Annotated in this window: 24 protein-coding genes and 14 pseudogenes; 15 read left to right on the top strand and 23 right to left on the bottom strand. The window is 58.9% G+C overall.

What is annotated here, in order from left to right; translation table 11 throughout:
• Positions 1-353: 353 nt before the first annotated feature.
• The 3 genes and pseudogenes from NKI49_RS27935 to NKI49_RS27925 all read right to left on the bottom strand — a co-directional run.
• A pseudogene (locus tag NKI49_RS27935) lies at positions 354-1,071 on the bottom strand (DDE-type integrase/transposase/recombinase); the annotation flags it as partial.
• Between the two features lie 55 nt (positions 1,072-1,126).
• Positions 1,127-1,252 (bottom strand): annotated as a pseudogene (locus NKI49_RS27930) (IS630 family transposase); the annotation flags it as partial.
• A 696-nt stretch (positions 1,253-1,948) separates the two neighbouring features.
• Entirely contained in the window at positions 1,949-2,437 is a 489-nt protein-coding gene (locus NKI49_RS27925) for a transposase (RefSeq protein ID WP_352695843.1), read from the bottom strand.
• Between the two features lie 235 nt (positions 2,438-2,672).
• Between NKI49_RS27925 and tnpC (NKI49_RS27920) the strand changes: the two are divergent.
• Positions 2,673-3,497, top strand: a pseudogene (gene tnpC, locus NKI49_RS27920) (IS66 family transposase); the annotation flags it as partial.
• Positions 3,498-3,549: 52 nt separating this feature from the next.
• Here the strand turns inward: tnpC (NKI49_RS27920) and NKI49_RS27915 are convergent.
• A complete protein-coding gene (locus NKI49_RS27915; RefSeq protein ID WP_352606618.1) occupies positions 3,550-3,705 on the bottom strand; it encodes a hypothetical protein in 156 nt (51 codons plus the stop codon).
• Between the two features lie 173 nt (positions 3,706-3,878).
• Between NKI49_RS27915 and NKI49_RS27910 the strand changes: the two are divergent.
• The 3 genes and pseudogenes from NKI49_RS27910 to NKI49_RS33500 form a co-directional block, all read left to right on the top strand.
• A pseudogene (locus NKI49_RS27910) lies at positions 3,879-5,079 on the top strand (IS256 family transposase).
• 470 nt (positions 5,080-5,549) lie between these two features.
• Complete coding sequence (locus NKI49_RS27905; RefSeq protein WP_352606620.1) at positions 5,550-6,827, top strand: ATP-grasp domain-containing protein; 1,278 nt, start codon at positions 5,550-5,552, stop codon at positions 6,825-6,827.
• 229 nt (positions 6,828-7,056) lie between these two features.
• Positions 7,057-7,179: pseudogene (locus NKI49_RS33500) on the top strand (IS110 family transposase); the annotation flags it as partial.
• A gap of 242 nt (positions 7,180-7,421) precedes the next feature.
• On the opposite strand, the pseudogene NKI49_RS27895 reads toward NKI49_RS33500, so the two are convergent.
• The 9 genes and pseudogenes from NKI49_RS27895 to NKI49_RS27855 form a co-directional block, all read right to left on the bottom strand.
• A pseudogene (locus NKI49_RS27895) lies at positions 7,422-7,571 on the bottom strand (helix-turn-helix domain-containing protein); the annotation flags it as partial.
• A 228-nt stretch (positions 7,572-7,799) separates the two neighbouring features.
• Positions 7,800-9,299, bottom strand: a complete 1,500-nt coding sequence (locus tag NKI49_RS27890; RefSeq protein ID WP_352606622.1) for a prolyl oligopeptidase family serine peptidase — start codon at positions 9,297-9,299, stop codon at positions 7,800-7,802.
• Positions 9,296-9,714 (bottom strand): annotated as a pseudogene (locus NKI49_RS27885) (hypothetical protein). Before NKI49_RS27885 ends, NKI49_RS27890 begins: the two are co-directional and overlap by 4 nt.
• A 423-nt stretch (positions 9,715-10,137) precedes the next feature.
• On the bottom strand, positions 10,138-11,121 hold the full coding sequence (locus NKI49_RS27880; protein ID WP_352606624.1) for an alpha/beta fold hydrolase: 984 nt from the start codon (positions 11,119-11,121) through the stop codon (positions 10,138-10,140).
• A 337-nt stretch (positions 11,122-11,458) separates the two neighbouring features.
• Complete coding sequence (locus NKI49_RS27875; RefSeq protein WP_352606625.1) at positions 11,459-12,460, bottom strand: ABC transporter ATP-binding protein; 1,002 nt, start codon at positions 12,458-12,460, stop codon at positions 11,459-11,461.
• The gene (locus NKI49_RS27870) at positions 12,453-13,463 is read right to left on the bottom strand and encodes an ABC transporter ATP-binding protein (protein ID WP_352606627.1); all 1,011 of its coding nucleotides are present in this window, start codon (positions 13,461-13,463) and stop codon (positions 12,453-12,455) included. Before NKI49_RS27870 ends, NKI49_RS27875 begins: the two co-directional genes overlap by 8 nt.
• Complete coding sequence (locus tag NKI49_RS27865) at positions 13,460-14,392, bottom strand: ABC transporter permease (protein WP_352606629.1); 933 nt, start codon at positions 14,390-14,392, stop codon at positions 13,460-13,462. Before NKI49_RS27865 ends, NKI49_RS27870 begins: the two co-directional genes overlap by 4 nt.
• Positions 14,389-15,378: an ABC transporter permease gene (locus NKI49_RS27860; protein ID WP_352606631.1), complete on the bottom strand. Its 990-nt coding sequence runs from the start codon at positions 15,376-15,378 to the stop codon at positions 14,389-14,391. Before NKI49_RS27860 ends, NKI49_RS27865 begins: the two co-directional genes overlap by 4 nt.
• Entirely contained in the window at positions 15,375-17,057 is a 1,683-nt protein-coding gene (locus tag NKI49_RS27855; protein WP_352606633.1) for an ABC transporter substrate-binding protein, read from the bottom strand. Before NKI49_RS27855 ends, NKI49_RS27860 begins: the two co-directional genes overlap by 4 nt.
• 445 nt (positions 17,058-17,502) lie before the next feature.
• Between NKI49_RS27855 and tnpA the strand changes: the two genes are divergently transcribed.
• The 3 genes and pseudogenes from tnpA to tnpC (NKI49_RS27840) form a co-directional block, all read left to right on the top strand.
• Positions 17,503-17,883 carry an IS66-like element accessory protein TnpA gene (gene tnpA / locus NKI49_RS27850; protein WP_352606635.1) on the top strand — a complete coding sequence of 127 codons (381 nt, stop codon included), beginning with the start codon at positions 17,503-17,505 and terminating at the stop codon, positions 17,881-17,883.
• Entirely contained in the window at positions 17,880-18,236 is a 357-nt protein-coding gene (tnpB, locus tag NKI49_RS27845; protein WP_352606637.1) for an IS66 family insertion sequence element accessory protein TnpB, read from the top strand. Before tnpA ends, tnpB begins: the two co-directional genes overlap by 4 nt.
• Before the next feature lie 69 nt (positions 18,237-18,305).
• A pseudogene (gene tnpC, locus NKI49_RS27840) lies at positions 18,306-19,835 on the top strand (IS66 family transposase); the annotation flags it as partial.
• 325 nt (positions 19,836-20,160) lie between these two features.
• On the opposite strand, the gene NKI49_RS27835 reads toward tnpC (NKI49_RS27840), so the two are convergent.
• The 5 genes from NKI49_RS27835 to NKI49_RS27815 form a co-directional block, all read right to left on the bottom strand.
• Positions 20,161-21,579 carry an amidase gene (locus NKI49_RS27835; RefSeq protein ID WP_352606639.1) on the bottom strand — a complete coding sequence of 473 codons (1,419 nt, stop codon included), beginning with the start codon at positions 21,577-21,579 and terminating at the stop codon, positions 20,161-20,163.
• 312 nt (positions 21,580-21,891) lie between these two features.
• On the bottom strand, positions 21,892-23,046 hold the full coding sequence (locus NKI49_RS27830; protein WP_502899601.1) for a M24 family metallopeptidase: 1,155 nt from the start codon (positions 23,044-23,046) through the stop codon (positions 21,892-21,894).
• 368 nt (positions 23,047-23,414) lie between these two features.
• The gene (locus tag NKI49_RS27825) at positions 23,415-24,521 is read right to left on the bottom strand and encodes a DUF2817 domain-containing protein (RefSeq protein WP_352606643.1); all 1,107 of its coding nucleotides are present in this window, start codon (positions 24,519-24,521) and stop codon (positions 23,415-23,417) included.
• 85 nt (positions 24,522-24,606) lie between these two features.
• Positions 24,607-26,037 carry a dipeptidase gene (locus NKI49_RS27820; RefSeq protein WP_352606645.1) on the bottom strand — a complete coding sequence of 477 codons (1,431 nt, stop codon included), beginning with the start codon at positions 26,035-26,037 and terminating at the stop codon, positions 24,607-24,609.
• Positions 26,019-26,897, bottom strand: coding sequence for a M14 family metallopeptidase (locus NKI49_RS27815; protein WP_352606647.1), 879 nt, complete (start codon positions 26,895-26,897; stop codon positions 26,019-26,021). Before NKI49_RS27815 ends, NKI49_RS27820 begins: the two co-directional genes overlap by 19 nt.
• 506 nt (positions 26,898-27,403) lie before the next feature.
• Between NKI49_RS27815 and NKI49_RS27810 the strand changes: the two genes are divergently transcribed.
• The 3 genes from NKI49_RS27810 to NKI49_RS27800 all read left to right on the top strand — a co-directional run bounded on the left by NKI49_RS27810 (position 27,404) and on the right by NKI49_RS27800 (position 31,554).
• Complete coding sequence (locus NKI49_RS27810; protein ID WP_352606656.1) at positions 27,404-28,507, top strand: ABC transporter substrate-binding protein; 1,104 nt, start codon at positions 27,404-27,406, stop codon at positions 28,505-28,507.
• A gap of 254 nt (positions 28,508-28,761) precedes the next feature.
• The gene (locus NKI49_RS27805) at positions 28,762-29,760 is read left to right on the top strand and encodes an ABC transporter ATP-binding protein (RefSeq protein ID WP_352606658.1); all 999 of its coding nucleotides are present in this window, start codon (positions 28,762-28,764) and stop codon (positions 29,758-29,760) included.
• Positions 29,761-29,781: 21 nt separating this feature from the next.
• The gene (locus NKI49_RS27800) at positions 29,782-31,554 is read left to right on the top strand and encodes an ABC transporter permease subunit (protein WP_352606649.1); all 1,773 of its coding nucleotides are present in this window, start codon (positions 29,782-29,784) and stop codon (positions 31,552-31,554) included.
• 45 nt (positions 31,555-31,599) lie between these two features.
• Here NKI49_RS27800 and NKI49_RS27795 read toward each other — a convergent pair.
• Positions 31,600-32,561: pseudogene (locus tag NKI49_RS27795) on the bottom strand (IS110 family RNA-guided transposase).
• Positions 32,562-32,710: 149 nt separating this feature from the next.
• Here NKI49_RS27795 and NKI49_RS27790 point away from each other — a divergent pair.
• The 4 genes and pseudogenes from NKI49_RS27790 to NKI49_RS27775 all read left to right on the top strand — a co-directional run bounded on the left by NKI49_RS27790 (position 32,711) and on the right by NKI49_RS27775 (position 37,533).
• Positions 32,711-33,736, top strand: a pseudogene (locus NKI49_RS27790) (IS110 family RNA-guided transposase).
• Between the two features lie 245 nt (positions 33,737-33,981).
• Positions 33,982-34,125 (top strand): annotated as a pseudogene (locus NKI49_RS27785) (transposase); the annotation flags it as partial.
• A 995-nt stretch (positions 34,126-35,120) separates the two neighbouring features.
• A complete protein-coding gene (locus tag NKI49_RS27780; protein WP_352606650.1) occupies positions 35,121-36,449 on the top strand; it encodes an aspartate aminotransferase family protein in 1,329 nt (442 codons plus the stop codon).
• Between the two features lie 13 nt (positions 36,450-36,462).
• Complete coding sequence (locus tag NKI49_RS27775; RefSeq protein ID WP_352606651.1) at positions 36,463-37,533, top strand: phosphotransferase; 1,071 nt, start codon at positions 36,463-36,465, stop codon at positions 37,531-37,533.
• Between the two features lie 554 nt (positions 37,534-38,087).
• On the opposite strand, the pseudogene NKI49_RS27770 reads toward NKI49_RS27775, so the two are convergent.
• The 4 genes and pseudogenes from NKI49_RS27770 to NKI49_RS27755 all read right to left on the bottom strand — a co-directional run.
• Positions 38,088-38,575: pseudogene (locus NKI49_RS27770) on the bottom strand (IS630 family transposase); the annotation flags it as partial.
• Between the two features lie 150 nt (positions 38,576-38,725).
• Positions 38,726-39,574: a group II intron reverse transcriptase/maturase gene (gene ltrA, locus NKI49_RS27765; protein ID WP_352606652.1), complete on the bottom strand. Its 849-nt coding sequence runs from the start codon at positions 39,572-39,574 to the stop codon at positions 38,726-38,728.
• Positions 39,575-40,111: 537 nt separating this feature from the next.
• Positions 40,112-40,564 (bottom strand): annotated as a pseudogene (locus tag NKI49_RS27760) (IS630 transposase-related protein); the annotation flags it as partial.
• A 192-nt stretch (positions 40,565-40,756) separates the two neighbouring features.
• Positions 40,757-41,518 (bottom strand): hypothetical protein, encoded by a 762-nt coding sequence (locus NKI49_RS27755; protein WP_352606654.1) that lies wholly within the window; start codon positions 41,516-41,518, stop codon positions 40,757-40,759.
• A 222-nt stretch (positions 41,519-41,740) separates the two neighbouring features.
• Here NKI49_RS27755 and NKI49_RS27750 point away from each other — a divergent pair.
• A pseudogene (locus tag NKI49_RS27750) lies at positions 41,741-42,646 on the top strand (transposase); the annotation flags it as partial.
• Between the last annotated feature and the right edge of the window lie 86 nt (positions 42,647-42,732).

Below are 42,732 nucleotides of genomic sequence, written 5' to 3'. Positions count from 1 at the left end.
GCCCGCTTGGCGGGGGGGCGGGTATATGTGTAAAAGACACTGTGGTGCAACACACGGCGGGGCCCACGCCGGGGGCCGCCAAAACGGGGCCCGCCCACGCCTACAACATCAAGAGCCACCGGGAAGAAGAGCGCCGGTGGGTGGAGCAGGCCGAGAGCGCCTATGCACGCTTCGTCGCCGGTTGGAACCCGCGAGGCCCGAGAAAGGCGCGCACGGATGCCGCAAACGAGGTGCGACGATAGAAGCTGCGCGGCAGGGCTCTCACCTCGGACCCTGCTCTTCGCCACGCGGTCGTCCGTGCGCGACAGGAGAATAGCGCAGATTTATCAAAAAGGCTCTTGTCGATCACAGGCCTTGGTGGTGCGGTGTTCGATGCCGTTTGTGGCGCAGGGATACTCGAAGCGCTCGCCGTTTACGATGGCCTCCTTGATGAGGGGAACGGCCGACCCTCCTGCACCAGGCGTGGTGAACTGGATGCCATTGTCGGTAAGCACGGTATGGATCTTGTGGGGGACGGCCGCGATCAGGCGCAGCAGAAAGTCTCTGGAGATGGCGGTGGTAGCCTTCTCGTGCAGTTCGACGAAGGCGAACTTCGAGGTGCGGTCGATAGCGACGAACATGTGCAGCTTGCCTTGCTCGGTGCGTACCTCGGCAACGTCGATGTGGACGTTGCCGATCGGGTAGCCCCTGAACTTCTTCTTCGCCGGCCTGTCGCCCTCGACATCGGGCAGACGGCCAATGCCATGGCGCTGCAGGCAGCGGTGCAATGGAGATCGCGTCAGGTTCGGAATCGTCGGCTGCAGAGCATAGAGGCAGTCGTCGAGCGGCAGCCGCGTGTAGCGCCGGAAAGCGACGATGACCGGCCTCCTCCTCGACCGAAAGAATCGTCGACCGCGGCTCTTTCGGCCCCGTCGGAAGGTCAGCTGTTGAGGTCCGCTCCCGCCACTTCGCGACCCTCTTCTGGTTAATCCCGTAGCGCTTGGCCAGGGCTCTCAGGCTCTCTTGACTATGTTGTATCGCTCGACGGACCGCCTCTGTCGTCGTGGCGCTCCCATGAAGAACCTGGCCCATAGCGCAAAGGATGCCCCGTCAAAGCCTGGGATCAAACAGCTAGAGCACGTCCTGTTTAATCCGGTTCATATCCTGCGGCTTTGAAGTAGTTGGCACATTCGACTGGGGTGAAGAGGTCGACGACCGTGCCGACCGCGTCCCACAAAGCCTTGATGGTTCTCTCGGCGTTTGCTCGCAGCAGCGTCGGTCCCGGCTTGCCCGCGACGGTTTTGGCCGGATGGGACTTGCATCCCCGAGCAATCATCGGCTTGGCATGAGGTACTCCCATACAGGTGTAGCACGGCGGTAGCGAGGCCGCTCGCGAGCGCGCCCTCAATAGCGCCGTAGACGCTTATATGCGGGCGCTCTCGTCAAGCCATGTCGTTGTGATGCGTCAACTTCCGCAAAGGGTCGTGCTGGGGAGGGTATCTACCCCCCTTTCTTCGACCGCAACGACCATCCCTTCGTCCCCGACCTCACGGCTCGGGGAAGCGCCGCGCGCAAACGCAGTCAAGGCTGGGCCCGTCAGGCCACCGCCGAAGGCGTCGCGCAGCGGCCTTGACGGCGCGAGCACGGCGCTAGGCTACGCGGTTGGGGGGGAACGAAGGGACTCAGCCGCCCTTCGCATCACAGCCTTGTTGCCTTCGTGCTATCGCGCCATCATCACTGCGCCACCATTGACCGCGCCGGTCCTCGCGCCGCGCCCGGTTTCAGACCACGACGAGCGATGCGTATGTTTCTTTCTCTCACCGACGAAGCGCATGATTGAACAGGGGGTCGCCTGTTACACCTTATATTCGTTCCGGCCTTGGGCCGATCACCAAAAGCTGCTTGCTGCAGGGCGCTCCGGGCGGGGGCGGCTCTTTCTATGGGACGTGCCGCGCATGCGGCCTAGCATCTAAGCGGCACACCCCCATCCCGGCACGCTCGACGTCCATGGGCGTCGGCGTCCGCTTCGAGGAGCGGGGGCTACGCGAGCACCGCGCCCTCGGGAACCCGATCCTCTTTCAGATAGCGCCACAACGCCACCATCAGCTTGCGGGCGAGGGCGACGATGCCGATGCGGCGCACCCGTCTGCCGCCGCCGGCAAAGCGCTTTCGCCACCAGCGCGCCAGGGCGCTGTCGGGCTGATGAAGGCCACATCCAGGCGCATTCGATCGCTAACGTTCGCGCCCGCCGATTGCCGACCTTGCTGAACGGCTGGTCGCCGTGCATGTCGCCGCTGTCCCACGGCCACGGTGTCAGCCCGAAGGCGCCACCGACCTGGCGGCGGTTGGCGAAGTCGAGCCAGAACGCCTCGTGCATCAGCCCGCTGGCGAAGACCTCGCCGAGCCCCTTGAGGCGTTTCAGCTTGCAGGCCTTGGCGGCCAACGGGGTATCGGCCATCAGCGCGGTACGTAGCGCCGCCTCGACCGCCTTGATTTGGCGCTCGACCACGGCAAGCCGTTCGCCCTCGCGGCGGATCTCCTCCAGCAGTGCTGTGCCCAGTATCCGGCCATCGCCGGTGCGCGCGTCAGCGAGCCGATCCAACCAATTGCGCGCCCCGAGTTTGACGGCCGTTATGCCCTGGGCCGCCAGCAAGCCTTTGATGCGGTTGCGGTGGGCGGTGCGCTCGTTCACCATCCATGGCGACGAGACCACGGTCCAGGTGCTGAAGGAAATGGGCAGAGAGGCCGCCAGCATCTCGTACATGTGGGCATACCGGAGCGGCCACGACAGTGACGAGCCGATCGTGTTGCTCGATTATCAGCCGGGTCGCGGCCAGATACACCCGCAGACCTTCTTGGGCGATTACCACGGCATCGTTATGAGCGACGGTTATTCCGCCTGGCGCACGCTGGAGGGAGCAACGCATATTGGATGCATGGCCCATTCGAGGCGGCGCTTCGTCGATGCCCTAAAGGCGAGGAAGAAAGGCGGCGGCCCGCCGGAACAGGCGCTCCGGTTCTTCGAACAGCTCTACCGGGTTGAAAGGCAGGCGCGGAACGAAATCCCCGATGACGGCGAAACGCGAGATCACTGCATTCGCCGCTTCCGCCAGCAACATAGTGTCCCCATCCTCCATGCTCTCAAGGCATGGCTCGACGACATCGCCCCAAAAGTCTTGCCGGACAGCAAGCTCGGCGACGCCGTCTCCTACACCCTGAACCAATGGGGATACCTGACTCGTTACACCGAGGACGGCAGCATGCCGATCGACAATAATCTTCTTGAGCGTGACATCAGAATCTTTGCCACTGGCCGGAAAAGTTTGCTGTTCAGCGATACCGTCGACGGAGCCAGGGCCAGCGCCGTCATCTACAGCCTGATGTTGACCTGCCGCGCCTGTGGCGTCGAGCCGTTAGCGTGGCTGCGCCACGTCCTCACTGAACTACCTCAGCGCCCCGAGAACGCAGTCATCGAGGATCTGCTGCCCTTCAACTTCGCCAAAGCAACAGCAGCCTGATCAGACCAGATACCGTTCCCGATTCGGAGGCCATCCGTCGAAAGCGCTCGCGTCAACGTGCAGCGAAAATAGCGCTTACGTTGATCTGGAAAAGCCGGGCGACCCGGTCTCCAGGCAGAAGCATACCCACTGTCCAGCGGCGGCGACCGAGATCGAGCGCCATGTAGATCGTCGGCACCTTCGAGGTGTCGTCTTCTCTGATTGCCATTTCCTTCCTGCATGCCATGTGACTCCTCCCTCGCGGTTCGGGTTTTGAGGAGATAGTGTCCTGAAGGTTCTGCAAAAAGTTTTGGAGAGAGAACGGCGCTTGCTCTGAGGGGCGAGCGGCCATGGCACGATGGTGACGTTGCAATCACCGATTCCCGTGGAAGGGGAAGTGCCATGACCAATCGAGAAGTTAGACTGAGCAGAGGCGAGTTGAAAGCGTTGCTGTTGTCGGATGAGGACGGCTTTCGCCAGGCATTGCAGACTGTCGTGCAGGAGGTTCTTGAAGCCGAGATGACGGAGGCGATCGGGGCCGAGAAAGGCGAGCGGACGACGGAACGGATTGGCTACCGGTCCGGCTATTACGAGCCCAAGCTGGTGACGCGGGTTGGGGTGCTGGAGCTTCGCGTTCCGCAGGATCGGGCCGGCCGGTTCTCGACGGAGTTGTTTGAGCGCTACCAGCTTTCGGAGAAGGCATTGGTGTCGGCACTGGTGGAGATGTACGTGCGGGGCGTCTCGACCCGCAAGGTGAAGGCGGTGACGGAGGAATTGTGCGGCCACTCCTTCTCGGCCTCGACGGTGAGCGAGGCGACGACGCGGCTGGATGAGGCGCTGAAGGCGTTCTTTGAGCAGCGGCTCACGGAAAGCTATCCGTATCTCATTTTGGACGCGCGCTACGAGCGGGCTCGCGAGGCGGGCGTGATCGCCAGCCAGGCGGTGCTGGTGGCGATCGGCGTGGATTGGGAGGGCCGGCGCCAGGTTCTGGGCGTTGAAGCTGGCCAACCGGGAGAGCCATTCGAGCTGGCGCGAGTTCCTGACGGGGCTCAAGACTCGCGGGCTCGCCGGCGTCGAGTTCGTCGTCTCCGACGACCATCCGGGGCTCAGGGCGGCAATCCGCGAAGTGCTGCCCGAAGCGGTCTGGCAGCGCTGCTACGTGCACTTCCTCAGAAACGCGCTCGACTACGTGCCGCGCAAGGTCGACGACGATTGCCTCATGGAGCTCAGATGGTTCTACGACCGGCGCGACCTTGCCGAGGTCAAGCGCGACCTGGCGCAGTGGATCGCCAAATGGCAGGCCAAATACCCGAAGCTGGTCAACTGGGTGGAGGACAATATCGAGGAGACGCTGAGCTTCTATCGGCTGCCGCTTGCCCATCATAAGCACATGAAATCGACCAACATGCTGGAGCGGCTGAACCAGGAGATCAAACGGCGCACCCTGGTCGTCCGCATCTTCCCCAACCCGCGGAGTTGCCTGCGGCTGGTTCGGGCGTTGGCGGTGGAGATCCACGAGAACTGGCTCGAGGCGACCCGCTATCTGAACATGGATCAACTGCGCGAGCACAAGAAGGAGAGCCTGAGGGCCTTGGCCGCCTGAGCACCGTCATGTGTCCGCCGCTCCGCTAAACACGGGGGCTGCGCGACGGACACCCCCGACGTCACCGCGATGCCACGCCATTTTTGCAGAACTTGACGCACACAACTTTGAGGATCGCCTCATGATACCAGACACCACGAGGTGGACGTCGCATAGCTTCTATGGGGGAGCGGCGAGGGTGTGGCCGTGCTGGATGGCGAGTTCCTTGAGTGGAGGTTCGTTCGCTGTATGCTGCTCGGATGGCCTGCGTCATCGCGGCGCTTATCCTTCAATGAAGGATCCGCTTGACTGATCCCCCATAGTCCGGAAAGACACCTAATTTAAACAGAGCTTCATATAACTTTATCGAATGTTTGTGAACGCGGCCAATTGACAATGGTATGTTCCGCAAAGTCTGAAGTCCGGCCCGGCTAAGTGCCGAACTGCGCAGGGACCGACGCACAGCATGCAACGTGGGAGTCAACAGGCCAATGGCGCGAAGAGCACTCATCCTAATTGAAGGCACCGGCGCCTCTAATATGCCGCGCTTCGTCCAAGCGGCCCAGCGTCTTCTCCTTCATCCTATTACTCTGTCGATTGATTCAACCGATTACGACTATCTTGCAGCGGAAGGTATTGAGGCAATCCGGGCCGAGACAAACAACCTCGATGCGCTAATCCGCGAATGTTCTCGGCTACGTTTGACGTATGACATTGCTGGCATTACGAGCCCCACGGAATCGTTCTACGCGACGGCTGGCAAGCTCTGCGAGTATTTCGACCTACCAGGACCGAATCCCACATCCATTGAACAATGCTGTGACAAATTCACCCAACGTCAACTCCTCGCGAAGGCTGGCGTTCCAATACCTGCCTATCGCTTGGCAGCGAATGCGGTGGACGTAAAAAACTCCGCTGCGGAGATCGGGCTGCCGGTCATTCTTAAGCCAGCCGTAGGCTACGGTAGCTTGGGTGTTCGATTGTGCCGCGGCTTCGATGAGTTGGCGGAACATACGAACTACCTGTTGGGTGGGCAGCACATTTGGCCGTCATCGCCCAGGATACTGGTCGAAGAATTCGCACAGGGCCCCCATTATGGCGCCTATATAATGGGAAATGAGGTCATTGGGATTAGCACCGCTGACTTCGGTCCACCACCGCATTTCGTTTATCGTGAGTTCACTTTTCCGGCCCTCCTGACTGATGACGAGCAGGAGCGTATCACCAATGTTTCGCTGAGCTGTTTGCGAGCCCTCGGTCTTGGTTGGGGGCCAACCAGCATCGAACTCCGGTGGACCAAGCGTGGCCCAGTCGTCATCGAAGTCAATCCCCGTCTTGGTGGCGTGCCCGATCCTCAACTGTTTCAGGCGGCTTACGGCGTCGATCTGATCACCGAGCACATCAAGGGCGTTGTCGGCGAGGAATGGGATTTGCGCAGAAAGCATTCGATGAGTGCGGCAGCGCGGATCCTAGTTGCCGATCGCGATGGCACCCTCGATTGGATCAATGGCGGCGATCGTGCGGCTGCCGTGCCAGGTGTCGCCGATGTTAAATTATACGTTGAACCCAAGGCGCCGATCGTCAGGCAGGGCGATTACCGGGACTGGATCGGCCATGTTGTGGCAACTTCCCCCAACGTTGCTCAGACTAAGGCGATACTTCAGCATGCCGTCGACGTAATCGGTTGGTCAATCACGCCATTTCCGACCCTTGGCGAAGGGGAACAACCTGAGCCCCGCACCGCGCTGGGAGTGCCACATGCGAGGTGATCTTTACTGGACATTGTAGCGATGGAGCGCCGACGTTGAGCATCACCAGCCTGCCATGACCGCCCCCTCTCGGCGAATTTGCAGAACTTGACGCACACAACTCAAAGAACGGCTCGGACGAACGTCCCGGATGGGTGAGCGAACGCTGCGGCGCCTGCTCATCATTGCATCCAGCGCCGTGGTTCGCTGGGCCAAACGCAAAGGCGCGCCATCCGGCTCGTGGGTTCATAGAATGCTGGCGCGCAAGCCACCGATGCTAGTGATTGTGGCGCTGGCCAACAAGACCGCGCGCATCGCATGGGCTCTGATGACGAAGGGGGGAATCTACCGAGCTCCGACCGTCGCCGCCTGAGTGCGGGAAGCGGTCGAGGCTGTCGGGAGGGCGTGAGAAGGTCGAAGGACAGGTATGGCGCAACGGTCAACGAGACGGGATCAGGAAAACCAGATCATGGATACGCGCCTTGAGCGCGCCAGGTTGAATTGGACCCGATCCGCGAACTCCCGTACTGGCCCGCGGCCATGAGAAGGCCGCAATGAGAGGCCGAACACATGGCAGCACCCTAACACGCGCAGCAGCCTGCACCAAAGATTCTTCGTCGTCTCGCCCCTCCTGGCTCTGCCGATCCAGCGGATCGCGCTCGATATCCCGACACCGAACCGCGCCGCCGCTTGCCGCGCCGACATGCCCTCGTCCGAAGCCTTCAAAACCCGCGACCGAAAATCCACGCTCAATGCTTTTCCCATCGTCAACCTCCATCGAGGTGGACGTTGAATCAGCACAAAACGCAGCCGTCACATCACAATCGATTCATCGATCACAGGACGTGCTCTAAGTCACGGCCGACTCATCATCGGGGTTCGCATGGAACTGCGCTCAGCAGCTCGCGCGTCGAAGCTGATCGAGAACCCAACCTATGCGAAATGCTGCTTCCTCAGCTACGCCAGGCCCATGTGAAGCCCCATTGTGGCCGCCTACGTCCGCGTGCGAAAGACAAGCTCGGGATCGTGATCGGCGGCGCAGGACCGACGCTGCGCCACGTAGCGAGCGGGCTGGTAATGGAGCACCTGGCCGTCATCGATCGCGTTGTCGACATACGTCGGCGGAAGCGGCCGATCGACACTGAGGTTGTAGTAGGGGTCGTAGCTGCGCAGGTACTGATACTCGTGTCCTATATGGGGATCGCCGTACTCCGCCGTTTCCTGTATGGCATACGGCATCGTGAAGTCCATCTCAGTATCTACGATGTCAGTGAGTGGAACCTCTGCGACCACGGCGCAGAACAAGTCGGGCCGCAAGGCGGCCGTGGCCAGCACCACGCCCCCGCCAGCGCTCTTACCCCAAATGACAATGCCGTTACGCGTGGCGAATCCCTGCTCAACGAGCCCCTCGGCAGCGCCGATCAGATCGGTGTGGGTAACAAGTTTCCGATCACGTGTCGCCACTTCGTGCCATGGGCGGCCGAGCTCGCCGCCCCCTCGTATGTGCACGATACCGAAAGCGATTCCACGATCGATCAGGCCCAAGCGGGAACTGATGAAATTCGGCCAACTCGGCATGCCATAACAGCCGTATACATACAACAATACCGGCCCGGGGCTTGCACGATCGCGACGCGCGACCAGCGAGATCGGGATCTCAGCCCCGTCTTCCGCCTTCGCCGTAACGACGGACGCAACGTACTGATCCGGGTCATATTCCGGAATCCGGGACTGATGTAGGATTGCCGATTGGTCATCGGCGAAATCATGCTCAATGAATGTTTCCGGCGTCACAAACGAGCTGACCGAGTAAGTCAGCTTCGAGCCTCGGAACGCATGCCGTGCGGCCGAATAATGACGACCGCCTGCCGACAAGCCCACGGTGAGCGTACAACTGGGCTGATCAGGAAAGATCCTTGCCCTAACCCTACCACTTCGGTCACGTGAGACCAGGCGAGGACGAAGACCTTCTCGCTCCAGGACAACCAAGTGCTGCTCGAGGACGTGGACCTCCTCGAGGGTCACCCCGGCTTGATGTGGAACGACTTCCTCCCAGCGCGAACGTGACGGGTCACTTATCGGCGCCCGCACGAGACGCCAGTACGGTCCATTGTCGTTCACGCGGAACAGGAACGTGTCCTGCCAGTGCTCGGCAAAAATCTCGTATCCGAGTTCGCGCGCCAAGATCCGGCGCCACTGCCCCCCAGGCTCGTCAGCAGGAAGGCACCACACCTCTGCAGCGCCTCGCTGAACGAAGGCCGAACAGTGCGATGTCGTAAGTACGTCGAGGAACAACCAGTCGCCGCTGTCAGAACGCCGAACCAGTACCTCAAGTCGCTCGTTGGCCTCCTCGAAGATTACCTGAGAGTCGCTTACCTTGACGTCCAACCGGACAATCTGATCATGTCGCCGCCGGTCACTCCGTTCCAGGTGTGAAAAAAAACGTCCGATTGTCGGCGGCCCAGACGGCCCAACCGCCGCGACGCGGCTCACGCCAGACGGTCGCGGCCGTCAGTCGTGTCCCGAACTCTCAACTCGTAGCGCTCGTCACCGATGAGATCAAAGCTAAACGCGATGTAACGCCCGTCATCGCTCGGTTCGAAGACACCGAGGCCCCGGAAATTGCATTCGGGTCGAGAACAAGCTCGGCCGAGCCTCCGGGCACGGGCCGGCGCCACCACGCCGGATGAGGCAGTCCCGGCTCGTGTCTTTGGAAGTACTCGAAAGGCCCAACTTGGAACGCGGGCGGGGCGCCCTCGCAAGGCTGACACCCTTCGATCTCGGCAATGAGTTCCGCCTTGAGCCCTGCCATGTGCGCTGTCGCTTGCTCCGCGTAACTGTTCTCGGCTTCCAGATACGCGCGAACGTCAGGGTTCTCCCGGTCGCGGAGCCAGCCATACCAATCCATCGTGACGTCGTCATGAAGGACCCGAATCCGTGGCTCGGCACGAGGAAGCGGTGGTTGCGGGCGCTCGTCTCGCATCATATCGCCCCAACGTGAACACAAGGGTATTTTACTGCGACTGTTCGCGAGCAATATTGTTTGCGCATCAATGTTCCTCCTAGAGAATAGCGTGAAAACCGTCTATCGAGCGATGGTGCCGTGATTGCCATCTTTTCTCCCCCCAACGATGGCAGCACCGCGTGCGGTACGCGCCAAAGCCGCTGCAACGCAACCGCCGATGCTGAACTTCGCCAGCCACCGCGCGACCACATGTTCCGACCTCACTTCGGAATACCCGCAGCGCCGGAATGGCGTGCCGAGACGGGCCTGATCCTGCCCCGATACCAATTCTGTCGGAGGCTCCTGCTGCCAAGCGGTGGATGCGCACTAGGATCGAACCTCGTCCTGCATCAGCCACGCCAACATATGGGGCATGAGTTGGCTCAAGTTGTGCCCGAAGTGGGGAAAAAGCTCCAAGCTCGAATTCGGGATCTGGGTCTGCAGCCACTCGGAGTGACGCCGCGCCGCCTGGAGATCATCGAGGCCATGAAAGATCCTGGTAGGTACCGTTATTGATGCCAATTCAAAGCCCCATGGCTGCACCCATGATTGAACATCATCAACGTAGGCATCTTCTTCCGAATAGGCAGATTTAGGCAACGCCAGCTGTTGAGTGATCTTGTCTCTTAAGGGGGCCAGTAAGCGCGCAATGCGACGATCATTTTCAGAATACAACTGTTTCTCAACTTCAGGATCGCGCAATTTGTAGGGCACACGGCGGTAGAATTCGCGGGATGCCTGTGGACCTTTTCGCGCCTCAAGGATCTCCTCGCGCATAAGGGGCGAAGGACCGTCGGCGTAGTCGAACCCCCCCGAACCATAGTTTGGGCCATTGCCGGCACTACACACAGCCCGCGAAATGCGCTTGGGTAGCAGCGCTGCGGTAGCAAGCGCGAGCATTCCACCTCCAGAATGGCCGTACACCGCTGCAGTGTCGACTGATAAGTCATCAAGGATGGCCTCCACGACCGGGGCGATGTCGCGGACCTTACGCCCGGGCTCCGGGGTTGAGCCCCCGTAGCCTTGACGATCGAACGCAACGAGGCGACAGAAGATTGCGCCGCTGGCTATGTAGTTCACAACCTGGCCAAGCCCAGTGCTGGGGGTCCCATGGATCCCGACAACGACAGGAACGTCAGGCGGCCCAACCTCATAGGCGCGGACGGTCCTGTCTTGCGACATTTGGACTTCGAAGACGCGCGGGGTCAGATATTTCTCGATGAAAGATGGTTCCTTCTGAACTTCTACAAACGATGCAGCCGCGGATGGATCCGTCTGGAAGGATGGATGGGTATAGTGTGGTCTTTTCAAGATCGTGTTTCCTCACAATATGGTAGAGAGCAGCCCGCCTTGCTCCTGCTCCGGGTTCAAGGATGCTTTCTGTCACAACCGATGATTACTTTCAAAGATTCCCACGGTTTTACCGTGCCTCTCTGGGAGAGTGAGATGTGTTGACTGCAGCTCTGGACGATGGACACGTACGCGCGCGCACCAAACGGGGCAGCCGACTGCAAATTATCGCAGTTGCAGGGCCGTCCCGGATATTGCGATAAATTATGCTGTGCGACTATCTTGATCATTACACCCGCTCCTGCTGGGCAGCCTACGCTCGACGCCTGAGCAAGTCTGAACAGTGCTGCGCCGGCGTTCACAGTGCTAGCCAGCATGCAGACATGTGCTGCGGCCCGACTTCGACGGCCGGCGGCTCGTCTTGCCGGCAGCGGTCGAAGGCCAGCGGGCAACGCGTATGGAAACGGCAGCCTTTCGGCACATGGGCGGCACTTGGAACCTCGCCCTGCAGGGCCGGCAACTCGACGCAACCTGCATTGGCGCCAACCTGCGGTGTGGCGTTACGCAAGGCGACGGTATACGGATGGCGAGGTTTGAATGTGATCTCGTCGGCAGTGCCGATCTCGACCAATTTTCCAAGATACAGGACGGCAATTCTGTCGGCGATCAACCAGGCGAGAGGCAAGTCGTGGGTGATAAACAGCAGCGCCATGTTGTGCTTGGAGCGCAGGTCAACCAGGACTTGGAGAATCTGTGCGCGTATGGAGACATCGAGCATCGAGACAGGTTCGTCAGCAACGATCAGCTCCGGCCTGACAGCAAGTGCTCCAGCAATCACGACGCGCTGGCGCTGCCCCCCAGACAGCTCGTGGGGGAAGCGAGCGAGGAAGTCATCGGGAGGATTGAGTCCGGCGGCCGCAAGGGCTTTGCTCACCCTCGCGGTAAGTTGGGTGTTATTTTCAACGAGCCTCAGAGAACGCAATGGCTCCGCCACAATATCGAACACGGTGTGTCGCGGGTTGAGTGCCTGATACGCGTCCTGGAAGATCATCTGCACGCGATGCCGGTAGGGACGCAAGGCCGAGGAGCCTTGAACCGACGTCATGTCGCGGCCTTCGAATAACATTCTGCCGCCTGTCGGCTGGGCAAGCTTGCTGATGACGCGGCCCACGGTCGTTTTGCCGCTTCCAGACTCCCCGACCAAGGCGACGATCTCACCCCGTCCGATGTTGAGGTCGATCCCATCCACCGCGCGCACGGCGCCAGCAGGTCGGCCTAGGACATGGTCGAACAGTCCACCCTGGACAGGAAAACGGACCTGCAGGCTCTCAAGGCGCAGGATGTCGGCGGTGTCAGGCATGGACTGCAACCTTGTCTTCTTGCGAGGACCGGTGAAGGTGACAGGCGACGCGTCCCCGCCCGACCTTATCGAGGCTGGGGACTTCGGTCGCACAAACCCCCATGGCCGACGGGCAACGTGGATGGAAAGCGCAGCCTGAGGGTCGATTCACCAGGTTGGGCGGATCACCTGGTATTGGCCGGATCATCTTTTTGCCATTCGCCGGGTTCGGGATCGAGTCGATCAGCAGTCTGGTGTACGGGTGCTTAGGTTGGGCGAAGATCTCAGCAACTGTTCCGTCCTCGACGATGCGGCCGGAATACATGATCATCACGCGATCACAACACTCAGCCACTACAGAAAGGTCGTGCGTGATCAAGATCAGGGCAAGGCTAATCCGAGATCGCAGTTCACCCAGCAACTTCAGAATTTGAGCCTGTGTTATGACATCAAGCGCCGTGGTAGGTTCGTCACCGATGATGACTGAGGGGCGACACGCGAGTGCCATGGCAATCATCACCCTTTGGCGCATGCCGCCCGAGAGCTCGTGGGGATAGGCGCGCCCACGATCCGCCGGAATGCCGACGAGTTCGAGCAGTTCCCTTGCCCGCGCAGTCGCCTCGCCCCGCGACATACCGAGCTTCAGCATACACGGCTCAGCGATCTGCTTGATGATGCGGTGTACCGGATTGAGTGCATTCATCGCGCCCTGGAAGACGACGGACGTTTCGCTCCAGCGATGTGGCCGCATCGCCACATCGTCATCTATCGGCAGTCGCTCTCCGCGATAACGGACCTCGCCGCCCTCGCTGACCCTTGCATTGGGCGATAGCAGACCCGCGATCGCCATCGCGGTCGTGGTCTTCCCACTGCCCGATTCTCCGACGAGACCAACGGCCTCTCCGGCTCTGAGCGAGAAGCTCACGCGGTCGATCGCACGCGATGAAACGCCCTTGAGCCCGTAGTCAACAGAAAGGCCCTTAACTTCCAGAAGCGGAGGCTTTTCCTCGGAGAAGTTTGTCATGGAATAACCCTTCGCCGTGGATTGAAGGTGTCATCAAGGGCGTTACCAATCAGGACGAAGCTCAGCGAAACCGAAAGCACGCACGCTCCGGGGGCGCCGAGGTACCACCAGGCTCCAGCACTGGCCGCACCGGCGCGCTGAGCGAGCGAAAGCAAAGTGCCCCATGAAGGCTGCAACGGATCGCCAAGCCCGAGGAACGAGAGCGACGTCTCGACATAGATTGCGCCGGCGACGACCAGGGCACCATTCGCTGCGATTTGCGGCACGAGATTGGGCAGGATGTGCCTAACCATGATGCTGAAATTGCTGCTGCCCACAACGCGTGCGCGATCAATGAATGTTCGCTCCTTAAGCGACAGTGTCTGGCTGCGAACGATGCGTGCGACAAACGACCAGCTTGTCATGCCGATAACGACAAGGATCACGAAAAGAGAAGGACGGAAGCCGAGGAAATCTCCGCCGCGCCCGATCACCTCGAGAACCACGGGTGTGATGACCAGCGCCAGCACGAAGGACGGCATGACAAAAAAGAAGTCCGTCAAGCGCATCAGCCAGACGTCAACCCTGCCACCGTAGTAGCCCGCGGTCATACCGATCGTAGTGCCGACGACCAGGCTGATCACGGTCGCCAGCAGCGCAATCGTAAGAGAGATCCGTGCGCCATGGACGACCAGATTGAGCACGTCCCGCCCGACTTCGTCCGTGCCGAGTAGATGCCCGCCTGATGGGGGTACGAGGAAATCGCCGGTTGCATTGATCGCAGTCTGAAGCGGCCCTACCAGAATATTCGGGACCGCTGCCACAACAAGAAAGAATACCAGACATACGAGGCCTACCTGAGCGCCGCCGTAGCTGAGAAATTGACGCAGAAAGCCCTTTATCGCGCGCCGCCGGCCCCGCGGCGAATTTCGAACTATACTTTCACTCATTGCCGTACTCGCGGATCAAGAATGCCGTAAGCAAGATCGGCTACGAGGTTTGCGAGAACAATCGAGGCACCAAGCAACAGGAATATCCCTTGAAGGACTGGGTAATCCCGCGCATTGAGCGCCTCTACCGTCAGCCCACCGATCCCCGGCCAAGCGAAGACGGTTTCAATAGTAATGGCACCTGCTACCACGTAGCCGAGATTGAGGGTAATCAAGGTCACGACCGGCAGCATCGCATTGCGAAATGCATGACGCAGCAGCATCTGACCATTGGTCAGCCCTTTCGCCCGTGCAGTAACCATGTAGTCCTCAGTGATGACGTCGCTCATTGCAGCACGAGCCACCACAACGTATTGACCGATTAACCCAAGGGCTAGCGCGGTAACTGGGAGCGCGAGATGCCGCAGATAATCAAGCGTCCAGTCAAGGGAACCGATGTTAGCCCCGGGTGAGTATGCACCATAGCCTGGAAGCCAGCCCAACTTCGTGCTGAAGACCACCACAAGGATCATGCCCACCCAGAACGAGGGCGTTGAATAGAGCAGCAGAGAGGCAACCGTGGCGACCTTGTCGAAGGCTCCTCCTCGGCGCCAGCCCGCATAGATCCCTAGCATCACCCCAATAACAATTGCAATTAACTGAGCAATCCCGACCAAGATGATAGTGGCTGGCAAGCGCTTCAAAATCAGGTCGGCGACATGCCTGCCCCTGAATTTGAAGCTGTAGCCCAAATCGCCCCGGACAGTTGCCGACAGGTAGTCGACCAACTGGTCCGGAAACAGGGGCCGATCGAGGCCCCAATTCTGGCGCTGCGCCTCGATCTGCTCAGCGGTTGCGCTGATACGCCCACCGCCAAGCAAAAGCTTGGCGGGATCACCTGGAATGACCCGGAACAGGATGAAGTTCAGGATCGCCACCATCAGAAGCGTCACAATCGCCCTGATGAGGATGCGTCCGATATGCCGGCTCGCCCCGCCTCCGTTCACGGCGCAGCTACGGGCTTCAGGCGATCAAACGGGAAATAGCCCCACATCGACACCGCATCCTCCGTACCCCAACTGACGAAACAATCCTTGCGATGAGCATCGAGCAAGAAGGGATAGCACAGCATGATATACGGCGCTTCGGTGTAAATGAGGCGCGCCGCCTGATCGACTAGTTCCTGGCTTTTCTTGAGGTCGACAGTGACTTCGACTTCAGACAGGAGCGCGTCGAATTTATCACTCTTCCAATACGATGTGTTGTGAATGCCTATTTCCTTTGCGCTGCCCAAGCTGAGCAGGTCGTGAGCCGATGGACCCAGCCAGCCTGCGCTGATGAGCAGATCCCACCCGCCGCCGCCATCCGCCGGAGCTGCAGTGCGGGCGTTGAGCGCGCCGGAATCGAGCTGAGTCACGGTGACAGGTATGCCAATTTGCTCGAGCCAGCCCGCGATAAGCTGCATGGCCGCGGTCGGCATTTCAAGGACACCCGACGAGGTCCCTGTGATCAGCTCCAGCTGGAACGGGTTTCCCTCCCGGTCCTCACGGAGACCGTCGCCGTTGGTATCCCGATAGCCGGCGGCATCAAGCCGCCGCTCTGCCTCAGCAAGGTCGAAACGACGCCTGATTTCGCTCAGATCCGAGTAGTAATCGGCCGCCACCGGCATTGCGAGTCCAACCCCCGGGTCGGCGTGCCCGCGGAAAGCCCGATCGACAATCGTCTTCTGGTCGATTGCGTAGCCTATCGCATCGCGAAACGCCGGATCCTGCAGCGCCTTGGTGCTGCCTGCCCCCTTCCCAGACGACGTGTTGAAGGCCAGGTAATTCCGCTGCTCGACGCGCGATTCCCCTACTGCGATGGCAGGATCATTCGACAGTTCCTCCCACTGGGCAGCAGTTAAGCTCATTCCGTAATCGAGATCGCCACTCTTCAACCCCTGAGCGATAGGATCGGCAGTACTGAAGAAGCGGTAGGTCATGCCGGCCGTCGCCGGTCGCCCCGCGCGGAAGTACTTGTTAGGCGCGAGACTGGCAAACTGTCCGGGTTGAAATTCTGAAACGATCATAGGCCCGGTTCCGACCAGCGGCGGCTTGTTTTGGAAGGTGCTACGGGCTTCGGCGTAAGATACGTTCTTCCAGATGTGCTCGGGAACCATCAATGTGAAATTATCGACAGGCCAACGAGTGGGGCTCTTGGTCACGATTTGCAGAGTCTCGTCATCCAGTGCCGTGATGGACTCGATGTTCTCCAAGCCACCCGTATTATTATAGCCAACGTTTAGTTCGTCCGGCTTGCCTATGGATCCCCTCAAATAATTATAAGTGAACGCTGCGTCCCGGGCCGTCGCAGGCTGGCCGTCGGACCACTTCATGCTAGGCCAAATCTTGAATGTCCACGTGAGATTGTTTTTGGCGACGGACCATGATTTGGCAAATCCCCTCCGATCGTCGTGGCGCTGGGCGTCCACGCCGACCAGGGCGTCATAGGTGAAGTACAGGGGCCAGGACGAACTCCAAGTGGCAAAGGGATTCATCGTGTCGGGTGCGGCAATTCCGGCGATACGCACGATGCCATCGGCGCAAGATGAGCCGGCAAGCGCCTCCAAATTCATGACCCAAGGTGCAGCCGATGCCAAAAGCATTGCTTTCGCTAAGGCGCGGCGACTGAGCGACCACTTGTTCATAGTTTCTCCCCTCAAATATATGTGTCTAATCGCATTTGGAACAGGCTGGCGACGCAACACGCGTGTCATCCCTGAACCAAAAAGCGGCGGTACCCCTGGAGCGCTTCCATTAAAGTTGCCGTTGCTTGATCTCACAAGGATGGTTTTTATATTGCAACAATCTGGAATCCAGATAGTTGCCCGTCGTTGCGAGGCCAAAGTGGGTGCCCCCTGCGGGCCTGCACCACCCGTAGGCGGCGGGAGGGGGTAGCTGGTCAATTGTGCGTTTGAGAGTCTAGCAAGATCTTATTCGCCCTCTCCGCAAATCGTAAGCGCTGTTGGGGGACCACCTTTCGGGAGTGGTCGTGATCTGTGAGGTTGCCGGTTCTGCATTGGGATCGGAGATCGGCTTGTGTCTGGACTTGACCTTACGCTTGACCCGGATCGGCAGCCTCGGCGTTTCGAGGTGATCAACGGTGCCGGCGGTCGGCGTCATTGGTCGGTGGATGACAAGGCGCGGATCATTGCGGAGACGCTGGAGCCGAACGCAGTCGTTTCCGAGGTCGCCCGCCGGTATGGCCTCAGGCCGCAGCAGGTCTTCGCCTGGCGCCGCGAAGCGCGCAAACAGGCCGCTTCGGTGCAGCAAGATTCTCCTGCCTTCGTGCCGGCGGTTGTGGCGGCGGCGGAACCTGTAGCCAGCCGTTCACCGAAGCAGCAGAAACGGCAAGCCACTCGAGACGCCGGAGTGATCGAGCTTGAGATCGACGGCATTGTGATGCGGGTCGGCCGGGGCGCCGATTCCAAGACGGTGGGCGCAGTGATCCGCGCGCTGAAGGCGACGTCGTGATCGGGCCGACGGGTGCGGTCAAGGTCATGGTGGCGACGAAGCCGGTCGACTTCCGCAAGGGCGCGGAGGGGCTGGCGGCGCTGGTGCGAGAGACGATGGGGGCCGATCCGTTCAGCGGGGCCGTCTACGTCTTTCGGGCGAAGCGGACTGACCGGATCAAGCTGATCTTCTGGGATGGCACCGGGGTCTGCCTCTATGCCAAGCGTTTGGAGGATGGGGAGTTCCGCTGGCCGAAAGTGCATGACGGCATGATGCGGCTACCGGCCGCGCAGCTCTCGGCGCTACTCGAAGGGCTTGACTGGCGGCGTGTCCACGAGGCGCGCCGGACCCGCGTTCCAGCCCAGGCCGGCTGACCCGCGACGAAGTGAATCAGCCCGGATTCCGCTGTCGCGGCCTGTCGGCGAATATGGTCTGATCCGGTCATGGCGATGACGGCTGACCAGCTTCCCGACGATCCGGACGCGCTGAAGGCGATGGTCCTGGCGCGCGACGTCGAGAACGCCCGGCTGATCCAGATCATCAAGGAATTGCAGCGCCACCGCTTCGGCCGGCGTGCCGAGACGCTGCCCGAAGACCAGCTTCTGCTGGGGCTTGAGGAAGCCGAACAGATCGAGGCGGCCGGTGAGGAAGAGCAGGCACAGACCGCTCTTGGCGAACGTCAGGCGCGTGTCGCAAAGCGCCGAGCGAATCGGGGCGCGCTGCCGGCACACCTTCCTCGCGTGGAGATGGTCGTCGACATCGAGGATCAAGCCTGCCCGTGCTGCCGCAATGGTCTGCATCGCATCGGCGAGGACGTGAGCGAGCGGCTCGACATCGTGCCGGCGCAGCTGCGTGTGATCGTCGTGCGGCGGCCCAAATATGCCTGCCGCGCCTGTGAGGATGTGGTCGTTCAGGCTCCGGCACCCGCCCGGCTGATCGAGGGCGGTCTTCCGACCGAGGCGACGGTTGCCCAGGTCCTGGTCTCCAAATACGCCGATCATCTGCCGCTCTATCGTCAGGGGCAGATCTACGCCCGGCAGGGCGTCAATCTCGATCGCTCCACGCTCGCCGACTGGGTCGGCCGCGCCGCCTGGCACCTGCGTCCGGTGCATGAGCGGCTGCTTGGCAAGCTGAAGGCGTCGCCGAAGCTCTTTGCTGACGAAACCACCGCGCCGGTGCTCGATCCGGGCCGCGGCAAGACCAAGACCGGGCAGCTCTGGGCCTATGCGCGCGACGATCGGCCATGGCAGGGAGCCGACCCGCCGGGCGCCGCCTATGTCTATGCGCCCGACCGGAAGGCCGAGCGTCCGATCGCTCATCTCGCAGGCTTCAGCGGAATCCTGCAGGTCGACGGCTATGGCGGCTATCGTGCGCTGGCCGACCAGAGCGGCGTGACGCTCGCTTTCTGCTGGGCGCACGTTCGCCGGCGGTTCTATGAATTGGCCGCCGCTGGCCCCGCGCCGATCGCCAGCGAGGCGCTGAGACGGATCGCCGAGCTCTACAGAATAGAGGACGATATCCGCGGCCGATCGGCTGATGAGCGTCGCGCGATGCGTCAGGAAAATAGCCGCGCTATTGTCGCCAATCTTGAACCCTGGCTGCGTGAAAAGCTCGGCCTGATCAGCCAGAAGACAAAGCTCGCCGAGGCGATCCGCTACACGCTCTCGCGCTGGCAAGGCCTCTCGCACTTCCTTGACGACGGCCGCATCGAGATCGACAGCAACACAGTCGAACGCTCAATCCGCCCGATCGCGCTCAACCGCAAGAACGCGCTCTTCGCTGGCTCGGACGGCGGCGCCGAACACTGGGCAGTCATTGCGTCGCTGATCGAGACCTGCAAACTCAATGGCGTCGAGCCACTCGGCTATCTCGCCGACGTACTCACCAGGATCGTCAACAGCCATCCGAACAGCCGGATCGACGACCTGCTGCCCTGGGCCTACATCCGGGCGCCCGAGCTAAAGGCCGTGGCCCACCGCTTACCGCAAATCTTGACAGTGTGCTGTTCAAACGGGCGGTGGAGATCGGCGGACACGCCGCTGGTGAGCAGGTTTTTGAGACTGCGGAAGCGATCCGATCTATAGGCTGGAAATCGCGCAATGGATGATTTGCCGCATTCCGCACCTCAAGATCCACGTGCCGTGGCAAAACTCTTAGGACTCCGCTTTGTTTTTTTGCAGACGGCTGCATGGAGACGCAGGAGGATCGTAGCGGGTCAGACGCTGAATGACGAACTGTCCAGCGTGCGGAGAACCCCGAGGATCCCCACAAGATTCGGATCGATTCCACCGGAGGGCCTCATCGCTCAGGGGACGGCTGGGGTATACGCGCTCTCGCCATCGAAAGATGTCCCAGGCGGCTTTCGATGGCATATGCCGCCGCAAGAACGGCCGTGTCTGAATACCGCGCACCCACCAACTGAAGCCCAACGGGAAGTCCCTGATCATCCAATCCCGATGGAAGCGACGCTGCAGGTTGTTGCGTTAGATTGAAGGGGTAGGTGAAGGGAGTCCAATCGACCCACTCCTTGTAAACATCACTTGGTACATTTTGACCGGCCGCGAATGGTGCGATGGGCATTGTTGGTGTAACCAGGAGGTCGTAGTCTTCATGGAACTTCGCCATAAGAGCGGAAAGCTCGAAACGCATAGCCTCAGCTTCCTGAAACTCAGCAAGCGTGATCTTCATGCCGCGTTCGGCACCTTCCAGAAAGCCGGGATCTAAAAGCTGCCTTTGCTTTTTGTCCATCCGCGACACGATCCGGGCGGCACCGGCGAACCAGAATGTGGCGAATATCTCTACAGGATCTGCGAACCCCGGATTGATTTCGACTACCTCCGCCCCAAGAGCTCGAAGTTGATCAACCGCCTTATCGGTGACTTTTTTGATATCGTGAGCCACTTTTACGTACCCAAGGTCTTGACTATAGCCTATTCGGCGGCCCTTGAGTAATTTTGCTGGATCGACCTCAAGACCGGGATAAGGAGGGCCCGCATAACCGTCGCGAGCGTCCTTTCGTGCGATGACATTCATCATTAGGATCGCATCGGCCACTGTACGCGTCATCGGCCCCAAATGAGACAGTGCGGTCATGGCGCTAGCAGGCCATTGCGGAACAATGCCGAAGGTCGGCTTAAAGCCGAACGTGCCTGTGAAGCTCGCTGGTATGCGAATTGATCCCCCTCCGTCGCTACCTTGATGAAGAAAGCCAAGATTGAGGGCCGCCGCGACTGCTGCACCTCCCGAGGACCCGCCTGGAGTCAGGTCAGGATTCCATGGGTTGCGGGTGATCCCGTAGAGTGGACTATCGGTAACACCTTTCCAGCCAAACTCCGGAGTGGTTGTCTTGCCAAGGATAACGGCACCGGCTTCGCGAAGGCGCGCTGTGACGGGCGCGTCGTCTGTCCAAGGTCCTTCGGCGTTACTAGACAGTGATCCGCGCCTTGTGGGCCAGCCCCGCGTCAAGGTGAGATCTTTGATTGTGGCCGGAATGCCATCAAGTAGTCCCTCTGGCTCCCCCTTCATCCATCGCCCCTCCGAAGCTCGGGCAACAGACCTCGCCTGTTGGTGGTCGACGATGCAAAATGCGTTCAACGTCGGGTTGTTGGCATCGATGCGGCTCAGACAGTCATCGACGACCTCAAGGGGCGAAATCTGCCGCCTTCGATATAGCTCTAAGCACTCGCATGCCGTCATACAGTCAGGGGATGTTCGCAATGTATGAATAACCCGTTATTCTAGAATCTACTTGTTTGTCTCAGGCCGAATGCCACCTACAGTTCTACACGTCCGGCCTTGTTCTTGCCCGAATAGCCGCTCCCAACATAGGGAGAGGCTGAGCGGCAACCGTTCGCGCAGCGTAGCCGACTGTGCGTGCGTGATCGGTCAACTCCCGTCGCGCCCGCACGAAGTTTGCGCATCAGGCGCTTCCGCTGGCAGCAGAGCGTTCGGGATTCGCGGTGCAGTCAGTTCTCAGGAACCTCAGCCAATGCATGTCCAGTTGCCGCCAGCGGATTAAGGCTTAAGAAATCACGCGCGGTAGAGTGTGTGCGGTGTATGGCTGAGTATTTCGGCACCGCGCTCCGTCACTACAACATGCTCGCTTGTCCCAAGCAGATAACCGCCCTCCCCACACAGAATGATTGGCATATGCAACGTCATTCCGACCTGGAGGACGTCTGTCGCATCCGGCTCCAAGCTCAGATTCCCGCGTTCCGTCCAATTGATGCCGGTCTGGTATCCGACCCGGTGGTTAAGAACCTTCGGACGCGCAGATCGCTCGATTACCTTCCGGCCGGCAGCATCTACCTCGCCTGCGGTTGCCCCTGGCTTAATCGCTCCAATTACCGCATCGAGGGCCTCCACCGAAAGGGCGTGCAAAGATTCCGTCTCAGGATGCCTGCCGAGCACGGCGGTCCGGACGAGTCCCGCCGAATAGCCCTGCTTGAGACCGCCGAGTTCCATGAAAGCGGGCTCATTGTTTCCGATCGGGTGGTCCATCGGGCTTCCGTGCGACAGCTTCGTTCGCTCGCCGAACAGCAGAGTCGTCGCAGGCGCCTGGAGTTCGCCGCCGGCTTTTTTAACTTCCCGGTTGATCTCCGCTGCCACTTCAGATTCGGTGACGCCCTCCCGCAGTGAAAGCTGAAATGTGCGCACGGCCATGTCGGTTAAGACCATCGCAGCGCGCATGGCTTGGAGCTCGAGATCTGTCTTCACGGCCGCTACAGATGCGACCAAGCGGGTTGCATCAATGACCCTCGCCTCGGGAATTTGCGCCTGAATGGCGGTTACGTCGGCTGGTGCCAGATTCCAGCAGCCTAGCTCAAAGCCTAACCTTTTGTTCTGCAGTCCAAAACGCCGAAGCGTATCGGCGCAGACTCTGGCAAAGTCGTTCTGCTCGGTATAAGGAACGATCTCATCGACGCAGCTCTCAGCACGAACGGCGCCCAATTCGTACTCGCGCGCGACCAACGTCGGCGTCCGCCCCGGCGCGAGGATCAGCGGGAAAGGCGCGAAATATCCGCCTTTTCCACAGTATCCGGTGAGATACTGCAGGTGCCCATGGGCGGTAACGAGGAGTCCGTCGAGTTTAGCGCGCGCTATCGCCTCGAGCACCTTCTGCTGCCGGCGCTCGTATTCCGATTTCGGGAACGGGGTCCCGGTTAGAGGGATCGCAGACGACATCATGATATCCTTAACTCCTTTTTCAATTCGCCGTTTTGTTCAAGTCGATCAGCAAGCGTCCGGTCCTGCCAGACGGCTGCGAGTAGAACACCTTGATGGGTTGGGGTCGTCAGAATTATCCGCCGATTTTGACATCCATGGAGGTCGTTTTCAGAACTCCCTACAGCGCTTCTTTACGCACCGCCAATACGTGAGACTCTGATGCCGACCATATCCAGAATTAGACCATGCCGGCCGAGGAATTACCGAGAAGCCGACATTGCCGTCAACAAATGGCTGTTCCGCGATCCATTTGCTGCACTCGTCAGTGACGGTGAGGGCGAGCTGGCCCGACCTGTGTGGCGAAAATGTAATGGCTGCGGAGTCCACTAGCAATCACCCGAAAGGAAGTAATCGATTGCCTGGCGATGCACCTGATGGCATCGCCAGAGGACCATTTCCTTCCAGTCAGAGGCTTCCGGATAAAAATATGACTTTACCGCGCCTCTAATCCTACAGCCCAACTCCGACGTTACGGCATCGGGTTCATGAGTAAAAAGCCAAAGATCTTTGGAAATGATGAGACGTCCCCGGGGAGAAGGATATGTTCCGAACTCCGGGGTAACATATGTATGTCTATCACCAAGAAGTTGCTGCCAAAATTCATCCTGCGTGCCTGGAATAGACACAGAAGACGAATCTCCGATGACGGGGGACGTAACAGAGCTCCCAAATATTCTTAGCGCTCGCCTATAGCCTTGTTCGCCAGAAGACAATTCACACTGGATCTCTCCGTACCCGTAGGGGCCAAGTCCAGTGTGATAGTCCACTATGATGACCTTCTCGCGTTCCTTCACATTAAAGTCGGCCGCAATACGTTCAAGCGTACGCCGCTCCTCAGTTGGCTTCCTTCCTCCGTAAAACAGGCCCCCAGGACGTGTATATTGCCCCCCTGCCAAAGCCATTCTGAAGTTGAGGTCACCCATCCGCTCATGGGCAGTTTTAAGGGCTGCTTCCGCACGATTGAGCGTCTCTTCCTCGAGATCAGAGGGGATGAATAGATCTGCCAAACGTTCATATTCATGGTTCTCTGGCAGGGGTTTGCTGAAGTCCACAAAATTGCGGTTTAGGTCAACATGCTCCGCCGTGAACCGCCGATCCCATGCAAATCCATAGGCGCCAAGGGCATGAATCATAAGGACAGCGGTCGATGGCGGAAGCATCTCTTGAAACTTGTGCGTCAAGAAGAGCAGTTGAGCAGCAGAACCTGTGTAACCTTCAACTCCGTGGGTTCCGGAAACTAGTACCAGCATCCGACTGGCGTTAGCAGGTCCGAAATACGCCACATCAGTATAAAGATCATCGCCAGATGGCCCGAAATGATCATATTTATATTGTTTGGAGTTAGGCGCCGCAGAGATAAATTTACTACGTGCTTCTTGATAGCTGTCGGAAAACAAAAGCGGTACGTGTAGCTTGGCTATATCGAAACTCATTTTGCTTACCTTATTTGTTGACGTTGGCTGATGGGTTTTACGAGCAGAATCCGGCTCGATTGCCCCGCTATTAGGGTGCAACGCGCTAGTGGAATTCTTGTGCCTTGTCCGCCGCTGCCGCCGCTATTGATCGAAACTCATCGGCGCTGAGCTCGCCGACTTGCTCCAGCAACCTTGGCCACGCAGATAGACCTTCAGCCAGCGAAGCCAATCGGAAGAATTCGTTGGGAGCATGAATATCCTCATCAGATAAGGCAAAGCCGAACATAAGCGTCTGAATTCCAAACAGCTCTTCAAATATGGCGGTGATGGGAATGGACGCACCCAGACGGACAAGCACCGGCTCTTTGCCCGCCCCAGACAAGACTCTTTTAGCGGCAACAAGAAGGGGATGTCCGGTCGGCAGGTAGAAGGCGCGACTTCCCGTACCCGGGTCATCGATCAAGAGCTCAACGTCCAGCGGGCAAACTGTAAGCAAATGAGCCTTAAGTGCGTTCAACACTTGACGGGGATCCTGGCCCGGCACGATTCTCAAAGACAGCTTAGCGTGGGCTGTGCTTGGGATCACTGTCTTGCCGCCGGCGCCGGTGTAACCTCCCCAGACCCCGTTTACGTCTAACGCCGGCCGAAGCGTAAGCCGCTCACGTATCGAGAACCCCGCTTCCCCATGAGCCCGCGCTCCAACGTCTTTGACAAAATTGGAGTCGTCGAAGGGAAACTTGGCCGTTTCAGCTCGTGCACTTTGGCTCACAGAAGACACAGGCGGCAACAATCCTGGAACTGCGATCGCACCATCCTTGTCATGCAAAGAAGCAATGACCCTCGCCATTTCATGCACGGCGTTGCGAACCGCGCCCCCGTGCAGACCAGAATGAAGGTCCTTATCGGCAGTTCTAAGAGAGAACTCAAATTCCACAATCCCACGCAAAGCGACATTAATCGTGGGAATTGTGGAATGCATCCGCGAGTCATCGGTGGAGATCATCCCATCAGCTTGCAGTAGGTCGCTGTACAGTTCCACAATCGTTCGCAAACTAGGACTATTGATTTCCTCTTCCCCTTCTAAAAATACCTTCACGTTCACTGGACACGAACCTCGGGCTTTCAGAAAGGCAGCGATAGTCTCAAGCGCGATTGCGGTGGATCCTTTGTCGTCAGATGCGCCTCGGGCGTATAGCCTTCCGCCTCGTACGGTTGGTTCGAAAGGTGGCGTTATCCATTCTTCCAGAGGATCGGGGGGCTGGACGTCATAGTGTCCATAAATTAGCAACGTGGGTTTCCCGGGAGCGCCGGTCCAAGCACCATAGACGGCGGGATGCCCCCCTCCATCGAGAAGCTGGACATCGCTCAAGCCCATGCTGTTGAGCCAGTCTATCAGAAACGTTTGTGCGGCACGCATTCCTCCTGCGAAAGCAGGGTCCGTGCTCACACTTGGAAAGCGCAAGAAGGCACAAAGTCTATTGGTAATTTCGGTTTGTCGGCCGAGCAAATCCTGTACTATTGCATCAATGTGCATTGGCTTCTCCTAGCAGACACACTGAATCTTTGCGCCGGTTGAACCAAACGAATCGAGTGCCCTGCCCTCGGACTATGCGGGATACCTATTACATCTCCCTGCTCCACGACGTCGAACACCGAGTGGCGAGGTTCAAAGTTCCCTGGTGCGGGCGATTTCAACTCATCAGACGGATGCGTTTCGAGTGTTTGGCCGGACTTCTGTTCACGGAAGGTAGGGTACTCGGCCTTACCCTCGACCAACCCGAGCGCGATGATCGCGTTGCGTACTCTAGCTTCGTCGATCGCGAGATCGTTCGCGCCGATCGTGCTACCGCCGAATTCAGCGCAAACAAATACCTTGCCCTGGTGTTGGGCCACGATACCGAACATGCGAGCCGTCTCCCGGCAATCGGGTGCGTTGTTGGCCGCCGGCGGAAGATCCCACCTTAGTCCGAAGCTGTGTAGATCGAATACCGTGTCGGCCATTGGGAACAATATGCGCGAGACAGCATCCGCGAGTTGTTCGGTCACTGATCCGCCGGCGCAGCCCCGAAACACGCGATTGAGGTTCAACCCATCGAGGGGAGTGTTGCGGCTCGATGCCTGCACGGCCAATGGATTGAGCACCGGCACGACGATGACGCTTCCATAGCTTTGTGCCTCTGTCAGCCAATCGATAAGTCGTCTCGCGACAATTGGCCCTTCCAATTCATCGCCATGATTTCGGCCGGTGAAAAGAAGGCGGGGTCCCACTCCTTTGTTAACACTGAATATCGGAAGCCAAAGCTCCCCTAGGTCGGAACCTCCCGTGACAACAAGATGCCCCCTGCTTACGCCAGGCGTATCGGGATCCAGCGTAAGGCGTGGTGCTTCGCTCATTATTCAAATCAACCTATTGCGCGCATTCGGGCGAAGAGCCGCCGGGGCACGCTAGCTGCTGTGCGGTTTTGCATTCTCCCGCTCTATAGATATGCGCCACACGGCCTTTAATTCGCCAATATAATGTCCCGGAAGGTGCCATCGCGTTTCTAGATGGAAACCTTAGACGGAGCCATGCCTTCGCCGATGTGCCAAGGTAAGATCACAGCGCTCGCGGCCTCAGCCAGGCACGGTTGCCGGCTGCACTATCGTTAGGGGTCGGCGCCATCTCGCGACCAGATGGCTGGATACATAAACTGAATTTGACCCGTCACAGCTGGGGGTCGATGATTGGTCCAGCAATGCCGGGAGCCAAAGCGCGACCGTAGCGTGGCAAACCTAGACTGGGAAGTCGAGCAAGCCCTAGGAAGCGGTTGTGGGTGGACCTGACCATCAATAATCGAGAGAAGAACAAAATCCGGGGCTTTCGTGATCAATTGGGTCAAACACTGCAACGGGAGAAAGCAATGAACCCTATTTTAAATCGTAGACTTTTTATCCAGGTAGCGTCGTCCGCTGTCGCGGCTGGCGCGTTATCTTCCGTCGCTACCCGATCTCTGGCGCAGTCGTCGGGCGAGTTGCGAGTCTTGGTCAACGGCGGTGAAGTCGGAAAGTCGAACATTGAAGCGTATGTGAAGCCGTTTGAAGCCGAGACTGGTATAAAGGTGACTCCCATTACCCAAGACTTCGACTTCGCGAAGCTTGAGCTCATGGTCAAAGCACACAACGTCACGATTGACGTAGGCCCCATGTCTCCGGGCGGGGCGCTTCCTGCAGGCGCTAAAGGCTACCTCGAGAAGATCGATTACTCGATTTACAAAAAGGAAGAGCTCGATGGCATCTTTGACTTCGCCAAGGATCCGTTTGGCGTCGCATCGCTCATTTATTCTTATAATATGGTCTATAATACGAAGAAGCTCTCGCCTGACAAGCGACCCGCCAACTGGGCTGAGTTCTGGGACGTCGCAAAGTTTCCCGGTACCCGATTCCTCGTGTCGGGCCAGTATGGATCTGAAGGGCCCTGGGAGGAGGCGTTGATGGCAGACGGCGTCGATCCCGGGAAACTTTATCCGATGGACATCGATCGCATTTTCGCGAGCCTCGACAAGATAAAACCACATATCCGCAAGTGGTGGACCAATGGGTCAGAGATCCAGCAGTTGATGAATGGTGGAACTGGCGATGTTATGAATTCCTATGACGGCCGGGCCATCTCATTAATTGACAAGGGGTCACCTATCGAAATAAGCCGCAATCAGGCCAAGCTGACCTGGGACTATTGGGTAATCCCAAAAGGAGGCCCTAATACGCAAAACGCTCAAAGGTTTGTTGAATTCGCCACCCGGGCCGAGCGCCAAGCGGCCTTCTCCAAACTTTACCCAGAAGGTCCCAGCAACCGCAACGCGTTCAAGTTGATACCGGATGATGTGGCTCGTAAGCTACCTACCCACCCTGACTACATGACGAAAAGCATACCTATACACGGAGGATGGTATGCCGAAGTCGGATCGGATGGGCTGTCGAATACGCAGAGGCTCGCTCAGCGCTGGAGCGAGTGGATTCTTCGATAGATCCAGAGCAGTGAATTGGTCGGCGAGGCAGCATCATCTTTGCGTGCTGGTTCGCCGATCTCTGATATTCTAGAGGAACGACCATGTCGGACGCCCTTGTTTTTGCCAAGATGGAGTCCCCTCGCAGAAACCCGTCCAATCTGGATCTTGGCAGCCGCCAAGGCAATGTCACCGTGTCCGGCCGCCGTATCGAGGATAACGCATTGGAACAGAGCTCAATTCCAGCCCAGATTGAATTTCGCAACGTTACCAAGATGTACGGGCAGGTTGCCGCAGTCCAAGATCTGTCCCTGACAGTCCGGCGCGGCGAGTTCTTGACCATTCTCGGTCCGAGTGGTTCGGGCAAGAGCACGGCGCTGATGCTGCTCGCCGGCTTCGTAGCGCCCACTGAGGGCGACATTCTGATCGCTGGAAATTCTGTCGCCGCGGTCCCGTCCTACCGGCGGGACCAAGGCATCGTGTTCCAAAGCTACGCGCTGTTTCCGCACCTCACTGTGCGTCGCAATCTCGAATTTCCGCTCGAAATGCGTGGTGTCAAAGCAGGCGATAGGCTAAAACGGGTGGATCGCATCCTCGAGCGCGTGCACCTGAAGGACTTCGGCGGCCGCATGCCCTCGCAATTGAGCGGCGGCCAGCAGCAGCGCGTGGCGCTTGCTCGCGCGCTGATCGCCGATCCACCGTTCCTCCTGCTCGACGAGCCGCTTGGCGCCCTTGACCGTAATCTCCGCGAGCAAATGCAGATCGAAATGAAGAGCCTGCACAAAGAGTTCGGCATCACTACCATATGCGTGACGCATGACCAAGAGGAGGCACTCACCCTGTCAGATCGCATCGTAGTCATGCGGGCTGGGCGGATTGAACAGACCGATAGTCCGGAAGCCCTTTATGATCGGCCAGCATCCCGCTTCGTGGCAAATTTTCTTGGCGAGGCCAACATCCTCGAAAATCTCGGTTGTGACGTGGAATCCAATGCGCCGCAGCCGCCCGGCACGGTGCCCATGATCCGGCCGGAGCGCATCTGCGTGGCCGTCCCCGGGGCGCCGACCCGCTCCGATGAGCGCCAGCGCCAATCCGTTGCCGGCACCGTCGAAGACATGATCTATGCCGGCCCGTTGCGGAAATACCATGTTCGCGTCGGGAGCAGTGTGCTCGTCGCGCGCGAGCATGCCGCCTCGGGGCAGCAGATCTTCCGACAGGGAGACACAGTCCAGCTCGATTGGCTGCAGTCTGACGTCCGCTTCGTCGAAGCGTGAAGCCTCCGGGGAGATGCGCGAATGCAAATGCTTCAGAAATTGGGCCGAATGCCAATTGTACTCACCGTGCCAGCCTTTGTCATTTTGTTCGTCGTTTTCGGGATGCCGATCGTTCAGCTCTTCCTGACCAGCATCAATGCGCCGGACTTTTCGATCGTCAGCTACCTTGCATTTTTCGGCCAGACAGCAAATGTCAGAGTTCTTTACCAGACGATCGAGATCAGCGTGGTGGCCACGGCGATTTGCCTAGTCATTGGCTACCCCACGGCCTACCTGATCGTGACTGCTTCGAAGCGCCTGCGTATGGCGCTCATCGTTTTAGTCGTAATCCCCTATCTGACCAGCGGGTTGGCGCGTACCTATGCATGGATAATAATTCTTGGCGATGGAGGCTTAATAAATAATCTGCTGGTTGAACTTGGGCTGATTTCGAGTCCTCTGCCGCTCATCTACAACCGTGTGGCTGTCTATATAGCCATGGTGCATATTATGCTGCCTATGATGATTTTGCCTCTCGTCAGCGTCATGATGGGCATTGACAGGTCGCTGATGGCCGCCGCGCGCAGCATGGGCGCGCGACCGATCACCGCTTTCTGGCGTGTGTTCTTCCCCCTCAGTTTGCCAGGCGTACGCAGTGGCTCCCTGTTGGTCTTTGTAATCTGCCTCGGCTTCTACATAACGCCGGCCGCCGTAGGCGGGCTACGCGATGCTATGCTGTCAACCTTCATAGCCTCGCAGTTCACGACCGGCTTGGATATGGCGCCCATTGCAGCTTCTTCCTTCATTCTCCTGGCGATCGCCGTGGTCGTGCTCTCGATCGTCGGGCTCGACCTCTCGGGTACTCAGCAGCACGCGATGCAAGCCGCGCCGAAGGCTCGGCAAAGTTGGCTCTCCTGGTTCGGCACGGTGAAACGCTATTTCGGCGAGCTTCCCGTTTCTTCACGTGCCAAGCGATGGAGGGCCCAACTCTATCAGACTGGAGGCAGGAGCCGCTGGTCAAAACTCGCTGGACCGGCGTTTGTCTTCCTGGTCTTGTTATACCTCTTGTTTCCCGAAGTCGTCGTTATCATCATGTCGTTCAGCGCGGGGTCGCTTTTGGAATTTCCGCCATCGGGCCTTTCCATGCGGTGGTATCGTTCGTTCTTCGACGATCCGGCCTGGTACGGCGCCGCCTGGACTAGCATCCAAATAGGGGTGGCGGTCTGTACCCTGTCAACTATCGTCGGCACCCTCGCCGCCTATGGGATCAGCCGCATCCGGCCGAAACTGCGCGGCCCACTAACCATGCTGATGCTGACTCCGATTACCATTCCGGTTATCGTTGTGGGCGTGACGACATACTTTGGGCTGGTCAATCTCGGACTGATCGGTTCGAAGACAGGCATCATCCTGGCGCACAGCATCGGTGCCATCGGCTATGTCGTTGTGATAGTCTCGGCAACACTGGCAAATTTTGACCGAAAGCTGGAGCAGGCAGCTATGAGCATGCGTGCCGGGCCGCTGCAAACCTTTATCAGGGTGACGTTACCCTTGATCCGGCCGGGCATTATCGGCGGCGCCGTGTTCGCGTTCATTCACTCCTTTGACGAGGTCGTCGTCACCTCATTGGTCGGCGGATTTTCAGTCTACACCCTGCCGCTGAAAATGTGGGAGAACATACGAAACCAGATCGACCCTACAGTCGCCGCAGTGGCGTCGCTGTTGACGTTACTGCCGATGCTCTGGCTGATTGTCCTCTACGTTATGTGGTGGCGGTCGAGGCAAACGAGCCGGCTGCACTTCCAAAGTTCTTAGCTTAGACGTCATGTGGAAAGCCACCGTCAAGCGGCACTGAGCGGACTATCCCGGCGTTCGATAGGTTCCGCCTTTGGCCATCAATGCCCACACGATGCGCGCCGTCTTGTTGGCCAAGGCGACGATGACCAGCATGGGTGGCTTGCGCTCAAGCATCCGCGAAAGCCACGGATCCCCGGTCGATCCCTTCCGCATGGCCCAGCGCACAGCGGCGCTGGCCCCAATGATCAGCAGCCGTTGCAGGGTTCGCTCGCCCATGCGGGATGTCTCGCCGAGCTTTTGCTTGCCGCCCGAAGAACGTTGCAGCGGCGTTAGTCCGAGCCATGCCGCGAAGTCCCGGCCTCTCTTGAAGGTCTGAGCGGACGGGGCCAACGCGGCAAGCGCCGTCGCGGTGATCGGTCCTATACCGGGAATCGTCATCAAGCGCTTGGCTTCCGCATCCTCTCTGGCGCGCCGGCTAATCTCTCGGTCGAGCTCGGCCACTGTGGCATCCAGCGCCCGCAACTGCTCAACGAGTAAAGACAGGATCGGGCGGGCGGCTTCGGGGATGGTGGGGTCCATCTGCTCGATCGCCGTAACAAGTTTAGTGACGTGGAAGAGGCCTTGCGCAGCCACAAGTCCAAATTCCGCAAGATGGCCGCGTATTGCATTGAACGTCTGGGTCCGCTGGCGAACCACAAGATCGCGGACGCGGAACACAATGGCCGCGGCCTGTTGCTCTTCGCTCTTCAGGGCCACGAACCGCATGGTCGGCCTCTGGGCCGCTTCGCAGATCGCTTCCGCGTCAGCTGCATCATTCTTTTTGCCGCTTGACGAAAGGCTCGACGTAGCACGGAGCGATCAGCCGGACGCCATGACCCAGCTTCGCGATCTCCCGCGCCCAATTAATGGCTGCCGGCACACGCCTCCATCGCCACCGTGCAAGCCGGCTGCTCAGCTAGGAACCGAAGTAGTCCAACATGGACGCCTCCGTTCAAGTGATGATCAACGACACCACTTTGGCACAGCGATGCCGTGAGGGGGCGTCCACATGGGGTAATCGCGGGAGCGACGCGCCCTGGAACCGATCATAGCCTTGGAGGGTGGCTGTTCCCCGATAAGATGGAAATACGGGCTCACGACTGGACGCCGGGCCCAGCATCAACGGAGAACAGCCATGGAAGAATATATCGGTCTCCGACGTGTCGATGAAAGAGACAGCAGTGTCGATCCGCCGTGAAGGCGAACGATCTGGCGCGGGGGGTGCGCATCTTGATCCCAGGATCATTGCCGAGCTTGTCCGCAAGCGGGCGCCGGCCGCAAAGCGCGTCGTGTTCGAGACTGGACCTCTTTCCGTCTGGTTCTATCATGCGCTGGCGCCGCGGGATTGCCAGCCATCTGCATCGATGCGCGCCTTGCCAAAGCCGCTCTCGATATGGCGGCGAACAAGACGGATGCGAATGACGCCGATGGTTTGGCGCGTCTTGCTGAAGCAGGGTTCTTTCGCGAGGTGCGCGTGAAAGGTTTCGACAGTATGTTGACCCGCACGCTCGTGGCAGCACGCACGCGGGTGGTCCGGATCACCGTCGAGCTTTCCAACCAGATCCGAGGGATCATGAAAACGTTCGGCTTGCTCGTTCCCGCCGGTAAGGGAACTACATTCGAAAGGAAGATCCGGAGCCTTCTTATCGATCAGAGCGAGCTTGCTCCTGTCGTGCTACCGATGTTGGAAGTTTGGCGCAGCATTCGCATCCGTGCCGCCGAGCTTGGGCGCCAGCTTGTCGCAGATGCACGTCAAAGCCAAGCATGCCGCATACTCATGTCGATCCCCGGCATCGGCGCCATTACCGCAACCTCGTTCGCCACTGCCATTGAAGATCCGGGCAACTTCAAGACGCCCCGATCTGTTGGCGCCTGGATAGGCCTGACGAAGCGCCGCTACCAATCCGGAGAAGTCGATTATGATGGCCATATATCCCGACGCGGCGACCGCCATTTGCGAGGGCTTCTCTACGAAGCGGCGTCGGTTATTCTGACGCGTAGCTCAACCGAGAGCACCCTGCGGACATGGGGTCTCCAGCTCCGGGAGAGGATCGGCTTCAAACGAGCTGCCGTGGCTGTGGCGCGCAAACTGGCGGTGATTATGCATTCGATGCTCAAGACCGGCGAGTTCTTTAATCGAAATGCAGGCGCCATAGCATGAAAGCTTGCGAATAGCGTTCAGGATCTGAGCGCCTGAGACGTCCCTGCCGGGACGTGAGCCGAGCCATTCCGCTGATGGGGTTGCACCGCTGTCTCAGCAAAGTGCGTCATCCACATCGAAGGCTCGTCCGCGGAGCTCCATCATGCGGCGACTGATGTCGACCGCGAAGATAACCATGCACCCGGCAGCGTCGTCTCGACGGAATCACATGCTTGACGTCCCAGCGGCGATTAGACAAACCCATCAACCTGCCCGCCCACAAGGCCGCCGGCGTGCGCGACGCGATTGAGGCCGCAGGCGCGAGCCTGCTCTACCTGCCGCCTTACAGTCCCGACTTCAATCCGACTGAGAACGCCTTCGCCAAACTCAAGGCGCTGCTGCGAGCAAAGGAGGCATACTGAGACCAAGACTTGCACGATTTTGCACAGGGGGCCTGCGAGCCGCCGCGTATGAGAACTCCGCACAGGCTCCAGTACCGCTATAAACCTCCCGGCGATGTCACCTTCCACCCACTGGCCGCGGTTCTTTAGAATATCAAATGGGCCCAGGCCGCGTCATCGACGCCGAAATTGATGAACCAGTGGAACAGAAGGTCTCGTACTCCTGCCGCTCCATCGCTCCTCAAAAGCCGCTCTGGTCGGCTCCAGTAGAACGCCTGCAGCAGCCGCTCGCAGCAGTTTTCCCGCCAAAATATTTGGCCACCACATCGTCGAATCCATCCCCGCCAAAGCCCGCTTCAATGCCGCCAGACCTCGTCAAAATCGCCAGAACGCGGCGTGACGGATGATCGTGTCAGGGGCGCCTCCAGATCAGCGTAGCTGAACAACTCACCAGCTCGTCTCCACCACGCACCATTCGCTCTCGGATTCCCTTCGGAGACACAGAATCATCGCTACGGTAGGTGGCGAGTGGCCAAAAGCCTGCTAGACTCAATAGTTCACCCATTTTCGCGACGGGTTTTGCTTGAACGAGCTACTAAGAGGGGCATCGCAGGATGTCGGATCTGGTTGTCCCATTTCATTTAAGGCCAACGTGCTGGCGCATCGCACCCAATCCGCGCCGCCCCTGACGCCCTTCGCGCGGCTCCGGCCGCCGCCTCCACGCTCTCATCTCATCACAAGAAGACACCAATCTGCAAACTGAATTGGACGCCCGCGGCCACGGACTATCTACTGCCGAGCGAGAACATGGCACTAAGTTGCCGCCGTTAGGACACTCCAGATGAACCTGTGCTTTTTCGCAGCAGTTAACGAAACGTTTTCAGGACCAAGTATCCAGGCTGAACCCGTCAACCCTATGCGAAGCGCTACTCTCTTTGCCCGCATAGCATATAACCCGACGAAAGCCCCGGCGGTCTTCTTCGGTCGTTCGCCGTCACGCTGAGATGAGCGCGCGCCGGCCTACGCGGATCGACACGAATGATATCAGCGATCTGCCTGAACGACTCCAAGACATCATCCGGCGCCGGAACATGGTGCTCGGTCCTGGCTACCAGTTTTCCGAGACTATTCCGGTGGAGTTTGTATCGAGTTTTGGTGCCCACTTAATAGACATCGATGGCAATGACTATCTCGACGCGTTTAACAACGTGCAGGGTGTCGGCCACGCGCACAAGCATGTTGCGGATGCTGTTTCCCGCCAGATTGCCGCAGTCAACACTGATACACGCTACCCCCAGGAAGCCATGGTCGCCTATGCTGAGCGGCTACTTGCAACATTCCCAGCTGAACTGTCGAAGCTAAGCTTGCCCTGCACTGGATCTGAGGCAAATGACCTTGCGATTCGGGTCGCGAGGTTCCATACCGGCGGCGAGGGTATCATAGTTACTCGTTGGGCTTTTCACGGTCGCACTCGTGAGGTTGCGAGTTTTTCCCCAATGCTAGGCGCAGGATCGCCGCTCGGACCAAACGTCCGACTCATTTCCGCTCCTGACGTCAGGCTCCGCGCACCCGGGCAATCCCTCGAGAATTATATGCGGGATCAAGTGCGTGCCGCGATTCTTGATCTCGAACGGCACGGATACCGCCTAGCAGCCTTGGTTGCTGATTCTGCGTTCACCTCCGACGGCATTTTTACGCACCCTGTGGGCTTCATGCAGGCAATGGTCGACGAAGTTCATGCCGCTGGTGGCCTTCACATTGCCGACGAGGTTCAATCAGGGTTCGCTCAGCTAGGAGATTCCATGTGGGGGTTCAGTCGGCACGGGATAGTTCCTGATATCGTCACGATGGGCAAGGCGATTGGGAACGGTTTTCCCATCTCTGGCGTCGTCTTCCGCCCGGAGATATCTGACGAATTCGGACAGAAGGTCAGCTACTTCAACACATTGGGCGGCCGTTCGCTTTCTATAGCCGCGGCTTCCGCAGTGCTCGATGTGTTCGAGCAGGAGAATGTGCGTGAACGCGTTGCCGTGAACGGAGCGGCTCTGCTGACAGGGCTTGAAACGCTGACACGGGCTTCTCCTTTTGTTGCGGAGATCCGAGGCAGCGGGCTGTACCTTGGTGTCGAGATCGTCAAGGACAGAGAGACACTCAAGCCCGATCCTATTCGTTGCGAAAGCATCATCAAGAGCCTTCGCCATCGTCGCGTTCTGATCAGCCGGACCGGCGCCGCAGGTAACGTGTTGAAAGTTCGTCCTCCAGTCGCTTTCACCGCTGCCGACGTGAGCCGCTTCCTTGAGACCTTTGCCCTCGTAGCGAAACAATGGCTTTAGAGGAATTTAACACATGAACAAATCACCCGGCCCTGTGTTAGAACGGCTCTTGGAGGAGAGCAGCCTCCTTGCATCAACCCAACCTATCGACCCCTTGCTGTTGCAGAACATGGTTGAGGCTCACTATGGGCTCAATGGAAACTTTTCAATATTGGGCAGCGAAAAGGGCCATACGTTCAGGCTTAAGGCCAAAGCGAATGAATACCTTGTAAAGGTGTCACCGTCAGACGAGCCTGAACCAATTACGGCGTTGCAGATTGGAGCGATGCGCTATCTTGATGATGTCGCTCATGCCTTGCCCGTCCAGCGCATCAAGCCCACCCTTGACCATAGGGATAGCGTACCAATCGACGTAGGGGATGGAGCTTGTCGAATACTCAGCGTCTTCTGCTTTGTCGAAGGGCTGCTGTGGGAGCAAATGGAAGCCAACGTCGAGCAGTTAACCAAGGCGGGAGGGACGCTCGGGCGCCTAAACGTCGCGCTGCGATCATTTGAGCATCCGGCTGCCATGCGCAGCTTAGTTTACGACATTCGGCACTTTCTCCATTGGGGGGGGATTGTTGAGTACGTGCCAAACCCAAAGCACCGACTGCTGGCTCAACGGGTCTTCAGCCGGTTCGAAGAAGTCATGCAGCCGAGGCTGTCTAGCCTTCAAATGCAACTTATCCATGGTGACTATGCTCCCAACAATGTCGTAGCGGATCCGCATACGGATGCCTTCGTCACGGCCATTCTTGACTTTGGCGACACTGTCCATAGCGCCGTGATATTCGACCCAGCCAATACAGTCGCGCACCTTATCGGCCGCTCTCAGGATCACCCTTGGCAGGATGCCTTTGCGTTTGTGGCCGGGTACCAGCAGAGCCGGCCGATAAACGAAGCAGAACTTCCACTTCTGCCAATTGCGGCTCTCGCGCGGCTTACCATGCTCGCGTTGATAAGGTACTGGAAGGCTGAGCGCGCACCTGACCAGAGCGAGGAGCTACTCGCTAGTGCTGAGTATTACTGGAAGAACTTAGAGCGAGCCGTGGCCGTACCACTGGATGGCGTCGTTGCGCAACTATGCGGGCTGGCGCACGGATAAATTAACTTGCACCTCAGCAATCTCTTGCCTGCTTGGCGGCAAGTCCGTCCTTCGACAACAGAACGGGAGAATACTGTGATAATCAGAACTGTGCGTCCTGCAGATTTACCCCAGTTGAGAACGCTGTGCGACCAACAGGCCGCGTTGGAAGATGCCGTGATTGCAGATGGCTGATCTGAGCGGTCGATGGAACTCTGCGTTCTTTGGAACTCCTGCGCAATTATTTGGCTTGGTTTGCGATAAAGGAGATGGCTCTTCCGGTTCGCTTGGAGGATACATGACAGCCGCGATCAGGCACTTCAGTCGGTGATACCCCGTCTCTATCTCGATTGCATTTATCTCCGCCCCGAAACGCGGCGTTCAGGTCTTGGGGGAGCAATGTTTGGGATATTAATGGAATTTGCCCGTGAGAATGGCTGCTGAGACATCCAATGGCATACGCTCTTTGTCTAACGAAGGAGGAATTGCTTTTTACCACTCGCTCGGTGCAGTGCCGAATATGCGGTGGAGCCGATGGAGCCTCTCTGTCGACTAAACGCTAGAGCACGTCCGGTTTAATCCGGTTCATAGCCTGCGGCCTTGAAGTAGTTTGCGCATTCTGTTGGCGTAAAAAGGTCGACGAGCGCGCCGACGGTGTCCCATAGGGCCGCGATTGTCCGCTCGGCCCTCGCCCGCAGGAGCGCCTTGAGCTTTGCGAAGGCGTTTTCGATGGGGTTGAAGTCGGGGCTGTAGGGCGGGAGGAACATCAGCCTTGCACCGGCGGCTTCGATCGCGTCGCGCACGCCCCCGGACTTGTGCGCCGGCAAATTGTCCATGACGACGACGTCGCCTGGCGCCAGGGTTAGCGCCAGCACCTGCTTGACATAGGCGAGAAACACGACCCCGTTCATGGCGCCGTCGTAGACGAAGGGCGCGGTCATTCCGGTCAGCCTGAGCGCGCCGGTGAAGGTCGTGGTCTTCCAGTGGCCGTGCGGCACGCCTGCCCGGCAGCGTTCGCCGCGCGGCGCTCTTCCACGCAGGCGGCCATCTTTGTGGAGAGGCCGGGGTGAGTAGGCCGGAGGGATTTCACCTGCCGGCCTCTCGCAGAACGGTGCGTGAACCTCTCGATTCACACCGCTCCCATCAGGCAAACGTATTCGTTCCGAACGCCTTCCAGTGCACAAACAGTCCTGGATTTCCCGCGCCAGCTTTTTCACGAAGAGGCTGGCACGCGTCTTATGGGACTGAAAGCGCTTGAACTTACGCATGATCCACGCCCTGAGCTTCCGGTTGACGTAGCTGCCAGTCGAGCACCAAGCTCCGCCTTGAGGGCTTCTGCCTGCTGCTCGTTCCGGCAATGCACAAGACCATCGTCCGCATATCGACACCATGGAAGGTCAGGATGCGTCCGGGTCATCCACAGATCAAATGCATAGTGCATGAAGAGATTCGACAAGATCGGGCTGACAACGCCCCCTTGCGGGGTACCGCGTGTGCGCTCGACGACTTCCCCGTTCTTCTCCATCGGCGCTGCCAGCCATCTTTCGATGTAGAGCAGAGCCCACTTGCATGTGACGTGCTTCCTGACCGCCTTCAGCAGGAGATCGTGCGGAAGATTGTCAAACAGCCCTTTGACGTCGAATTCCAGAACCCAGTCATGCTTCCAGCATCGCTGACGCGTGACGCCAACTGCATCCAGAGCCGATTTTCCCGGCCTGTAGCCGTAGGAGTCTGGAAGAAAGAGGATATCCAAATCCGGCTCAATCATCTGCTTGACCACCATCTGTGCGATCCGATCGCTGACGGTGGGCACACCCAAAACCCTTTCGCCCCCACTCTTCTTCGGAATGGAGACAGCGCGAACCGGCGGCGGGAAGTACGTCCCTGAGGACATCCGATTCCAGACCTTGTAGAGGTTTCCTGCAAGGTCCTTCTCGAACATCTCCAGGGTCTGCCCGTCCACCCCGGCTGCGCCCTGGTTGGCTTTGACCGCTTTGTAAGCTTCGTACACTTGTCGTTTCGCAATTCGAAACGGCTTGTCTGTCGTATCTTGCGAAGTCATCCTGTTTCCAGTTGTTCCAAACAATACGACCACCTGATCCGACCCCTTTGCTCCGACCCCATTACAGGGCCCTCAACGCTCATACGGGTCGGTCCGCCCCAGTCTCCTGCATCGGTACACTCGCCTTGCGGTTTGCTCCGCTTGAGCTTCTCCCTTTGCATCAGGAGCCTGGTTCCTGCAGTTCCGCGTGAAAGCCTGTGTCCGACTCACGCCCCTCAACGCCGGTCGCCGCCCGCCCGGTCATCAGGCACCCGGCGGACTTGTCCCAGGATGACGAGACGGTCCTGGTTTCGACGACACTTACGTTCATAACGACGCGTCTTCGGAGGGTTCACTTTCGTTCGTCTTTCGGACATGCACCTGCTCGGATCTCGTCCGAACGTTTCATCTGACGCTCACCACCACGGCTCTTTACCGCAGCAGCTCGGAATGGTTTGAGACCTGCTCCTGAAAGCCGATCCCGGAGGGCCGTCCTCCATCATTCACGCAGCTTCACGTTACGGGGTTAGTTCATACTGAACTCCTTCCGTGCCTCTGCAGCACACTCTCATCGATGAAGACGAGCTTTGCCGGATCGAGGTCGAGCTGAACCAGTCCCGGCGCCGCTTCAGGATGTCGGGGCGATTTTGCTCCAGTGCGTGTGCGGACTTTTTTGAATGTCCAGCCGTGACCGCGAAGCCAGGCGCTCAAGGCGCTGCGGCTGATCCGCACCGACTGCTCGGCGACGAGCCGCTCCACCATCTCGTTCAGCGTGATGTCCTTGCGCTCCTCGATCATCCCGACGATGAAGGCTTCATGCGCATCGAGACGCGAGCCGCGCCGTCGTCCCTGCGGTCGCGGCGTCGTCTCGCCCCTCCTGACTCTGCCGATCCAGCGGATCGCGCTCGATATCCCGACACCGAACCGAGCCGCTGCCTGGCGGGCCGATGCTCCTTCACCCGCCGCCTTCACGACACGTGACCGCAGATCCTCACCAAGTGCTCTCGCCATCGTCCACGTCCATAAAGTGGACGTTGAATCAGTCAAACCGATTCGCGTCACATCACAATCGATTCATCGATCCCCGGACGTGCTCTAGTTCAAACCGGCTTTCGGCTCATGGGGAGGCGGTTGTCGCGAAGGGGAAGTCGCCGGCCCAGGAAAAGCAGCGTGCCTGTTCACGCTGTACGAAATAATCCGTAATTAAGTATCAGAGCTCATCGACATTGGTGAAAAAATACTCTCGTCTGCATTTATCGTCAGCCAAATTAGACCGGACAATTCGCTCTTCGTCAGCCAAATCAGCGAGTCATCGTCTTTAATTCCTAGGTTACTTAGGCGCAAGACGGAACCGTGCGGTTCTCTGTGAAGATAACCGTACTGATCTGCTACTCCCTTCTCGATAATCCATGTCGGGACAAGGGCATATATAAAGTCGGGCGACCATTTCGCCCAGGCCAACCCAAAAGCAATGCCTGCGAGCGCGCTCGGAAAGCCCTGCCCCCTAAAATCGTCACGGAGCCATAAGTCGCCGTGATACGCTACGATCCCGGCAATCTGCCGAGCGGCTGGGGCGTGGCAAGCACATGATGAATCGGAGCTGGCCATGCTCTTTGGATGAGCGTAGCAGCCTTTCAATGACTCAAGATGTTCGGCCAAGCTGGTGGTGCTTAGGTCGTCCATCCGCAGCGCCTGAACATGAGCTACTTGACCGGATCGATCTCGCCCGACTATCCAGAACGCGCGGCCAGACTCAAGCCATGAACAATCCGGTCGGAAGTTCGGATAGGTCGGCGCTTTGCCAACTACGTCTTTTGTAATATTTATATACTCATCAAAGTCGTCACCGACTTCGACTTCCATTCCAAGGCGACGAATCGTCGTGTGGATTGAGCAGATGTATCTTGAAACCTCGAGGCCAGTAATGCTTTTTGACGGCATGCTTATCCCTTTTGACAACGCCATACCTTATCGATGTTAGGACGTTTCCTTACGGAAGATACTACCTGCCCTGATAGTTGACCTAGTCTCTCGCTCCACCCTAGCTAGTGTCCGTCCATAAACGGCAAACTGTTGAAATTACTTGAGGAATCGGAGTTTTCCGCAGGAAAGCTCCGGCGGTTTCAGATACACTTTGGCATCATACCACTGATTCCAAGGCGTTTTCTGCCACCCCCGGAGCCGACAATGCGCCAAGAACGCACCGTCCAAGCCAGTGTATTCGATCTTTTCGCCGGACACGAGATCGGCCGTGAGCTGAAGGGCATGTCCGATTGGCTGAACGAGCAGCGTCACCTGACCGGGCTGGTGGCCGCCGACCTGCGCCGGCACGGGGTCAAGGAGACCGGCCGCGAGGGCCTGCCGGCGGAGGCGGTGCTGCGCTGCGCGCTGCTCAAGCAGCATCGCCAGCTCAGCTACCAAGAACTGGCTTTCCACCTGGAGGACTCCGCCTCGTTCCGGGCGTTTGCCCGGCTGCCATGGGGATGGAGCCCGAAGAAGTCGGTCCTGCACAAGACGATCAGCGCGATCCGGGCCTCGACCTGGGAAGACATCAACGAGGTGCTGCTTTCGAGCGCCCACCACGAGAAGCTGGAAAGCGGCAGGGTGATACGTGTGGACAGCACCGTCACCGCAGCCCTCATCCACGAGCCGAGCGACAGCAGCCTGTTGTGGCACGCCGTACGGGTGATGGTTCGCCTGCTGCGGCAGGCGGATAAATTGGGCAGCGGCGCGCTTTCCTGGCACGATCACTGCCGCGCGGCCAAGAAGCGGGTGCGGGCGATCCAATACACCTGCGGCCGCCCGAAACGGGTTCAACTCGATCGCGAATTGCTCGGGATCACCCGCACGACGCTGGGCTATCTCCGACAGGCGGCGGAGCGGCTGACCCCGGCGGCTGATCTGGACATTATCGTCTGGCAGGAGCAACTGCGCCACTATCGACCGCTGATCGAGCAGATCATCGCCCAGACCGAGCGGCGGGTGCTGGCCGGCGAGGCGGTGCCGGCCGCCGAGAAGCTGGTCAGCCTGTTCGAACCGCATGCCGACACCATCGTCAAGGGCGGCCGCGATGTCCATTATGGCCACAAGATCCTATGAGGAGGGTGGATAGCGACCTGCGCTGTGGCAAAGGTGAGGTTGCTAAACCCTAGACATCCTACCTTGGAGGCCGAGCATGC

It is taken from the genome of Mesorhizobium sp. M0587, from assembly GCF_040320945.1.
In the GTDB taxonomy this organism is placed as follows: Bacteria; Pseudomonadota; Alphaproteobacteria; order Rhizobiales; family Rhizobiaceae; genus Mesorhizobium.
This window is presented reverse-complemented; position numbering and strand designations above follow the sequence as displayed.

Excerpts from the sequence above, each read along its gene's own strand:
- NKI49_RS27755 (WP_352606654.1), bottom strand. The coding sequence starts at position 41,518 with ATGGCGTTGTCAAAAGGGATAAGCATGCCGTCAAAAAGCATTACTGGC.
- NKI49_RS27925 (WP_352695843.1), bottom strand. The coding sequence starts at position 2,437 with ATGGCCGATACCCCGTTGGCCGCCAAGGCCTGCAAGCTGAAACGCCTC.
- NKI49_RS27775 (WP_352606651.1), top strand. The coding sequence starts at position 36,463 with ATGAACAAATCACCCGGCCCTGTGTTAGAACGGCTCTTGGAGGAGAGC.
- NKI49_RS27825 (WP_352606643.1), bottom strand. The coding sequence starts at position 24,521 with ATGAGTTTCGATATAGCCAAGCTACACGTACCGCTTTTGTTTTCCGAC.
- NKI49_RS27780 (WP_352606650.1), top strand. The coding sequence starts at position 35,121 with ATGAGCGCGCGCCGGCCTACGCGGATCGACACGAATGATATCAGCGAT.
- NKI49_RS27820 (WP_352606645.1), bottom strand. The coding sequence starts at position 26,037 with ATGCACATTGATGCAATAGTACAGGATTTGCTCGGCCGACAAACCGAA.
- NKI49_RS27815 (WP_352606647.1), bottom strand. The coding sequence starts at position 26,897 with ATGAGCGAAGCACCACGCCTTACGCTGGATCCCGATACGCCTGGCGTA.
- NKI49_RS27905 (WP_352606620.1), top strand. The coding sequence starts at position 5,550 with ATGGCGCGAAGAGCACTCATCCTAATTGAAGGCACCGGCGCCTCTAAT.
- ltrA (WP_352606652.1), bottom strand. The coding sequence starts at position 39,574 with ATGACTTCGCAAGATACGACAGACAAGCCGTTTCGAATTGCGAAACGA.
- NKI49_RS27870 (WP_352606627.1), bottom strand. The coding sequence starts at position 13,463 with ATGACAAACTTCTCCGAGGAAAAGCCTCCGCTTCTGGAAGTTAAGGGC.
- NKI49_RS27915 (WP_352606618.1), bottom strand. The coding sequence starts at position 3,705 with ATGGCAATCAGAGAAGACGACACCTCGAAGGTGCCGACGATCTACATG.
- NKI49_RS27810 (WP_352606656.1), top strand. The coding sequence starts at position 27,404 with ATGAACCCTATTTTAAATCGTAGACTTTTTATCCAGGTAGCGTCGTCC.
- NKI49_RS27875 (WP_352606625.1), bottom strand. The coding sequence starts at position 12,460 with ATGCCTGACACCGCCGACATCCTGCGCCTTGAGAGCCTGCAGGTCCGT.
- NKI49_RS27830 (WP_502899601.1), bottom strand. The coding sequence starts at position 23,046 with ATGTCGTCTGCGATCCCTCTAACCGGGACCCCGTTCCCGAAATCGGAA.
- NKI49_RS27805 (WP_352606658.1), top strand. The coding sequence starts at position 28,762 with ATGTACGGGCAGGTTGCCGCAGTCCAAGATCTGTCCCTGACAGTCCGG.
- NKI49_RS27800 (WP_352606649.1), top strand. The coding sequence starts at position 29,782 with ATGCAAATGCTTCAGAAATTGGGCCGAATGCCAATTGTACTCACCGTG.
- NKI49_RS27855 (WP_352606633.1), bottom strand. The coding sequence starts at position 17,057 with ATGAACAAGTGGTCGCTCAGTCGCCGCGCCTTAGCGAAAGCAATGCTT.
- NKI49_RS27865 (WP_352606629.1), bottom strand. The coding sequence starts at position 14,392 with ATGAGTGAAAGTATAGTTCGAAATTCGCCGCGGGGCCGGCGGCGCGCG.